Raw genomic sequence first — 57,140 nt, forward strand, 5'->3', positions numbered from 1 at the left:
CGCGCGGATCGCGTGGTAACCGCTCATCCGCCAGGAGAAGTTCCGCCAGAGCCCGTGCCAGAGGACGATGGGCAGCATGAACAGCGCCTGGAAGACGAACCGCGCCGCGGTAATCATCGTCGGAGACGTGCTGTCGGTCGCAAGCTTCGAGAAGATATCGATCAGCGGTGCCGCCAGCATGGCCAGCAGCATCAGCAGGAGGCCGTTCACGACCGCCGTCGTGGGTGCGAATGGCGTGGCGGGGCCACCGGTCGGTGAGGTCATGCTTTCCACTCTTGCGACATGCGGCAGGCCCGACGTCGCTGCCGCGAACAAGCTATAGCCAAGGGCAGGGCGGAAGGCACTTGATGAAATGTCATCACTTCATTCCGTTTGCGGGGCGATCGCGGCGCGCGCCCACCGTGCGAAGTCCTCCATCGCCTGCTTCCCCGCCCTTTCCTTCAGGGTTTCGTGCCGGGTGCCGGGCCATATGCGGGTGGTGACATTCCGGAAGCCCTTGCGCGCCATCAGGTCGGAAAGCCATAGGACCTCGCGCCCGCCGTTCGTGGCGGGATCGTCCGCGCCGCCGGCAAGGTTGACGGGGATCGTCCGCGGCAGCCGGTCCAGCATGACCGGTCCGCTGAAGGCGAGGCTGACGACGTCGTTCCAGAGCGAGATGCTCGCATCGTAGCCGCAGAGCGGATCTGCAAGATAGGCATCGACTTCGGCCGGATCGCTGTTCAGCCAGTCGAATTCGCTGCGCCAGCCGGGGATCGACCGGCCCCAGCTGCGGAAGGTCGCTCTCGGCAGGATGGCGCTCGGCACATCGGCGCCCATCAACGCCTTTTCGGCACGCAGGACCAGCTGCGCGAAACGGCCCGAGGCCCCGAGATGGAAATTGGAGTTCCAGAGTGCGAGCCCCCGGAAGCCTTCGGGGTGCCGGCAGGCGGCGTTGAGGGCGATGAGGCCTCCCATGGAATGGCCGAAGAGGATGACCGACAGGCCCGGATGTGCGTCGGCCGCGAGGTTCCGCATCGCCCGGACGTCGTCCACGACCCTGGCGACGCCGTCGCGCACCGCAAACCTTCCCCGCACGGCATCGGGCGCCGTCGTCTCGCCGTGGCCGCGGTGGTCGTGGGCATAGACGTGGAAACCGTTGGCGCTCATCAGCCGGGCAAAGTCGCCGTATCGCCCGGAATGCTCGACCATGCCGTGGCAGATCAGCAGCACGCCGCAGGGGGACGCGACGGCCTCCTCGTGATGATAGGCGAGACTTGCCCCGGTCGGGCTTTCCAGCCGCCTGGTTTCCTCGAACATTGTCCTGCCCCTCCGCTCGCGCATTGCTCCCGGCGCCCGTTTCGCCTAGATAGCGTCCAAACCCCCAGACGCCGGAGCATCATTTCTAATGGCACGCCAGTTCATCTATCACATGGCCGGACTGAACAAGTCCTACGGCAGCAAGAAGATCCTCGAAAACATCCACCTGTCCTTCTATCCCGACGCGAAGATCGGCATTCTCGGCCCGAACGGCGCCGGCAAGTCGACGGTCCTGAAGATCATGGCGGGGCTGGACAAGGAGTTCACGGGCGAGGCCTGGCTCGCCGAAGGCGCGACCCTCGGCTACCTGCCGCAGGAGCCGCAGCTCGACGAGAGCCTCAACGTCTTCGGCAACGTCATGGAAGGCGTGGCCGACAAGAAGGCGATCCTCGATCGCTACAACGAACTGATGATGAACTATTCCGACGAGACCGCGGAAGAGGGCGCCAAGCTCCAGGACATCATCGACAGCCAGAACCTCTGGGACCTGGAAAGCCAGGTCGAGATGGCCATGGAGGCCCTGCGCTGCCCGCCCGGCGATGCGACGATCGACAACCTCTCCGGCGGTGAGAAGCGTCGCGTGGCGCTCTGCCAGCTTCTGCTTCGCCAGCCCGACCTGCTGCTCCTCGACGAGCCCACCAACCACCTCGACGCCGAGACGATCGCCTGGCTCGAAAAGCACCTGCGCGAATATCCGGGCGCCATCCTGATGGTCACCCACGACCGCTACTTCCTCGACAATGTCACCGGCTGGATTCTCGAGCTCGACCGCGGCCGCGGCATCCCCTACGAGGGCAACTACTCTGCCTACCTGACCGCCAAGACCAAGCGCATGGCGCAGGAGGAGCGCGAGGAGGGCAGCAGGCAGAAGGCACTGTCACGTGAACAGGAGTGGATCGCGTCGAGCCCGAAAGCGCGTCAGGCAAAGTCGAAGGCTCGTATCCGCGCCTATGACGAGCTGGTTGCTGCAGCGGAAAATCGGCGTCCCGGCGAGGCTCAGATCATCATTCCGGTCGGCGAGCGCCTCGGCAATGTCGTCATCGAAGCGGAGAACATCTCCAAGACCTATGGCGATCGCGTGCTGTTCGAGAACCTGAGCTTCAAGCTCCCGCCCGGCGGAATCGTCGGCGTCATCGGTCCGAACGGCGCCGGCAAGACGACGCTCTTCCGGATGATCACCGGTCAGGAGAAGCCGGATACGGGCTCGATCAATATCGGCGAGACCGTCCACCTGGGCTATGTCGACCAGAGTCGCGACTCTCTCGATGGTTCGAAGAATGTCTGGGAAGAGATCTCGGGGGGCAACGACATCATCAAGCTCGGCAAGCACGAGATGAACAGCCGCGCCTATTGCGGCGCCTTCAACTTCAAGGGCGGCGACCAGCAGCAGAAGGTCGGCAACCTGTCCGGCGGCCAGCGCAACCGCGTGCACCTCGCCAAGATGCTGAAGTCGGGCGGCAACGTCATCCTGCTCGACGAACCGACGAACGATCTCGACACGGAGACGCTGTCGGCGCTGGAAGACGCGCTCGAAAACTTCGCCGGCTGCGCGGTCATCATCAGCCACGACCGCATGTTCCTCGACCGCCTCGCGACGCATATCCTCGCCTTCGAGGGCGACAGCCATGTGGAATGGTTCGAGGGCAACTTCGAGGACTACGAGCAGGACAAGATCCGTCGCCTCGGCCCCGATTCCGTCAATCCGAAGCGCGTCACCTACAAGCGCCTGACGCGCTGACCGGTTCCGCCCTTATAGTCACAGAAACGGGCCGCCTCAGGGTGGCCCGTTTTCGTCTGCGGGATTCTGTCGAGACCAAAGTTGCATAAAGATTTGTTAGTAAGCCTTGGCTAGCAAGGAGCATGCAGTGGATGAGGAGCTGCAGCATGCCGTCATGAGGACGACCCAGAGGAAGTTTTCATGTCATTCATACAACGCCTTTCCGTTCGCCAATCCCTTGCAATCCTGACGGTCGTGCCGCTCGCCGCCGCGATCACGTTCGGGGGCTGGCTGACCTACGAAGCCTACGAGGAGCGGGCGGCTGCCCAGAACGCGGTTCTGCTGGAGCGCGTCGCGAGAGCCGGTGGCAAGCTCGCTGTCCTCATTCCTGCCGAAAGCGGGGCTGCCCCGGACCAGCGCGCGGCGGCGCGCAAGGCAACCGACGAGACCCGGGATGCCCTTCTCAAGGCGTATGGTGACGTGGTTACGGCGGGTTTCAACGATCCGGCGCTTGCCGCCTTCGTCGAGAACTTCAAGACCCGTTTCGCCAAGATCCCGGGCTACCGCCAGGAAGTCGATGCGGGAACCGCAAGCTCGATCAGTGCCCTTCAGGTCCTGCAGCCGGCTGTCGCCGCCGGTGCGGAGATCACCCGTCGTGCCGGCGCGATGTCCCAGGACAGCGACTTCGCTCGCGCCGCTGCCGGTTACTACGCCATGATGCAGGTCGGCGACGGCTACCAGATGCTGAACCGGCTGGCCGGTGAATATGCCAAGGGGCCGCTCGGCATGGACGCCACCAGGATGTTCATGCGCAGCGCAGGTCTGCTCGGTGCCTATACCGCGCCGTTTCGGGAATCGGTCCCGGCCGACATTCTTGCCGAATACGACGGCTTCTTCGCCGGCTCTTCCGGCCAGGCGGTGGAACGCGTTCGTGGGCTGATGGCCGCAAACGAAGCCTATACGCCGGCACCGGGCGAAGCTGAACTCTGGGAGAAGGCGAACCTCGAGCGGCGCGCATTCATTTCCGCGCTGATCGATCGGGCCGGCGACCGTATGACCCACATGGTGCAGGAAAAGCTCGCTTCGGCGACGACCTATCTCACCGTACTTGCGGGATCGATGTTCTTCATCGTCGCCTGCGTGGTTGCTCTCAGCTTGGCGGTGACGCGCAACTTCTCGCGGACCCTCACGGGCATCGGCGACCGCATGAAGACGCTTGCCGAGGGCGATACCGCCCGTGCTATCCCCTTCGTGGGACGCAGGGACGAAATCGGCGGCATGGCGCGTTCCGTCGAGGTCTTCCGGGAGGCGGCCATCCGCAACGCCGAACTCGAGGCCGAACGGGAAAACAGCCGCGAACAGGCGGAGCGCGATCGCGTCGAGATGCAGCGTCGAGCCGAAGATGAGGCCGAGCAGCGTCTCAACCAGGCGACCGGCGCGCTGGCCGCAGGGCTGCGGCGCCTGGCCGGCGGAGACATGTTGTGCGAGATCGAGCAGCCTTTCGCCACCCAGTTCGAGCCGCTGCGCCACGACTTCAATACGTCTGTCTCGCAGTTGCGCGAGGCTCTCGCCAGCGTCGGCAAATCCGTCTCGACGGTGACCGGCGGCTCCAGGGAGATTTCCGAGGCGTCGGACAATCTTTCGCGCCGGACCGAGCAGCAGGCCGCCTCGCTCGAGGAGACTGCCGCCGCGCTCGAGGAAATCACCTCGAACGTCAACGCGACATCCCGCCGTACCGAGGAGGCCCGCGAGGTCGTCAGGGATGCCCGGGCGCGCGCGGACCAGTCCGGCAAGGTCGTCCGCAATGCCGTTGCCGCCATGGAGCGCATCGAGCATTCGTCCCGCCAGATCGGCCAGATCATCTCGGTGATCGACGAGATCGCCTTCCAGACCAATCTCCTGGCGCTCAATGCCGGCGTCGAGGCGGCGCGTGCGGGCGAGGCGGGCAAGGGCTTTGCGGTCGTTGCCCAGGAAGTTCGCGAACTGGCGCAGCGATCCGCCAACGCGGCGAAGGAAATCCAGAGCCTGATCGGCAATTCCGCGCTCGCCGTCGGCGAGGGCGTTCGTCTCGTGAACGACACGGGCGAGGGGCTCGGGATGATCGAGAACCTCGTGCAGGCGATCAACACGCACATGGATGCCATTGCGACGGCGGCGCAGGAACAGGCGGCCGGGCTTACCGAGGTCAACACCGCCGTGAACCATATGGACCACGCGACGCAGCAGAATGCGGCGATGGTAGAGGAGATGAACGCGGCGGGTGCCAGCCTCGCCCAGGAGAGCGCTGCTCTCAGCGCGCTTCTCTCGCAGTTCAAGGTCGGGGACGCCGTCCAGGACCTGCGGGGTGCCGCAGGCCAGATGCGTGCTCCGGCACTCGCCGCCCCGCGCGCGAGGCCGGCGACCCCCGCGAGGGCGCGTCCCGCGTCCCGTTCCGCCGGCAACGCTGCCTTGGCGCAGGCGCCTGCGGACGACTGGCAGGAATTCTGATCGCCCTCATGGACGCGTGGAGGGGCGGCCGGCGTGCCGCCCTTTCGCTTTCCTGCATCATGCGGGATTAAGGGTTGCCACGCTCTTCGATTAGATATAAACATATCTTTATATCTTGATCGCAAGGATAGGTTTGATGGGACATTCCCTGGATACCCTCGTGGATGTACTGAAGACCGCAGGCGAGCCGACGAGGTTTCGCCTCCTGGCGCTGGTTGCCGCCGGCGACCTTACGGTCACCGACCTTACCGAAATCCTCGGCCAGTCGCAGCCGCGCATTTCCCGCCACCTGAAGCTTCTCGCCGAGGAAGACCTGATCGAGCGCTACCAGGAAGGGGCCTGGGCCTATTTCCGGCTCAAGCGGGACGGTACGGCGGCGGCGCTGGTCCGCACGCTCCTGACGGCGGTTTCGCTGGACGACCCCATCCTTGCCCGCGACCGGGAGCGCCTGGCGACGGTCAAGCAGGCGAGGGCGGAGCGGGCGCAGCACTATTTCAGCCGCAATGCCACCGAGTGGGACGAACTGCGACGCCTGCAGGTGAGCGACGCGGCGGTCGAGAAGGCGATGCTGAAGCTCGTGGGACGCAATCCCGTCGATTCGCTCCTCGACCTCGGAACCGGCACCGGATGGATCCTCCAGCTGCTCTCCAACGTCTATCGCCGCGCCGTCGGGATCGACGCCAGCCGCGACATGCTCTCCGTAGCGCGCGCAAACCTGGACAAGGCTGGGATCGTCAAGGCCTCGGTGCGCCAGGGCGATATTCTCAACCTGCCGCTGGACGGACAGGATTTCGACCTCGTCACGATCCATCAGGTCCTCCACTTTCTCGACCAGCCCGAACGGGCGATTGCCGAGGCGGCGCGCGTGCTGCGGCCCGGCGGGCGCCTGCTCATCGTCGATCTCGCGCCTCACAACCTCGAATACCTGCGGGATGAGCATGCTCACGTCCGTCTCGGCTTTTCCCACCAGACGATGGCGGACTGGCTCGAGAAGGTCGGCCTCGACGTGCAGGAGGTCGTCGATCTCGCTGCGGACAAGCAGGGCGGCCCGTCGCTGACGGCCACCGTATGGCTTGCCCGGGACCGTCGACTGCTGATCGCCGACGATGTCGCATCCCAAGAAATGACTCCGGCCTGAAAGGACCTTCTCCATGACACCGACGCCCTCGCTGCGGAGATCCTTCGGGATTTCGTTCGAGTTCTTTCCGCCGCGCTCCCCGGAGATGGAAGGCCAGCTGTGGGACGCCGTCCTCGATCTCGGCGCCTGGAATCCCGACTTCGTCTCGGTGACCTATGGAGCCGGCGGCTCCACAAAGGCGCCGACGCTTGCGGTCGTCAGACGTCTCATCCGCGAGACCGATCTTCCCACCGCCGCGCACCTGACCTGCGTCGATGCCTCGCGTGAGGAGACGCGCAGCGTCGTGGAGGAATTCCGTGCCGCCGGCGTCAGCCGGATCGTGGCGCTGCGCGGTGATCCGGCAAGCGGCATCGGGACCGAATACCGGCCGCACAGCGAGGGTTATGCCAACGCGGCCGAACTGGTGAGCGGGCTGCGCGGGCTCGGCAGTTTCGACATTTCGGTTTCCGCCTACCCGGAAAAGCATCCTGAAAGCGCGGATCTCGACGCCGATATCGACATGCTGAAACGCAAGGCGGATGCCGGCGCCACTCGCGCCCTGACGCAGTTCTTCTTCGATAACGACCTCTACGAGCGTTACCTGGAGAAGGTGCGGGCGGCGGGCATCACCATGCCGATCGTGCCGGGTATCATGCCGATCCAGAACCTGACGCAGCTGAAGCGGTTTGCCGGCCGCTGCGGCTCTTCCGTCCCGTCGTTCCTCGACAAGCGTTTCGAGGGATACGAGGACAGGCCTGAGGAGCGCGCCAGGGTGGCCGCCGACGTCGCCGCCGAACAGATCGACGATCTTATCGGCCGAGGCGTGACGGACTTCCACATATACACGATGAACCGGTCCAGCCTCGTCAACCAGGTGCTGGAGCTGCTGGGGCGCGCCCGACGCGCGGAGGCAGGCGCCGCAGCATGAGAAAACGCAGCTCGCGGGAGCTGCGTTTCCAGTCTGTCAAACTTTTATCCTAGTGTCACGGATGCCAGATATGTCCAGGTGCGGAGAGATTGTGGGCGCTCAGATAAAGAGCATGGAAGCCACGAACACAAACGCTGCACCGACTACGAGGACATTAAGAGAGTATACACGTCCCATGTCTGCCTCCTTGCGTTGACTGGAGGAGTTTATGTCGAAATTTCGGCCGTTGGAAAGCGATTTCTGTGTTGCGGCGCAGCAGCGGGCGGCCGGAATTCTTATGTCGTTTCAGCGTAAGGCGCTGAAATCATATATAAAACGTGGCGTTAATATTGCTTTATAATTCATTAAGAACGGGTCGCCGCTTGTTACCAAGCGATACAGATTGTGAGGAGGCGAGGCGGTTTTAGCCGATCCGCCCCGGTCTTTCCTGGCCCCGGAGACGCTCCAGAATCCGCCCGTCGAGCACCAGCAGCCCGAGCGCGATGAGCGCCAGTCCGGCGATGTCGGTCGGCATCAGCCGCTCGCCCAGGAAGATCGCGCCCAGGAGGATCGCGCTCGGAGGAACGAGGAGCGTGACGAGCGACGCATTGGTGGCCCCGGCGAGCGTCAGGAGGCGAAAGAAGAGGAGGTAGGCGAAGGCGGTGGACACCAGCGCCAGGCCGAGGATTGCAAGGATCGCCGCCGTTCCGGGCATCGGCAGCGACCATGGCTGATCCGCGAGAAGGGCGACGGGCAGCATCATGAGGGAAGAGGCGGTCAATTGGCCGGTGGCGGTCACCGGCGCCGGTACGTCGCGGAAGCGCTTGCCGAAGATGCCTGCGATCCCGTAGCAGACCGCGGCCAGGATCGGGAGCGTGAGGGCCCAAAACGGCGCATGCGCGGCCGAGGTCACGGCAGGCCCCAGAAGGACAACCGTTCCCGCAAGCCCGGTCAGGCAGCCGGCGATCTTCCCGGCGGTGAGCTTTTCATCGGTCGTCCAGCGGTTGGCGATGAGCACGGTCCAGATCGGCGTCGTCGCGTTGAGGATGGAGGCAAGGCCGGCCCCGATCTCCGTCTGGCCAAAGAAGATCAGCGTGTGCGGCAGTGCGTTGTTGATGAAGCCCAGGATGACGAAATCCCGCCATCGGCTGCGGATCGTCGCGTAGAGACCGAACCGCCCGTGCAGATAGACGTGCAGGGCGATCGCCGCCAGCGAGAGCCGCAGGAAGACGAGCGTGAAGGGCGGCACTTCAAGGACCGCGATCCGCCCGAAGAAGAAGGAGCCGCCCCAGATCAGTCCGAGGAGCAGCAACAGGGCCCATGACGTGAGCGTCAGGCGCGGGCTGGAGGCTGTCGACATCCGTTACTCCCTTCCTCGCCGGCAGTGTGGCCGCGCCCGTTGACCCGCCCGATCAGAGCGCCTGCAGAAGTTCCTGCGTCGGCCAGCCGTCGGCAGGGATGCCGAGCCGGGCCTGTTCCTTCTGTACCGCCCGGCGGGTGCCGGAACCGAGGATCCCGTCCACCTTGCCGACATCGTGCCCAAGGGACTGCAGCTTGGTCTGCAGCGACCTCATGGAGGCGTCGTCCAGACCGGTCGCCGGGTTGCCCTTCTGGTAGGCCGGAGCCCCCATCAGCCGGGTCGCGAAATAGGCGGCCGAGGTCGTGTAGATGAAGGACTGGTTCCATTCCAGGTAGATGTTGAAGTTGGGATAGGTCAGGAAGGCCGGGCCATTGCGGCCCTGCGGCAGCACCACGGCAGCGGGGAGGGACCCGAACCCGGTATTGCCGTCGCGCGGCTCGACGCCCATCGCAAACCATTCGGACGCCGGTACCTCGTTGCCGAGGCCGGTCTTCTCCCAGGGGAGATCGGCCGGCAGGGTGACTTCCTGTATCCAGGGCTCGCCGCGGCGGAAGCCGAGGCTCTGGATGAACTTCGCCGCCGTCAGGATCGCGTCGGGCGCGCTGTCCTTGACGTTGACATGCCCGTCGCCGTCGCCGTCGATGCCATAGGCGATGATGTCCTCGGGCAGCATCTGCACTTGTCCGATCTCGCCGGCCCAGGCCCCGGTATTGGTCTCCGGCTCAAGATCGCCGTGCTGCACCATCTCGACCAGCGCCAGCAATTGCGGCCGGAAAAGCTCCGGCCGGCGACAGTCGTGGGCAAGGGTCACGAGCGCGTTGCGGGTGTTGAAGTCGCCCTGGACGACGCCGAAGTCCGTCTCCATCGCCCAGAAGGCGGCGATGACGCCGGCGGGAACGCCGAACTCCTGCTCGGCCCGCTGGAAGACATCCGCATACTGCCGGATCTTCTGGCTGCCGATGTCGAGGCGCGCCTTGCTGACCGTCCGCTGCGAGAATTCCAGGAAGGTCTGCTTGAAGACGCCCTGGGCCCGGTCGCGGGAGAGGACCTTCTCGTCGATCCTTGCACCGGAAAGGGCCCGGTCCGCGACCTCGGCGGGAATGCCCTTCGCCACCGCTTCGGCCCTGACGCCCGCGAGGAAGGCGCCGAGGTCTCCGCCGCAGCTCTGCGCGGCGGCGGGAAGGGCGATGCATGTCGACAGGAGGGCGGACAGGGCGAGGCTACGGACAGGCGACATTCGGGTTCTCCATGCGATGAGCGTCCTCATCGTCTCGGCAAACATTGTGACGGAAGCGCGGCAGCAGCCGGGCAGGCAGAGGGGTGGGCGCACAAGGCGGGCGGCACCCTCGTCTCAGTCGGAGACGGTGGCCACCCAGGCCTGCCAGCTCTTCTGCGTTCCGGCAAAGACGTTGATGTCGGTATCGCCGTTGACGCCGGGCACGACGCCGGTCGCCGTATATTGCCAGAAAGCCCAGGTTCGCGACGCGTAGATATCCTCCGGATGGGCGGCGGTGGAGCGGACCCAGAAGTGGTAGTCGTCGAAATGGCCGACGAGGTTGTCGCGGTGGAAATCGACCGTGGTGTAGATGATCGGCCGCTTGCCGTAATGGGCCTCGATCCGGTCCATGAACCGCTGCAGCGACGCTCTGACGGTGGCCGGCGGCGGCTGCAGCTTGCAGGTAGGCGATGCGTGGTTCCACTCCGCGTCGAGGACCGGCGGAAGCCGGACGGCGGCCTTGGGCACGTTGCGGATGAACCAGTCCGCCTGTTCGTCGGCGGTCGAGCAGAAATAATAGAAGTGGTAGGGCGCGTGCGGGAGGCCTGCGGCGGCGGCGCCACGCCAGTTGCGCTCGAAGGCCGAATCGATCCGGTCCTTGCCCTCGGTCGCCTTGACGAAGGCGAAGGCGACGCCCGACTTGCGGGCTGCCGGCCAGTCGATCTCGCCGTTCCACTTGGACACGTCGATGCCGTGGACGTCATGGAGCTGCGGATGGCGCTGTCCGAAATTGACCGGATCATTGTCCCCGAAGCGCGGCTTGGCGATCGATTCCGTGCTGAGCGCGTCATAGGCCGCGACCGTGCAGCCGCTGAGCAGAAGCGATGCCGCAAGGAGCGCGAGGGAAAGCCGGTACATGCAAATTCCGTCTGCTGGGTCAGGCGGCGCCGGAGCGTTCCCTGAGTTGCACTCTCGTGCCACATAACGCCGCAAAAGCCGGGCGCTGGCAAGGGGGGCTACAAGCCGGGCTACAAGGGGGGCTACAAGGGGGGCTACAAAGGGGGGCAGCAAGGGAGCCGGAGAGGGAAACGCGTCAGCCGCGCCTTCGCACGATTGCATGCCAGGCATAGCCGCCGAGGATTTCCTCGAAGATCATGTCGGCGTCGGCCCGCTCAAGCCTTGCTTCGAGCGCCGCTAGGAGGCCGGCGCGGGGCGTCACGTCGAAGCGTTTCAGCCAGCCGACGAGAAGAGACCTGAACCAGCGCGGGAGGCGTTCCTGCTGGCCGAAATCGACGATGTGCAGGGAGCCGCCGGGGGCAAGCGCGTCAAGCGCGGCATCGATTGCGCCCTCCCAGTCGGGGATCATCGACAGGGCATAGGAGATCAGCACCCGGTCGAAGCCGTCGGTCGCGAAGCCGGTCGCCCTGAACCCGGCCGCGTCGGCGCGCAGCAGGACCGGCTTTGCGGCCCGCCGGGCGAAGTGCCGGCGGGCGCTCGCCAGCATCTCGGCGGATATGTCGAGCCCGTACAGCCGGGCGGCGGGGTAGAGGCGGTGGGCAGCGATCAGGTTCCGGCCCGTTCCGCATCCCACTTCCAGCAGTCGTCCGCCCTCGGGGACCTGCAGGCCGGCGATCGCCCGGTCGCGGCCGAGCAGATAGTATTTTCTCGTCAGGTCGTAGACGTGCCGCTGGTAGCGGTACATCCGGTCCATGCGCGAGGCATGGCCGACATCGTCCGGCGTGGCCTGTCGCGCGCCGGTCATCCGCGCCGCTCGTAGACGTGGAGGCCGCCATAGATCGCCGAGCGGTCCTGAAGCGTCAGTTCCTGCGACCGCTCCCTCAGGTAGGTCCAGCGCCCGAGGATGGCGCCGTGGACGCGGCCTTCGAGGATGCTCGCCTCGCCGGCCGTCCGGAAGATCACCCTGGCGCCCGGCGCGGCCGTCCTGCCGATTTCCCGCCAGAGGTCGTTCAACTGCTCGTCGGTCATCCAGTCCTGGGCGTCGAGAAGGACGTAGCGATCGACGGAAGCGACCGGCTTTTGAGCGAGAAGTTCGGTGAAGCTCGCATGGTGGACCGCGACGCGATCGACATTGTCGCGGATGGCGAGATAATTTTCCGGAAGAAGGTAGGTCGGCAGGCAGCCCTCGTCCTTGTCCGGATAGCGGCGGACGAAGGCCTGCCAGGCGAAATAGTTGTCGCGCAGCGGGAAATGGCAGGCGAGTTTTTCGAGCCGCTGGCGAAGGACCGGCGCCATGGTGCGGTCCGCGCTCGTGCGCACGAGTTCGTCATACTGCTGGGGCGGGATGCCGAGGCCGAAGAGCGAGCTCTTGCGGCTGGTCAGCCAGCGGATGAGGGGCCTGTCGAAGAGCGGCGCGACCCGCGTGTCGAAGAAGATCCGCTGTTCGCGCAGCGATCGGACCCGGGCGAACTCCGTCAGGTCGACGCCGTGCAGGCGGGCGATGAGGTGGCCGGTGGCGATGAAGCGACCGAGAAGACCGCTGCGATAGATGTTGCGGTCGAAGGCCTCGACGCGGCGACGTCCGTTCCAACGCCGCCGCTGCCAGTAGGCGCGCGTGCCGGCATCGAGGTTCGGCGCCAGGAAGAGGTCGAAAGAAGCGCTGTTGCTCGGCACATTCGCCATTGCCAGCATGCGCACGACGTCGGCGCGCGAGGGCAGGTGGCGGAAGGCCGCGAGCTTCAGGCGGTTCAGCGCAATGTGGTGGAGGTTGAGATCGACGACATCGATCCGGCCCGGCGAACGGCTGAGATAGGCAAGCACGTTGCAGCCGCCGGAGCCGATCGTGACGAGGCGATGACCGGGCTTCAGGTCCATGGCGGCCATGTCCACGTCCGGGTCTTCCCAGATCTGCGGATAGACCAGCCCCGAGAAGAGCAGTCCGAAAATCCGTTCGGAAAAGCCCTTCCGGCTGAGCGGGCCGTGCTGCAGGAGCGCGTCCCGGAGCCTCTTGTTGCGGCCGTAGCCGGCTGCGTGAGTTACATGCGCCATCACCAACCTCACCCGTCGCGATGCCGTCCTCTAGTCCGATCATGCTACAGGGTGATGACGGGGCCTGTGGCTAACGCCCGATACCCCTTTCGCCGGGACGCGTTTGCTGGTTGCATGTCGCCGTCGGACATGGAGACGGTGCATGAGGCGTTTACGGCAGGCGGGGATGGTCATCGGCGCCCTGGTGATCCTAACGGTCGCGGGAGCGGCGATCTGGCTCCATTTCGCACCTCCGGCGCTGCTGCGCGTCGGCGCCGGCTATGCGGCAAAGATCGTCTGCTCCAATGTCTTCATCGCCGGAAGAGATCCCGCAGAAATACTCGCCGTCGACGTTCAGGCGCCAGGGCACCCGCTGCTGCGGCTGATGGAGGTGGAGCAGGAGGAGCGCCGGGTGCGGGCGTCTCTCCTCGGGATTTTTGCCTCCAACGAGGCGGTCTATCGCGACGGTCTCGGCTGTGCCGTGGCGCCGGAAGGCACGGTTGCCGATCTCGACGCGCCGGTCTCCTCGCCACCAAGGGAGGCGGCTTCCGCATGGCCGAATGGAGAACAAACAGAGTCACAACCGGCGTTTACAAGAATTCTCTCAGATAAAACCTTAACCGGTCCCGGCATGCGTGCGGTGGTGGTCGTGAAGGATGGACGGATCGTCGCGGAAGCCTATGGCGACGGGTTCTCTTCCGAGACGCCGCTTCTCGGATGGTCGATGGCGAAGACGGTCAATGCCGTCCTCGCCGGCACTCTGGTCGCGAAGGGGCGCCTGTCGCTTTCCGACCGGGGGCTCCTGCCGCAATGGAAGGGTGACGAGCGCAGCGAGATCACGCTCGCGCAACTGCTGGCCATGGAGGACGGGCTGGCGTCGAACGAGAGTTACGGCACCGTCACCGACGTAACGGAAATGCTCTACCTTGCTCCGGACATGGCGGCCTTTGCCGCCGATGCCCCGCTGGAGGCTTCCCCGGGCACGCGCTTCAACTATTCGTCGGGAAGCGCCGTGCTGATCTCGCGCATCTGGATGGACCATGCCGGGACGTCTTCCCAGGCGCTGGCCTATCCGCGGGAGGCGCTCTTTAATCCGCTGGGGATGGAAAGCGCCGTGATGGAAGCGGATGCATCCGGCACCTTCGTCGGGAGTTCCTACATGTATGCCACGGCGAGGGACTGGGCGCGCCTGGCGCTCTTCCTTCTTCAGGACGGCGTCTGGGGCGGCGAGCGGCTGCTTCCCGAAGGCTTCGTCGGGGCCATGTCGCAGCCGAACGCGACCTCGGGCGGTCGCTATTCGCGGATGCAGACGTGGCTGACGGGACGGGAGGAGGCCGGGCTGCCCGGCGATACCTTCTTCCTGCAGGGACATGACGGCCAGACGATCGCGGTCATTCCCTCCCGCAAGATAGCGGTCATCCGGCTGGGGCTCACGCCGAGGGCTGACGGTTACGAGGTAACCCGCCTCGTGCGCGAGATCGCGAGGGCCGCCGAATAGCTAGTGCTGCAGGACGTGCAGCATGCCCTTGCGCTTGGCGTCGTAGTAATAGCCGCGGGCATAGAGGCGGATGGCGTTATCGTTGCTGTTGTCGGCGACGAGCCAGGCGCCGCGCAGGTATTTCGCCGCGTACTTGATGTTCGTCTCGGCGTCGAGCAGGCCGTCCGGCGGGCCGGAATAGCCCATGGACTTGGCCGTCGAATACTTGATCTGCATGAGGCCCCAGTAGCCCTCCTTGTGGTAGGCCTTGGGGTTGTAGCGGCTCTCCCGGTGCACGACGCGATGGATGAGCGATTCCGGCACGCCGTAGATGCCGGCGTAGCGCTTGATGAGCGCGCTGATCTCCGGCGTGCTCGCGGATGCCGTTTCGGGCAAGGGGTCGCCGGGCGCCGGGGGGAATAGGGAACGGGTATCCACGCCCTGCAAGGTCGCAAGGGAAGCCGGCTGGGAAGGCTTTGCCGCGTAGGCGGTCGGATTAAGGTCCGGGCGCGGGATCGGGATCGCCGCCTGGAGGGCCCGCATGTCGGGTGTCAGTTCATCCTCGTCGTCGGCAAGCGCGCTTGCACGAAGTGCGGCGACCGGTGCGTCGAGCGGCTCGGCCGAGGCAGCCGGCGCGAGGAGGTTTGCGGTTCTTGCGCCGACGGCGTGTCCGGCGGGAAGCGCGACCGTCTGCAGGGCAGCGGCGGCGGTCGTCGCAGATACCGGATCGATGGCGGCATAGGCGACCTGCGGAGCCATTTCCGGCGAGGCCATCGCGGCGGACTGCACCGTTGCGACCGACGGGCTGTCGGGAACGGCGATACGGATTCGTCCGGTCTTGGACAGGGGAGCGTCCTGAGAGGCTGTCTCGCCGACGGCTGCGACCTCGGTGGTCGCCTCGGTGGTCGCCTGCGGGGCGTCGGCCGTCTGCGGGTTCTTACCGCCATGGGGGGCGGGCGTGGTCAGCCGGACCGTCTTGCCGGGAGCAGTTTCAACGCTGGAACAGCCTGCAAGCGCCGTGGTCACGACAAGAGTTGCCCCTGCCGTACGGCTCAGGAATCGGTTGATCGCCATTGGGTCGCTTCCATTATTTTTCGTTGTCCCCGCCGCCCCGACGTCGCCGAACTGACAGATTCATTTATCTGATTGCCCCGCAACCGGCAAGCTATCAGGCGGCAATGCGCCTGTAGCCCGCGGTCACGGCGCGCCGCGCGATGAATCGCGTGTGCATCTTGTGCGAAGCTGGTCCGGGCAGGGCAGGGCGTCCGCGCCGCGCCAGCGCCCAGTCCGGATAGACCACGTGGACCAGGCATCCGGCCGCGATCGCAAGGAGAAACACGGCCTGCATCTCCATCAGCACGGCGATATCGCCGGCCGCGGCGCCGGCAAACTGGACGCCAAAGGCGGCGAGAGCCGCAACATAGCGTCCCTTCCGGAGCGGAATCGCGAGCAGATGGACGAAGATCCCGAGCCGCCGCTGTTCCGGGAGATTGTCGTTGGCCGAACGCGGCCCGCGGGCCGAAGGCTCCTGGAAGGACCAGACGGCGTAGAGCATGAGATAGACCAAGCCGAGCCAGGCGAGAGGTCCTGTGGCGCCGGGCAGGATCGTCGCCAGGGCCGCGACCGGAAGCATCGCCACCGCGAAGGCTGCGGCCAATCCTAGGGAGACCGCCGGAACGGTCACAAGGGCCGTTAGGCGACCCCTGTGCAGCGCGTAGCGCGCAACAAGACTGGCGAGCGGTCCCGGCAGGAGGATGAATGCCAGGCTGGCAGCGCAGAAGGCCATCCATGTCTCGATCGTCATCTTGTCCTCCCGGGGCTTCGACGGAGGCGAAGGGGTTCAGGCGGGCCGGAAGGGCTGGCCGATGAAATCCATCACCTCGCCGAACCATTTTGCCGACAGATCGAAGTGTTTTCCACCTTTAATTCTGGGAAATTCGATTGTCCTCAGGCGGCCGTCGTGTTCCTCGTCGTGGCCGGTCACTCCGGAAACCTTGTTCAGCGCACTGTCCACCGCCAGATCGACCATGCTCTGGATCAGCCGCAGGTCGCCGGGATTGGCGGGCGCGGAACGTGCGAAGTAGCCGGATTTCTGGACCATCGAGCGCTCGGCGTTGAGGAGAGAGGCGAAATGCTTCTGGAACCAGTGGCCGACATTGATCGTGTCGATCTTCACGTGGCCGAAGGCATCGCGCTTGACCTCCTCGCCGGATGCCTCGCGCTCGGCGACGATGGCGTCGAGGCAGGCGCCCTCGGAGACGAAAAGCGTCACATAACCACGGTCGTCCATGATGCGGCGCAACCGCTCCGCCTCGGCTTCGAGGTCGAAGGCCATTTCCGGCAGGTAGAGACCGTCGATGTTCTTCATCGCCGTGTTCATCATCAGCTGCTCGACATATTCGTTGTTTTCGGTGCGCTGGATGTACTTGCGTGCCGTCGCGGCGGTCAGCCAGCCGCAGTGGCGGCCCATGACCTCGTGGATGACAAGGGTGCGGGGTGCCGCGCTCTGCTCGTTGCTCACATGGTCGAAGAAATGGGCGCCCACCTCGGCGGCCGTCCAGGCGCCGAGCGACTGGCGGATCGGCACGATGTCGTTGTCGACCGTCTTGGGGAGCCCGACCACGGTCAGGTTGTAGCCGTTGCCGGCAAGGTATGCGGCAAGATCCGCCGCCGTCGTGTTCGTGTCGTCGCCGCCAACGGTGTGAAGGATGGTGATGCCGTCTTCCGCGAGGCGGTCGGCTGCCACCTGCAGCGGGTTGTCGCCTTCCTTGACGAGGCCGCGCTTCACGCAATCCGCCGCATTGGTGAGCTTCACCCGGCTGTTGCCGATCGGCGAGCCGCCATAGCGATGAAGGAGGTGGGCGCGCTCGCGGATTTCCGGGGTGATCTCGATCCGGTCGCCCTTGAGGAGGCCCTGATAGCCGGATCGGTAGGCGATCAGTTCGACCTCCGGGGCCAGATCGGTATAGCGCTCGATCAATCCACCAACGGCCGAGGACAGGCAGGGAGCCAGTCCGCCGGCCGTCAGCATCGCCACTTTCTGTTTCGCCATCATGTTCTCCTTCGCACACTCGCCTTCGACCGCAGGTGGGCAATGGATGGAACAGAGCGCCGGGGCTGTAAAGGGATTTTCTCAAGAAAAACCGATATTTCCGGTCTTCGTCAGGGGATTGCGGGCAACAGTTCCGATCTAATCGATACAACCGTCGACTTGCGGGGCAGGCATGTGGACAACCGTCACGGACCATCGTCGGTGCTTGCGCCAGCCGGCAGGGCAGCTCGGCCGGAAAGGAGGTAAGTGCCGCCTACTGTTCGGGAAACGTGAACAGAGTTTAATCGTTTGTGCACGCCCTGCCGGGTTGCGCCTTCGCGCGTAATCTGGTCAGTTGCACGCATGCTCTTTGATTTTTCCTCCCTGCAGGTTTCCTCCCTTTGGGATCGGCTTCTCGGTGCGATCGGCGATTCCGCCGGCAGCGCGCTCGGGCGCGTGGTGGACGCTATCCGGACATTGTTCGAGGGCGACCCCGAGACAAGGCGCAAGGTTTCCTTCTCGGTCGCCATTATCGCCCTCTCCGCCAAGATGGCGAAGGCGGACGGCGTGGTGACGGAAAAAGAAGTTGATGCCTTCCGGCAGATCTTCGATTTTCCCGAGGAAGAGGCCCGCAACGTGGCGCGGCTCTACAATCTCGCGCGCCAGGACATCGCCGGCTTCGAAGCCTATGCGTCCAAGCTCGCCAACCTCTGCGGCAGCGGCAACGCCAACTGCCCGATGCTTGAGAACGTCATCGACGGGCTGTTCCACATCGCCAAGGCCGACGGCCTGATGCATGAAGGGGAGCTTGCCTTCCTCGCCCGCATTGCGGAGATCTTCCGCATCGACGAGGAACACTTCCGGCGGATCATGGCTCGCCACGTGCACCTGGAGGGGCGCGATCCCTATCTCGTGCTCGGCGTTTCGCCGACGGACGAACTTTCTGAAATCCGCCGCATCTACCGTCGCCTGGCATCCGAACATCATCCGGACCGGCTGATCGCGCGCGGCGTGCCGGCGGCATTGCATGGCGCTGCAAATGAACGTATGGCAGCACTCAACGCGGCCTTCGCCGCGATCGAGAAAGAGCGCCGCGCTGCATGAACCAATTCGCTGCCGATCACCTCGGCGCAACGGTTATTCCCTCTCCGAACTTCGGGCCCCGTGCCGGTGGGCGCGCGCCCGACATGATCCTCCTTCACTATACCGGGATGCCTGATCACGACCAGGCGCTGTCGTGGCTCTGCAATGCCGACAGCCAGGTCTCCAGCCACTACTTCATTCACGAGGACGGGCGGATCATCCAGCTGGTTCCGGAGACGGAACGCGCCTGGCATGCGGGCAAGAGCTGCTGGGGCGGCGAGGGGGACGTCAACTCGGCCTCGATCGGCATCGAGATCGCCAATGCCGGACATCCGGGCGGGCTGCCCGAATTCCCCGAAGAGCAGATAAAATCCCTCGTCGAATTGTGTCGAGATTGTGGCGAACGGTGGAAAATCGCTCCGGAACGGGTGCTTGGGCACTCCGATGTCGCGCCGATCCGCAAGGTCGATCCGGGGGAGAATTTTCCCTGGGGGACCCTCCATTCCGAGGGTATCGGACACTGGGTGCAACCGGCACCCGTAGGGGGCGGGCGGTTTTTCCAGCTGGGAGAGGTCGGGCAGCCCATCGAAGCCCTGCAGTCAATGCTCTCCCTCTACGGTTATGATGTTGAGATCAGTGGAAGATTCTGCGATCGGACGAGGGGCGTGGTCGAGGCGTTCCAGCGTCATTTCCGCCCCGAACGGGTGGACGGAATCGCCGATAGCTCGACCATAGATACGTTGCACAGGTTGCTGACGGCGCTGCCGAAATACAACCGGGCGTAACGCAGGAAGCGATTTATCGTTCCGACGCGAAAACAAAAAAATATTCCCCTGCCACATCATTTCCCAAATGGGCCGTTTTAAACGGGGCCATCAACGTGGTTACCGCCATTGGACGGGGGGATCACAGAACATCAACGAAATGGGATGCATTCCCGCTGTCGTAGCGTCTGAAGGACGCCGCGCGCAGGAGGCCAGCTTTTGCCGGACGCATCCCTGATCCGGAGAATTCTTCCAGACATGAAAAGATCGATTGTTGCTGCCGCGACCTGCTTCGCCATGCTTGTTGCTCACCCCATCGCAGCCCTCGCAGAGGAAAAGAGCAAGTCGAAGACCGTCGCGTTGGAAACGAAGGTCAGCAAGCCGGGATACGCGTCGTCCAGGAACGCCGTTTCCGAAGCCGCGCATGCCAGCAAGCCTTATTCGAAGATCATCACCAAGTATGCCAAGGCCTATGGTGTACCTGTCGACCTCGCCCATGCGGTGGTACAGGTTGAGAGCAACTTCAATCCGAAGGCCCGTGGCGCCGCCGGCGAAGTGGGGCTGATGCAGATCAAGCCCGCCACAGCGCGCATGATGGGCTACAAGGGCAGCGTCAAGAGCCTCTACGATCCGGAAACCAACATCAAGTTCGGAATGAAGTATCTCGCCGAGGCGCACGAACTCGGTGGCGGACAGACCTGCGGAACGATCCTCAAGTACAATGCCGGCCACGGCGCCAAGCGCATGAACCCGGTTTCGAAGCGGTACTGCGGCAAGGTTCAGGCGTTGCTCTCCTGACGCGCCTGCGGTTTGCGCTGGCAAAATGATTCCGGAAGCGGCTAGAACCTCGGATAACCACGACGTTTTCCGGATTCGAAGCAGACGGTATGCCAGCGCATTTCAACTACATCATCATCGGTGGCGGCATGATGGGTGCCGCCGCCGCCCGCCATCTCTCCCGGCATGTCGAGGGGGTGGCGCTGATATGCCCGGGAGAGCCCCGGGACTACGCATCCCACCAGGGGGTGTTCGCCAGTCACTATGACGAGGCGCGGATAACCCGCCGCTTCGACGCCGATCCGCTCTGGGCGACGTTCGCGCAGAGGGCGATCGACCGCTACCGGGAGATCGAGGATGCAAGCGGCATCCGCTTCTTCTCCGAGGCCGGTTGCCTTTTCGCGGGGCCCGAGCCGAAATCCGACGCCGACTATCTCCATCGTGCCGCCGAGGTCGCGCGGTCCAGCGGGCTGAAGGTCGAGCGGCTGACGGCCGCGCAGATGCAGGCGCGTTTCGCGCAGTTCGATTTCCCCTCCCACATTGTCGGCTATCACGAAGGGTCGCAGGCCGGTCACATCAATCCGCGGGCGCTGGTCCGTGCCCAGATTGCGCTTGCGAAGCGCGGCGGGGTGACGGTCATCGATGCCGTAGCGACCTCGGTCCGCGAGGAAGGCGGCCTCGTGGAGGTCACCGCGGGTGGCGAGACCTACCGGGCCGAGCGGGTGCTGGTCGCGGCCGGCGCCTTCAGCAATCTGAACGCCGTCCTGCCCCGGCCGCTCCAGATGCGGGCAGCACCGCGAACGGTGGTCTTCTTCGAGATCGATGAACAGGCTATGTCCGTCTTCGGCACCATGCCGTCTACCATCGTCTTCACCGAGCGCGAGGAGGATCATGTCTACATCCTACCGCCGGTCCGCTATCCGGACGGGAAGACCTACCTCAAGCTCGGCGGCGATATCGAGACCGGCGACCTGACGCGACCGGAAGAGTTCCGCGCCTGGTTCGGCTCGGACGGCAATCCCGACGAACGCCGGCGGCTGATCGCGGAGGCGCTGCAACTGATGCCGGCGCTTGCCGGGCGCCCCACGTCCTCCGCGGCCTGCGTCGCGAGCTTCACGCCGACCGGGCGCCCCTACGCGGGCTTCATCGGTTCCTCGCGGGTCGCCGTGCTCACGGGCGGGAATTTCGTCGCGGCGAAATCCTCCGACGAACTCGGACGGCTCGGCTCCGCCCTCCTGCTCGAAGGCGGGCTCGGCGAGGACGACTACGGTTCCCTGATGACGCCACTCTTCCGCTAGGAGCGCACATGCAAGGCCTCAAGTACATTATCGTGGGCGCCGGCATGATGGGGGCTGCCGCCGCACGCCATCTGTCGCAGTGGACGGACGGCGTCGCCCTGATCGGCCCGGAGGAACCGCTCGACCATTCCTCCCACCGGGGCGTCTTCGCCAGCCACTACGACGAGGCCCGCATCACCCGCACGATCGATTCCGATCCGGTCTGGGCGCGCCTCGCCAATCGCTCGATTGCCCGCTACCGGCAGATCGAGGAGGACGCGGGAATAGACTTCTACGCCGAGGACGGCTGCCTCATCGTCGGGCCGAAAAGGGGCGAGGGACCGACCTATGTCGGCGACGTGCTTGCCGCGTCGCAGAGGCTGGGGGTCGAGACGGCGCACCTGGACGATGAAGGCCTCGGCAGCAAGTTCCCGCTCTTTGCGTTTCCGAAGGACAGCGAGGGTGTCTGGGAGGCGCGAAATGCCGGTCATATCAACCCGCGCAGGCTGGTGCGGGCGCAGACGCTGCTGGCCGAGCGCCAGGGCTGCGCGCTGATCCGCGAGACCGTCGCCGGCGTCCGCGAGGAGAACGGACGCGTCGCCGTCACCACGGCCGAAGGAAAGCAGTATGTCGCGGACAAGGTCCTCGTCGCGGCGGGCGGCTTTTCCATCAACGAGGCGCTCCTGCCGCGCCGGCTCGACCTCAGGGTCTACGCCCGCACCATCGCCTTCTATCAGGTGGACGAGGACGCGGTGGAGAAGTGGGGCAAGCTCCCTTCGCTGATCTGGCGGTGGAGCGACGCGGAGGAGGGCATCTATCTCCTGCCGCCGGTGCGCTATCCCGACGGCAAGTTCTATCTGAAGATCGGCGGCGATCCGGACGACCTGCTGCTTGAGCGCGAGGGCGACATCCGTGCATGGTTCCGCGCGGGCGGCCGTGAGAGCACCCATCGTTACCTGACGGGCGTCATGGAACGGCTGATGCCGAGCCTCGATCTTTCGCGGACCTCGATGGCCGCCTGCGTGACCTCGTTCACGCCGACCGGCTACCCCGCCATCTCCATGTCCGATTCGGACCGGGTCGGCGTCCTTGCGGGCGGTTGCGGCGCGGCCGCCAAGAGTTCCGACGAGATCGGACGGATCGGGGCCGAACTCCTCTTCAACGGAGCGATCGCGGACGAGGTCTACGGGGTGGACTTCGGGGCGAGTTTCCTAAGATGAACGGCGGCCGCCGTTTCTTCTGGCGTTGCGGGAACAACTCCATTATCTGGGGGCGGCCAGTTGGCCGGGCAGCCGCGCTTCACCAATGCCGAAAGGCGGTGAGGTGAGGAAAGTCCGGGCTCCACGGAAACACGGTGCCGGATAACGTCCGGCGGGGGCGACCCCAGGGAAAGTGCCACAGAAAGGATACCGCCCCGCCTGCTGTACCGCTTCACCGAGCGGCAGAGCTGGCGGGGTAAGGGTGAAAGGGTGGGGTAAGAGCCCACCGCGTCGCTGGCAACAGGGACGGCATGGTAAACCCCACCGGGAGCAAGACCGAATAGGGATGATGCGGGGCGCGCAAGCGCCTACAGCCGGTTTCCAGGCCAGTCATCCGGGTGGGTTGCGCGAGGCGATGTGCGAGCATCGCCCCAGATGAATGGCTGCCACGTTCCGGTTTGCGCCGGAGCCATACAGAACCCGGCTTACAGGCCAACTGGCACCTCTCTTTTCCTGGCCGACATGTCGCGGCTCCGCGGGCCGGCCGATGCCTGCGCAGGTTCCGGAAAGACGTTTGAAAACAAGAGTTTCGTCCCGAGATCGGACAGCGCGAGGCTCTTCCGCGAGCCTGTTTCTCCGCAGTTCGAAATAACTCTTTGTTAAACTTAACAGCTCATAAATAAATGATGTTGCGGCCCTGCTGCGGGGCCTCCTCCCATTGACGCCCATACGGTCCCATGATATCCCATATTCGTACTGTTCAAGGGCGAATGACGGCCCGCCAATCACAGAGTTCAGGGCGTTCCATCGAGCGGGTGTCTGTCCGCATCGTGGGCAAAACCGTGTCTGGTGCAGTCGAATGCGGGGGGCGGATCGTGGCCCGCGGGAGTAACGGAGCGGATGTCTGGCGTAATGAGCCGCTTCCTGTCGAATGCCACGAACCGGGTCGATGCCAAGGGGCGGGTTTCCGTTCCGGCAAGTTTCCGGACCGTGCTGGCAGAGAGGGGAGTCCAGGAGCTTTACTGTCTCCAGGACATCGTCTTTCCGGCGATCAGCGTGGGTGGGCCGGATCTGCTCGATCGCTACGAGAGGCAGATCGCTTCGGCCGATCCGTTTTCGCCGGAAGCGAACAGGATGTCGCTGCTGGTTCATGGTGGCGGCGTTTTCATGAGGCTCGATGCGGAGGGCCGGTTGATGGTCACGGATTTCATCCGCGACTTCACGGGGATCGGCACAGAAGTCACCTTCGTCGGGCGCTCGGATCATTTTCAGTTGTGGCAACCGCAGGCGTTTCACGAGGCGCAGGCGGCGGCAAGAGCAGGGCGCTTGCCGCGTCCTGCCTAGGACGGGGGACCGGAATGGCGGCGAATCTTGGTGGAGGCGAGTCCGAAGCCGAAGGCGGACCGGTTCGCCACATTCCTGTTCTTCTTTCCGAAGTGCTGGCGGCGCTCGATCTGGCCCCGGGCCAGGTCGCGCTGGATGGCACGTTCGGGGCGGGCGGCTATACGTCGGCCATGCTCGATACCGGCGCCCGCGTCATCGCGCTCGACCGGGATCCCGCCGCGATTGCCCGCGGGCAGAAGCTGGTCGAGGCAAGCGACGGCAGGCTGACCCTCATTCATTCGCGGTTTTCCCACCTGGCCGAGCATGCGCCCGCCGACGGCCTGGATGCCGTCGTGCTCGACATCGGCGTTTCCTCCATGCAGATCGACGAGGCCGAGCGTGGCTTCTCCTTCCAGAGGAACGGGCCGCTCGACATGCGCATGTCGGGCGAGGGCGTCTCCGCCGCCGATGTCGTCAACCGGGCGAAGGTCGGGGATCTCATCCGGATTTTCGGCTTCCTCGGCGAGGAGAAGCATGCGGGGCGGATCGCCCGGGCGATCGAGAAGCGCCGTTCCACCGAGCCCTTCAGCACGACGCGCGATCTCGCCAACCTCATCGAGAGCGTCAATCCCCGCAAGGCGAAGGACAAGATCCATCCCGCGACGCGCGTCTTCCAGGCGCTGCGCATCTTCGTCAACGACGAACTGGGTGAACTGGCTCAGGCCCTGTTTGCGGCCGAGCGCGCGCTGAAGCCCGGCGGGCGGTTGGTGGTGGTGACGTTCCACTCGCTCGAGGACCGCATCGTCAAGAAATTCTTCTCCGACCGTTCCGGCAAGGCGGCCGGCTCCCGCCACATGCCGATGGTGGTCGAGAAGCCTGCGATCTTCGAGCCGATCGGCAAGGGTGTGGTCAGTGCGACGGAAGAGGAGGCGGAAGCCAATCCCCGCGCACGTTCCGCCAAGTTGCGGGCCGGGCGGCGCACGGAAGCCCTAGCGCGGGCAGCGGATCCGTCGATCTTCGATCTTCCCGATCTCGCCAGCCTCGCCAGGATGGGAGCCGCCTGATGCTGAGAAGTTTCGACCTCGTCCTGATTGGCGTCATGACCGCCGCGGCCGTCGTGACCTATACCATCAAGCACCAAGCCGACGACAAGCTGAAGGAAGTGCGGCGCCTGGAACGGGAGATCGTCCTTGAAAAGGATACGATCGACCTGCTGAGGGCCGACTGGGCCCTGCTGACGCAACCGAACCGGCTGGAGCGGCTGATCGCGGCCTATCAATCCGAACTGCAGCTGGTGCCGACCCGTCCGACGCAGCTTGCCATGCCGGTCGAACTGCCGATGCCGCGCTCGCAGCTGCCAATGCCCGAGACGACGATCGAGGAACTCATCGCCGGTGCCGGAGGCGAGGTCGCCGCCGCCATCAAGGGGGTCGATGCCGCGAGGAATGCCGCGCCGGCGAACGGAATTCCTGTGCCGATCCCGCGCGGAGGTGTGCGCCTGGACGCAATGGCAACCGGATCGGTGGGGCAGCGCTGATGTCTTTCCTGTCGAGAATCATGGTTCTGAAGAGCCGAGCCCACCTATCGACCGGAAGCCGCCGCAGCGCGGCCGGATCCGGAGACGCCACGTTCGAGGGCGTCGGCAAGCGCAAGGCGGCGCAGGCCCGCAATCGCGTCGGCCTCATCATCGTCGGCTTCGTCGCCGTCTACGGCGTCATCGGCGGCCGGCTCGTCCAGTACGGCATGGCAAAGCCGGAGATCACCTCAAGCATCATGCCGGCAGACCGGCTGATGGCGTCGCGCCCCGACCTCCTGGATCGCAACGGCGAGGTGCTGGCGACCGACATCCGCACGGTCTCCCTCTATGCCGAGCCCCACAAGATCGTCGACGCGGACGAGGTCATCGAGAAGCTCGCGACCGTCCTGCCCGACCTCGACGCCAAGTCGATCTACGGCAAGCTGTCCTCCAAGTCGCATTTCCAGTGGCTGCGGCGCCAGCTCACTCCGAAGCAGCAGAGCCAGATCCTGGCGCTGGGCATCCCCGGCATCGGCTTCCGGCCGGAAAAGCGACGCTTCTATCCCGGCGGGGCGACGGCCGCCCACGTCGTCGGCCATGTCAACATTGACAACCGCGGCGTAGCAGGCATGGAACGCTACGTGGACAGCCAGGGGCTCGCCGATCTCGCAGCCGTCGGCATGACCTCCGATCAGCCGCTCGAGCCGGTCCGGCTGGCGATCGACCTCAGGGTGCAGTCCATCGTCCGCGAGGTCATCTATTCCTCGATCGACAAGTACCAGGCGATCGGCGCCGGTGCCGTCGTGCTCGACGCGCAGACAGGTGAAGTCATCGCCATGGCTTCCGCGCCGGACTATGACCCCAACAACCCGGCCGCCGGTGCCGAGGAGGGCTGGCTCAACCGCATGTCGAACGGCACGTTCGAGATGGGCTCGACCTTCAAGGCCTTCACCACGGCCATGGCGCTCGATTCGGGCAAGGTGAAGCTCACCGACAGTTTCGACGCCCGCTTTCCGATCCGGATCGGCGGCTTCACGATCAAGGACTTCCACGGCAAGGGCCGCATGCTGACGGTGCCGGAAGTCTTCCAGTACTCCTCCAACATCGGTACGGCTAAGATGGCCGACGTGGTGGGGATCGAGGGGCACAAGGAGTTCCTGACGCGGCTCGGGCTTCTCACCCGCATGCAGACCGAGCTTCCGGAAGTCGCGCAGCCCAGCCAGCCGCGCGAATGGAAGAAGATCCATTCGGTCACCATTTCCTTCGGCCACGGGGTCTCGACCACGCCGCTTCAGACGGCGGTCGCGGTCGCGGCGCTGGTGAACGGCGGCAAGCTCATCCCCCCGACCTTCCTGCCGCGCACCCGCGAAGAGGCCGACGCGCTCGCGCAGCCCGTGCTGAAGCCGTCGACCAGCGATGCGATGCGGTACCTGTTCGACTTCAACGGCACCAACGGTTCGGGAAAACGCGCCCGCGTCGAGGGCTTCGACGTCGGCGGCAAGACCGGGACGGCCGAGAAGGTCGTGAACGGCCGCTATTCGAACGACAAGAACTTCAACGTCTTCATCTCGGCATTCCCGATCAACGATCCGCGATACGTGGTGCTGACCTTCATCGACGAACCGAAGACGGGAGAAGGCGGCGGACGCACGGCCGGCCTCAATGCTGCCCCGATGGTACAGGAGATCATCAGCCGGTCGGGCGCGATTCTCGGTGTAAAACCCCGTTTTGGCGAGGATGGCTCGGCCCTTTTGGTATCCTATTAGGCAATAATAATTCACAGGCGATTCGCGAGCGTCGCCTGATCTGGAAGAGAGTACCGCTGATGAAGTTGCGCGACCTGGCCGGCCAAGAATTCCCGGAGATCGGCGATGTGCTGGCCGGCGCGGCGGGCGATATCGAGGTCAGCGGCATTTCGGCCGACAGCCGCAAGGTGGAGGCCGGCACGCTTTTCGCGGCACTGCCGGGAACCAAGGCGGACGGTTCCCGCTTCATCGCCGATGCCGCAGGGCGCGGCGCGGTCGCGGCCGTCGCAGGCCAGCCGGCCGACGCGTCCATTCCCGTCCTGACGGTCTCCAGCCCGCGGCGTTTCCTGGCGCTCGCGGCCGCCCGCCTGTACGGCGCCCAGCCTGAAACCATGGTTGCGGTCACCGGAACTGCCGGCAAGACGTCAGTCGCCTCCTTCATCCGCCAGATCTGGGCGCATGCCGGCTATGCGGCGGCGCAGATCGGTACGACGGGCGTGGTTTCGCCGAGCCGCAACGAATACGGTTCGCTGACGACGCCGGACCCGGTGGCGCTCCATGCGCTCCTGGCGGAACTTGCGGCCGAGGGCGTGACCCACGCGGCCATGGAGGCCTCCAGCCACGGGCTCGACCAGTGCCGCCTCGACGGCGTTCGGCTGGCCGCGGCCGGCTTCACCAATCTTGGCCGCGATCACATGGACTATCATCCGACGGTCGAAAGCTACATGGCCGCCAAGATGCGGCTCTTCGATACGTTGCTTCCCAAGGGGGCGCCGGCCGTCATCTTCGCGGACGACGAATGGTCGGCGGAGGCGATCCGCGTGGCCAGGGAATCGGGTCTCAAGGTGCTGACGGTCGGCCGCAAGGGCGACTATCTCGCCCTCAAGCGGGTCGAGCACTTCCGCCACAAGCAGACCGCCGAAATCCACGCCGAGGGCGAGATATTCGAGGTCGACATTCCGCTCGCCGGCGATTTCCAGGTGGCCAATGCGCTGGTCGCCGCCGGTCTCGCCATGGCGACGGGAACGCCGGCTACCGTCGCGATGGCGGCGCTGGAGAAGCTGCAGGGCGCCTCCGGGCGGCTCGAGCTCGTCGGGCATACGCGGCAGGGCGCGCTCGCCTACGTGGACTATGCGCACAAGCCGGATGCCCTGGAGAACGTCCTTTCCTCGGTTCGGCCTTTTACGACCGGCCGGGTAATCGTCGTCTTCGGATGCGGCGGCGACCGCGACAAGGGCAAGCGCCCGATCATGGGCGAGATCGCCACGCGGCTTGCCGACGTGGTCGTGGTCACCGACGACAATCCGCGCTCCGAGGTTCCGGAGGTGATCCGGGCTGAAATCATGGCGGCCGCACCGGGAGCGACCGAGATCGGCGATCGCGCCGCGGCGATCCGTTACGCGGTCTCGCTGCTGGAGGCGGGCGACACTCTCATCGTCGCGGGCAAGGGGCACGAGGAGGGCCAGACGATCGGCGACCGCGTCCTGCCGTTCTCCGACCACCTGGAACTGCGCAAGGCACTTGAGGAGAGGGCATCTTGAGCTGGCTCTGGACCTGCGATGCAATGGTAGGCGCAATGGGAGGGCGGCCCGTTGGGACGCTCCCCGAAGGCATTACCGGCATCTCGATCGACAGCCGCTCGATAGCGCCGGGGGAAGCATTCTTCGCCATCAAGGGCGACCGCGTCGACGGCCATGACTTTGCCGGCATCGCTGTGGCGAACGGCGCGGCGCTGATCGTCGTCAGCGAGGCGAAGCTGCCGGCGATGGGACGGCTGACGATCCCGATGATCGTCGTGGACGACGTCCTGGCGGCACTCGGCAAGCTCGCGGTCGCCTCGCGCGAACGGAGCAAGGCCCAGATCGTTGCCGTCACCGGCTCGGTCGGCAAGACGACCACGAAGGAAATGCTGCGCCACGTCCTTGCCCCTTCGGGGAAGGTCCACGCGGCCGTCGCCTCGTTCAACAACCACTGGGGCGTTCCGCTGACGCTCGCCCGCATGTCGGAAGACACCGAGTTCGGCGTCTTCGAGATCGGCATGAACCATGCCGACGAAATCCGCCCGCTCGTGAAGATGGTGCGTCCCCACGTGGCGATCATCACCACGATCGCGGCGGCCCACCTCGGCCACTTCAGGAATCTGGAGGAAATCGCCGCCGCCAAGGCGGAGATCTTCGAGGGACTGGAGCCGGGCGGTGCGGCGATCCTCAACCGCGACAACAAGCAGTTCGCGTTCCTGGAGCAGCGTGGCCAGGAGCTCGGCGTCAGCCGCATCTACACGTTCGGCCAGCATCCCAAGGCGGATTTCCGGTTGGCCGACTTCGAGGGCAATGCGCGAGGCTCGACGGTATGGGCGACGCTCAGGGGCGAGACGGTGGAGGTGCAGATCGGCACCCCCGGCCGGCACACCGCCGAAAACGCCATGGCCGCGCTCGGGGCCTGCACGCTCGTCGGCGCCGATATCGCCAAGGCGGTTGAGGCGCTCGCCGAACTGCGGCCGGTCAAGGGCCGCGGCGAGCAGCACCGGCTCGGCATCGGCGAAGGCACGCTGACACTGATCGACGAAAGCTACAATGCCAATCCGGCATCCATGCGCGCCGCCATCGCGCTCCTTGCCGCCTCGGAACCGACAGCCTCCGGCCGGCGGATCGCCATTCTCGGCGACATGCTCGAAATGGGCGAGTTTTCCGCGAAGGTCCACGAGGAGCTCGCCGGCCCGATCCTCGCCGCCGGCATCGAGCATGTCTGGCTCGCGGGCCCGGAGATCGTAGCCTTGCGGGACGCGCTGCCGGACAGCGTGCACTGCGAATACCGGCCGACGACGGACGAGCTTCGCGAGTTTGCAATCGGCGCGGTAAAGCCCGGCGACGTGGTCATGGTGAAGTCTTCCCTCGGCATCGGTTTCGGCAAGATCGTCGCCGCGCTTATTGACAATTTTCCGGCAGTCTCCGAGACGGAGCGCCAACCTTAATTCGGCTTCTAGAAAGGGCCATGGATGCTCATCTGGCTTGTGGAACTGGCGGATACGTTTCAAATCTTCAACCTGTTCCGATACATTACGTTTCGCACCGGTGCCGCGCTCTTCACCTCTGCATTGATCGTCTTCCTGTTCGGACCCACGATGATCGCCTCGTTGCGGGTGCGCCAGGGCAAGGGTCAGCCGATCCGCGCCGACGGTCCGCAGACGCATTTCAAGAAGGCCGGCACGCCGACCATGGGCGGGCTGATGATCCTCGCGGGCATCATCGGCGGGTCGCTGCTCTGGGCGGACCTTTCAAACGCCTACGTGGTCGCGACGCTGCTCGTCACGCTCGGCTTCGGGGCGATCGGGTTCTATGACGACTACCTGAAGGTCACCAAGCAGACGGACAAGGGCTTTTCCGGAAAGGCGCGGCTCGGGATCGAGTTCGTCATCGCGGCGATCGCCGTCTACTTCATGATGCGCGTCGCATCGGCGACCGGCCAGTCGACCAATCCCGACCTCGGAACGTCGATCGCGTTTCCCTTCGTCAAGGATTTCCTCGTCGATCTCGGCATCTTCTTCGTGCTGTTCGGCGCCTTCGTCATCGTCGGAGCCGGAAACGCGGTCAACCTCACCGACGGGCTGGATGGCCTGGCGATCGTCCCGGTGATGATCGCGGCCGCATCCTTCGGGGTGATCGCCTACCTCGCCGGAAACGGCGTCTTCGCCAACTACCTGCAGATCAATTTCGTGCCAGGTACGGGGGAACTCGTCGTCATCCTCGGCGCGGTGATCGGCGCCGGTCTCGGCTTTCTCTGGTTCAACGCGCCGCCGGCGGCGATCTTCATGGGCGATACGGGCTCGCTCGCGCTCGGCGGCCTGATCGGTTCCGTCGCGGTGGCCACGAAGCACGAGATCGTCATGATCATCATCGGCGGCCTGTTCGTGATGGAGACGCTGTCGGTCATCATCCAGGTCGGCTTCTTCAAGCTGACCGGCCGGCGCGTGTTCCTGATGGCGCCGATCCACCATCATTTCGAAAAACTCGGCTGGACGGAAAGCCAGGTCGTCGTCCGCTTCTGGATCATCGCCGTCGGGCTCGCTCTGCTCGGCCTCTCCACGCTCAAGTTGCGGTGAGGGCGCGATGATCCCGGTCACCACCTTCGCCGGCAGGAAGGTCGCCCTCTTCGGCCTCGGCGGATCGGGGCTTGCGACCGCGCATGCGCTGAAGGCCGGCGGCGCCGAGGTGACGGCCTGGGACGACAATCCGGACAGCGTCTCCAGGGCAGCCTCCGAGGGCATGCATACGGCGGACCTGCGATCGATCGACTGGTCGCAGATGGCGGCTTTCGTGCTGGCGCCGGGCGTGCCTTTGACGCATCCGAAGCCGCACTGGAGCGTCGATCTCGCCCGTGGGGCCGGCGTCGAGATCATCGGCGACATCGAACTTTTCGTCCGGGAGCGACGGGCGCATTCGCCCGATTGCCCGTTCATCGCCATTACCGGGACCAACGGCAAGTCGACGACGACGGCGCTCATCGCCCATATCCTGAAGAGCAGCGGCCGCGACACGCAGCTGGGCGGAAACATAGGCACGGCCGTCCTGACCCTCGATCCGCCGGCGGCGGAACGCTATTACGTGGTCGAATGCTCCTCCTACCAGATCGATCTGGCGCCGACGCTCGATCCGACCGCGGGGATACTCCTGAACCTCACGCCCGACCATCTCGACCGCCACGGCACGATGCAGCACTACGCCGATGTCAAGGAGCGGCTGGTCGCCGGCAGCGACATCGCGGTCATCGGCGTCGACGACAGCTTCTCGGCGCTGATCGCCGACCGGGTCGAGCGGGCAGGGGTAAAGGTGCGCCGGATTTCCCGGCGCAATGTCCTTGCCGATGGGCTCTATGCCGAGGGAAGCGTGATCTTCCGGGCCGAGGGCGGCACGGCCTCGCCGTTCGTCGACCTTGCGGGGATCGCTACCCTCAGAGGCGGGCACAACGCCCAGAATGCGGCCGCCGCGATCGCGGCCTGCCTTGCGGTCGGTGTCGATGCCGACGCGATCCGGGAGGGACTGAGGTCGTTCCCGGGGCTGAAGCACCGCATGCAGCCGGTCGGACGCCGGGGGCAGGTGGTGTTCGTCAATGATTCCAAGGCGACCAATGCGGAAGCCGCGGCACCCGCGCTCTCGAGCTATGACCGGATCTACTGGATCGCCGGCGGCCTTCCCAAGGAAGGCGGGATCGCAAGCCTCGCGCCACTCTTCCCGCGTATCGTCAAGGCATTCCTGATCGGAGAGGCGGCGCCCGCCTTTGCCGCGACACTCGGCGAGGCGGTGCCCTACGAGATTTCCGGTACGCTGGAGCGCGCGGTCGCGCATGCGGCTGCGGAAGCCGAGGCCGATGGGAGCGCTGCCGCCGTAATGCTTTCGCCTGCCTGTGCCAGTTTCGACCAGTACAGGAACTTCGAGGTCCGCGGAGACGCGTTCGTGAACCATGTTGCCGGGCTCGACGGCGTGACCATGCTGGTCGACACGAAGAAGGGGATATGACCATGGTAAGCCGCGCCGACCGGGGTCCACTGGCGGATTGGTTCTGGACGATCGACCGCTTTTTCCTGGCGGCCTTCATCCTCCTGATGGGGATCGGCTTCATGCTGTCCTTCGCCGCATCGCCGCCGGTCGCCGAGCGGCTCGGCCTGGACAGCTTCCATTTCGTCGAGCGGCACGCGATCTTCATCGTGCCGTCGCTGATGGTGATGATCGGCCTGTCCTTCATGACCCCGCGGCAGGTGCGGCGGGCGGCCATCATCCTGCTCGCCATCTCGCTGATGATGATGGTGATGGCGCTCTTCTTCGGCGTCGAGGTAAAGGGCTCCCGGCGCTGGGTCTCGATCGGCAGCTTCTCGATCCAGCCGTCCGAATTCATGAAGCCGGCCTTCGTCGTCGTCTGCGCCTGGCTGTTCGCCGAGCATGCGCGCCAGCCGGAAATCCCCGGAAACCTGTTTGCGATCATCCTCTTCGGCATCGTCGGCGCGCTGCTGGTCGCCCAGCCCGACCTCGGGCAGACGATCCTCACCGCCGTCGTCTGGGGCGGCATGTTCTTCATGGCCGGCATGCCCTGGCTCTGGATCATGGTGCTCGGGGCTCTCGGCGTCGTCGGCTTCGCCTCCGCCTATTACATGCTGCCGCACGTGACCGGGCGTATCGACCGCTTCCTGACGGGCGAGGGCGACACGTTCCAGGTGGATACGGCCCGCGACGCGATCGTCCGGGGCGACTGGTTCGGGCAGGGGCCGGGGGAAGGCATCGTCAAGCGGATCATTCCCGACAGCCATACGGACTTCATCTTCTCCGTCGCGGCGGAGGAGTTCGGCATCCTTTTCTGCATGCTGCTGGTGATGATCTTCGCCTTTATCGTCCTGCGCGGCCTCAGCCACTCGTTCAAGGAGCGCAACGACTTCACGCGCTTTGCCGTCGCCGGCCTCGTGCTGCAGATCGGCATCCAGTCGATGATCAACATCGGCGTCAACCTGGAACTCATGCCGGCCAAGGGCATGACCCTGCCGCTGATCTCCTACGGCGGATCGTCGATGATCGCGGTCAGCGTGACGGCGGGCTTCATCCTCGCGCTGACGCGGCGCCGACCGGAGAAGAGGGCGCAGGAACGCAGCCTCTTCCGCATTGCCGGAGTACCGGCGGAGTAGAGCATGACCAAGGGCATCATCCTTCTTGCCGCCGGCGGGACCGGCGGACACCTGTTTCCCGCCGAGGCGCTGGCGCATGAGCTGAAAGCGCGCGGCTACTCCGTCCATCTCGTCACCGATCGGCGTGCCCAGCGCTTCGCCGGGACTTTCCCCGCAGACGAGATCCACGTCGTCCCCTCGGCGACCTTCGGGTCGAAGAACCCGCTCGCCATGCTGCGCACCGGATGGACCCTTTGGAGGGGGTTGCGAGCCGCGCGCAGGCTGGTCGCCCGGCTGAAGCCGGCGGCCGTCATCGGCTTCGGCGGCTATCCGACCGTGCCGCCGCTGCTGGCCGCGACCTCGATGGGCGTCCCCTCGCTGATCCACGAGCAGAACGCCGTGATGGGCCGTGCCAACAAGGCGCTCGCATCGCGCGTGCAGGCAATTGCCGGCGGCTTCCTTCCCGACGACCGCGGCGCCCATTCCGCAAAGACGGTGACGACCGGCAATCCGGTACGTCCCGCGGTGCTCGAGGCTGCCGGATCGCCATATGTCGCATCCCGGGGGTCCGACGAATTCCGCCTCCTCGTCTTCGGCGGCAGCCAGGGCGCGCAGTTCTTCTCCTCCGCCGTGCCCGCGGCGATCGCGCTGCTCGACGGTGCTGACCGATCCAGGCTTCGGGTCACGCAGCAGGCGCGCGCGGAGGATCAGAAGGCCGTCGTGGAGAAGTATCGTTCGCTCGAGGTTCCGGCCGAGGTATCGCCTTTCTTCGGCGACATGGCCGAACGCATGCAGTCGGCGCATCTCGTCATAAGCCGGTCCGGCGCCTCCACCGTTTCGGAAGTCGCCGTGATCGGCCGGCCGGCGATATTCGTTCCCTATCCGCATGCGCTCGACCACGACCAGGCGGCCAATGCCGCGGCGCTCGTCGCCAAGGGCGGGGCGGAGGTTGTCGCGCAGGCGGACCTGTCGCCCGAACGGCTGGCCGGGATGATCTCGTCGGCGATGAAGGAACCGGAGCGCCTCGAACGGATGGCGGCTTCGGCCTGCCAGGCGGGACATCCGGATGCGTCGGCCTTGCTCGCCGACCTGGTTGTAGCTATTTCCGGCCGTCAACCGATCGAGACGTTCAAAGGAGCACATTCATGAAGATGCCGAAGGCCATCGGGCTCGTTCATTTCATCGGCATCGGCGGCATCGGAATGAGCGGTATCGCCGAGGTACTCCATAACCTCGGGCATCGGGTCCAGGGTTCCGACCATTCGGACAATGCCAATGTCCAGCGGCTGCGCGAGAAGGGTATTCCGGTCAGCGTCGGCCATCAGGCCGAAAACCTCGGCGACGCCGAGGTCGTCGTCGTGTCGACCGCGATCAGGAAGGACAACCCGGAACTCGTCGTCGCGCGCGAACGCTTCCTGCCCATCGTCCGGCGCGCGGAAATGCTCGCCGAGCTGATGCGCTTCCGCAATGCGATCGCCATCGGCGGCACGCACGGCAAGACGACGACGACCTCGATGGTCGCGACGCTGCTCGACGCCGGCAACCTCGACCCCACCGTCATCAACGGCGGCATCATCAACGCCTACGGGACCAATGCCCGAATGGGCGAGGGCGAGTGGATGGTGGTCGAGGCCGACGAGTCGGACGGGACCTTCCTGAAACTGCCGGCGGATGTCGCGGTGGTCACCAATATCGATCCCGAGCATCTCGACCATTACGGCAGCTTCGATGCCGTCCGCGAGGCTTTCAGGCAGTTCGTCGAGAACGTGCCGTTCTACGGGTTCGGGGTGCTATGCATCGATCATCCGGAAGTCCAGGCGCTCGCGGCGCGGATCGAGGATCGCAAGATCATCACCTACGGCGAGAACCCGCAGGCCGACGTGCGTTTCTCCAACATCCGCATGGAAGGCACGAAGGCGATCTTCGACGTGGAGATCCGCCGCCGCCGCACGGGCCGGGTCTTCAGCTTCAAGGACCTCGCCCTGCCGATGCCCGGCCGTCACAACATTTCCAATGCGACCGCGGCCATCGCCGTCGCCAACCGGCTCGGCGTTTCCGAGGAGGACATCCGCAAGGGGCTCGCGGCCTTCGGCGGCGTCAAGCGTCGCTTCACGCTGACCGGGACCTGGAACGGGGTTTCCGTCTTCGACGACTACGGCCACCATCCGGTCGAGATCCGGGCGGTGCTGCGGGCGGCGCGGGAATCGTGCTCGGGGCGGATCATCGCCGTGCACCAGCCGCATCGCTACAGCCGCCTCAACAGCCTCTTCGAGGAGTTCGCGACCTGTTTCAACGACGCCGACAGCGTGATCCTGGCGCCGGTCTATGCGGCCGGGGAAGATCCGATCGACGGCGTCGGCGCCGAGCCGCTGGTCGGCAAGATCCGCGCTGCGGGCCACCGCGACGCGCGCTATATTTCGGGTCCCGGCGAGCTTGCCCCGATCATCGCAGGCATTGCGAACCCGGGTGATTTCGTGGTTCTTTTGGGAGCCGGCAACATCACGCAATGGGCAGCGGCACTGCCCAGGGAATTGGAAAGCATATCGGGACAGTCGTAATGAAGCAGGTGCATGGTGAAAAACTGCTGGCCTCGCTCGGTGAAGGCGTCAAGGATCTTCGCGGACGGCTGACGCCGGACGCGCCGATGGACCGCGTCACCTGGTTCCAGGCCGGCGGACTGGCTGAACTGATGTTCCAGCCGCACGACGTCGACGATCTCGTCGCGTTCCTGAAGATCCTTCCGGCGGAGGTCCCGCTGACGGTCGTGGGGGTAGGCTCGAACCTGCTCGTTCGCGACGGAGGCATTCCGGGTGTCGTGCTGCGCCTCTCGGCGAAGGGGTTCGGCCAGGTCGATCTCGCCGGGGAAAACCGCATCCGCGCCGGCACCATCTGCCCCGACAAGCATGTCGCGGCCATGGCGATGGACCACGACGTCGGCGGGTTCGCGTTCTACTACGGCATTCCCGGCTCGATCGGCGGCGCGCTTCGGATGAATGCCGGGGCGAACGGCACCGAAACGGCGGATCGCCTCGTGGAGGTCCACGCCGTCGACCGGCAGGGTAATATCCATGTCCTCGACAAGGCGCAGATGGACTACGGCTACCGCAAGTCGGGCGCACCGGCCGACCTGATCTTCACCCACGCGATCTTCGAAGGCTATCCGGACGAGCGCGCCAACATCCGTCAGGAGATGGATGCGGTGCGCCAGCACCGGGAGACCGTCCAGCCGGTCAAGGAAAAGACCGGCGGTTCGACTTTCAAGAACCCGGACGGCCATTCCGCCTGGAAGCTGATCGACGAAGCCGGTTGCCGTGGGCTCGTCTGCGGGGGCGCGCAGATGTCGTCGCTCCACTGCAATTTCATGATCAACACCGGCAATGCGAGCGGCTACGACCTGGAATATCTCGGCGAGACCGTTCGCCAGCGAGTCTTCGATCACTCCGGAATCAAGCTCGAATGGGAGATCAAGCGGCTCGGCATCTTCATGCCCGGCCGCGAGGTGAAGCCTTTCCAGGGCGCTGCCAGCTGACAGTGCTGAATTAGGCTTTTCTGACAAAAGGCTGCCGGACCATAGGGTTGGCAGCCTTTTTTCATGTCTGGAATCAGATTCATACTGCCGGCGGGAACGATTGAAATTCCACGCCTTTTCGCTGCCGGTTAACGAAAGTAAACGGTTTGTTAACCATATGCCGGCAGTATGGAACCTGCGCGACGGGGTCCGGAATCGCCACGGGAACAGGTCCGCGCAAGCAAGGCTGTGCAAGGTGCGTGGTTTTCCGGAGGTCGTTCGATGAGTGGCAAGCATGTGGCTGTTCTGATGGGAGGGTTTTCCTCCGAGCGGCCCGTGAGCCTGTCTTCGGGCGCCGCCTGCGCTGAGGCCCTCGAGGGCGAGGGCTATCGGGTGACGCGCGTCGATGTCGATCGCAACGTGTCCGCCGTGCTCTCCGAGCTTCGCCCGGACGTCGCATTCAACGCCCTCCATGGCCCTTTCGGTGAGGACGGCACGATCCAGGGCGTCCTGGAATATCTTCAGATCCCCTATACGCATTCGGGCGTCCTTGCTTCGGCGCTCGCCATGGACAAGGGGCAGGCCAAGCATGTCGCCAAGGCCGCAGGGCTGCCGGTCGCCGAGGCGCGGGTGATGATCCGCTTCGATATCGGCAGCCGTCATCCGATCGAGCCGCCTTACGTCGTCAAACCCGTTCGCGAGGGTTCGTCCTTCGGCGTCGTCATCGTCAAGGCCGACCAGTCGCACCCGCCGCAGATCCTCGGGTCGGACGAGTGGCGCTACGGTGACGCGGTGATGGTCGAGCGTTACGTCCATGGTCGCGAGCTGACCTGCGGCGTCATGGGCGACAAGGTGCTCGGTGTCACCGAAGTGGTTCCGACCGGCAATGCCTTCTACGACTACGACGCGAAGTATGCGGATGGCGGGTCGACCCATATTCTGCCTGCGCGGATTTCATCGAATGTTTACCAAAAGATTCAATCCTTGGCCCTGAAGGCGCATCAGGCATTGGGGTGCCGTGGCGTGAGTCGTTCGGACTTTCGCTACGACGACCGCTTTTCCGAGGATGGCGAAGTGATCTGGCTGGAGGTCAATACCCAGCCCGGCATGACGCCCACCTCGCTGGTGCCCGAAATGGCCGCGGATGCCGGCCTGTCGTTCGGTGATCTCGTGCGTTGGATGGTGGAGGACGCGTCGTGTCTGCGTTGAGCCGCAAAAGTTCTGTCGGTTTCAGGGGTGCTGTTCCCCTGGCTTTCCCCGCGGGTGAGGATCGTCGCGTTCTGCCGCGTCCGCTCCGTCGCGTGGTCCGTTTTGCCGTCAGTCTGGCCACGGGACGCGTTCACATTCCGCGTCATATCGGGACGGCCTCCACCTTCGCATTCATGGGCATGGTCGGTCTCTACGGCATGTCCGTCGGTGGTCACACGGAAGTCGTCTCGCAGGCGGTGACCGCCTCGGCTGGTTTCGCGATCGAGGATGTCCGGGTTTCGGGCAACGAGCAGACGTCGGAAATCGACATCCTGCAGCTCCTCGGCCTGGACGGCACGACCTCGCTCGTCGCCCTCGACATCGAGGCCGCCCGCAAGAAGCTCTCCGAACTTCCCTGGGTCGAGTATGCGGAAGTTCGCAAGGTCTATCCCAAGACGATCGAAGTCACGCTCAAGGAGCGCAAGGCTTTCGGGATCTGGCAGCACGGCAACGAGCTGTCGCTGATCGAGCGCAACGGCGCCATCATCGGCCCGCTGCGCGACGGCAAGTTCGCCTCGCTGCCGCTCTTCGTCGGTCGCGACGCCGAGACGAGGGCTGCCGCCTTCGTGGAGGAACTGTCGGGATGGCCCGAGCTTGGCAGCCGCGTTCGCGCCTATGTCCGCGTCGCCGGCCGCCGTTGGGACCTCCATCTCGACAACGGTATCGTCCTCCGGCTGCCGGAGCAGGGCGTTCACAAGGCGCTCGCGGTCCTGTCCCGCCTCGAGGCGGAGCAGGGCGTGCTGGAGCGCGACATCGCCGCCGTCGACCTGCGGCTCGACGATCGCACCACCATCCAGCTGTCGCAGGGCGCGCTGGAACGTCGCAACGCGGCGCTGGAACTGCGGGCCAAGGAACTCAAGAAAGCAGGGGTGCGCTCATGAGCCTCTTCGGTTCGGGTCATTTCCTGCCGCGCCTCAAGCCGCTTTCCTCCAAGCGCAGCCACGTGGTCACCGTGCTCGACATCGGTTCGACCAAGGTCGTCTGCATGATCGGCCGGCTGACGCCCCGCCAGGAAAGCCTCGTGCTGCCGGGACGGACCCACAATGTCGAGATCATCGGCATCGGCCACCAGCGTTCGCGTGGCGTCAAGTCCGGCGTGATCGCAGACCTCGATGCGGCCGAGAGCGTCGTCCGGCTTGCCGTCGATGCCGCCGAGCGCATGGCCGGACTGACTGTCGACAGCCTGATCATCAACGTTTCCGCCGGCCGTCTCGCCAGCGACGTCTACACCGCGACGATCGATCTCGGCGGCCAGGAGGTCGAGGGTGCGGACCTGCGCCGTGTCCTCGTATCGGCAAGCCAGCAGTCGCAGCGCCAGGACCGTGCCATCCTGCACTCTTTGGCGACCGGCTATTCCCTCGACGGCGAACGCGGCATCCGCGACCCGCTCGGCATGTTCGGCGATCTCCTCGGCGTCGACATGCATGTCGTTTCGGCCGAGCGCGCGACGCTGAAGAACCTCGAACTGTGCGTCAACCGCGCCCATCTCTCCGTCGAGGGCATGGTTGCGACGCCCTATGCCAGCGGCCTTGCGGCGCTCGTCGACGACGAGGTCGAACTCGGCTGCGCCGCGATCGACATGGGTGGCGGAACGACGACGATCTCCGTTTTCGCGGAAGGCAAGCTCGTCCATACCGACGCCATCAGCCTCGGCGGCCACCACGTCACCACCGATCTTGCCCGCGGGCTCTCGACCCGGATCGAGGATGCGGAACGCCTTAAGGTCGTGCATGGCTCGGCTCTCGCGAACGGTGCGGACGAGCGCGACATGGTTGCCATCCCGCCGATCGGCGAAGACGACCGCGACCTGCCTACGCAGGTTCCGCGCTCGCTGGTCACCCGGATCGTTCGCGCCCGCATCGAGGAAACGCTGGAACTGATCCGCGACCGGATCGAGAAGTCCGGCTTCAGCCCGATCGTCGGCAAGCGCGTCGTCCTGACCGGCGGCGCCAGCCAGTTGACCGGCCTGTCGGAAACGGCCCGCCGGATCCTTGCCCGCAATGTCCGTATCGGTCGTCCGATGGGGATTTCCGGTCTGCCGGTGGCAGCCAAGGGACCCGCATTCTCCACAGCTGTCGGGCTGATGATCTATCCGCAGGTCGCGGAGATGGAGACGCATGCTTCGCAGGGGGGGCTGATAACCTCGCTCGGCAATGGAAACGGTCGGCTGGCCCGCATGGGCCAGTGGCTCAAGGAGAGTTTCTGACGCCTGTCCCGAGAGGGGGGCGGCACGAAGAACAGCAATGAACCGGCCGGCGGCGATGCGGCCAGAGTTAGAAGGAACGGTACCCATGACAATCAAGCTGCAGAAGCCGGATATCACTGAACTGAAGCCCCGCATCACCGTCTTCGGCGTCGGTGGCGGCGGCGGCAATGCCGTCAACAACATGATCACGGCCGGCCTCGAGGGCGTCGACTTCGTCGTCGCCAACACCGATGCGCAGGCGCTGACGATGACCAAGGCAGACCGGATCATCCAGATGGGTGCCCAGGTCACCGAGGGTCTGGGAGCTGGTTCCCAGCCGGAAGTTGGTCGCGCCGCCGCCGAAGAATGCCTTGACGAGATCGTCGACCACCTGAACGGCACGCACATGTGCTTCGTCACGGCCGGAATGGGCGGCGGTACGGGCACGGGTGCGGCTCCGGTCGTCGCGCAGGCCGCGCGCAACAAGGGGATCCTGACCGTCGGCGTCGTCACCAAGCCGTTCCACTTCGAGGGCCAGCGCCGCATGCGGCTTGCCGAGTCCGGCATCCAGGAACTGCAGAAGTCGGTCGACACGCTGATCGTCATCCCCAACCAGAACCTCTTCCGCATCGCCAACGACAAGACCACCTTCGCCGACGCCTTCGCGATGGCCGACCAGGTGCTCTACTCGGGCGTCGCCTGCATCACCGACCTGATGGTCAAGGAAGGCCTGATCAACCTCGACTTCGCCGACGTCCGCTCGGTGATGCGCGAGATGGGCCGCGCGATGATGGGCACCGGCGAGGCATCCGGCCCGGGCCGCGCCATGCAGGCCGCGGAAGCCGCGATCGCAAACCCGCTGCTCGACGAAACTTCGATGAAGGGTGCGCAGGGCCTCCTGATCTCGATCACCGGTGGTCGCGACCTGACCCTCTTCGAAGTCGACGAAGCCGCAACCCGTATCCGCGAGGAAGTCGATCCGGACGCCAACATCATCCTCGGCGCCACCTTCGACGAGGCGCTGGAAGGTCTCATCCGCGTATCGGTCGTTGCCACCGGCATCGATCGCAGTGCCGCGCAGATGGACGGCCGCTTCACCGATACCCGCCCGGCCGTCGCGGCTGCGCGTCCGGTGATCCGTCCGTCGGCGGCCATTGCACCGGCTGCTCCGGTCGCGTCCGCACCGCAGCCGGCTCCGGTCGCCCAGGCGCCGCGCGCAGTCGACCCGATCGCCGAGACCATCCGCCAGGCGGAAGCCGAAATGGAACGTGAACTCGCAATCGCCGAAATGCCGCGCCAGCCTGCTCCGCAGCCCGTCGCAGCCCCGGCCGAGCCCGAGTTCCGCCCACAGAGCCGGATCTTCGCTGCCGCGCCTGCTGAAGCCCCCGTCCTTCGCGCTCCGGCGGCCCCGCTCATGCAGGCGCAGGCCGCACCGGTCGCCAACCATCCGGCACCGCGCATGGCACCCCAGCCCTTCCACGAGTCGGTTGCCCCGTCGATGACGGTAGAGCCGGTCCGCATGCCGAAGGTCGAGGACTTCCCGCCGGTGGTGAAGGCAGAGATGGACCACCGCGCTCATCCCGCGCAGCACGTGCAGGAAGAGCGCGGCCCGATGGGCCTCCTGAAGCGGATCACCAATTCGCTCGGCCGCCGCGAAGAGGACGACCAGATGGCCGCGGACATGACCGCATCGGCGCCGAGCGCGGCGTCGCAGCAGCGCCGTCCGCTGTCGGCCGAGGCCAACCTCTACGCCCCGCGCCGTGGACAGCTGGACGACCATGGCCGCGCCGTTCCGCAGGCCGGCCTGCACCACGAGGAAGACCAGCTGGAAATCCCGGCCTTCCTGCGCCGCCAGCACATCTGAGGCTTCCCGGCACCCCGTTCACGAAAGGCCCGAAACTCGCGTTTCGGGCCTTTCGGCTTTGTTCTGCAACGACCGCCAAAAGGTCCATCATTTCCGAGACTTGCACACGTAACAATCCGAAATGAACAGTGATTTGGAATGTTCCAGCACAGTGCGTAGAACGTAGCCAACAGAGGCAGGTGAATCGTCAGATGGTTCCCCCTGCCGTCGGCGTCCGGATCCCGGACCCGGACCAATACGTAAGAGAGCAAGAAGAATGACAGTCGGACTCCTCGGTTTCCAGGCGACCATTGCAGCCCCCGTCACGATGACGGGCATCGGCGTGCATTCGGGCGCCCCGGTCACCATCACCTTCCAGCCTGCGGAGGCCGGCACCGGCATCGTGTTCAGCCGCAGCCTCCGTGACGGAAGTTCGGTCGAATACCGCGCGGTGTCCTCGCACGTCGGTCCCACCGATCTCTGCACGGTCCTGGGCGGCTCGCCCGCCAAGTGGGTCGCGACCATCGAACACGTGATGGCGGCGCTTTACGCGCTTGCGATCGACAATGTCGTGGTCGAGGTGGATGCCGGCGAGATGCCGATCATGGACGGGAGTTCCTTCCCCTTCATCGAGGCGCTCGAACAGGCCGGCATCGTCAATCTCGGCGCCAAGCGCCGCTATATCAGGGTCGTGAAGCCGGTGCGGATCGATTCGGGCGCCTCCTGGTCGGAGTTCCGTCCCTATGAGGGCACGCGGTTCGAGGTCGAGATCGACTTCCCGACGCCGCTGATCGGACGGCAGAGCTGGAAGGGCGACCTGACCGCCACCTCCTTCAAGGAAGAGCTTTCCCGCGCCCGGACCTTCGGCTTCATGCGCGACGTCGAGCGGCTGTGGGCCGCAGGCTATGCGCTGGGCTCCTCGCTGGAGAATTCGGTGGTGATCTCCGACGACGACACGATCGTCAATGTCGAGGGGCTTCGCTACGAGGGCGACGAGTTCGTGCGCCACAAGACGCTCGATGCGGTCGGCGACCTGGCGCTTGCGGGCGCGCAGTTCATCGGCTGCTACCGTTCCTATCGCGGCGGCCACAAGATGAACGCCAATGCGCTCAAGGCGCTGCTCAGCGATCCCACGGCCTACGAGATCGTCGAGGCGCCCGTACGCAGCACCCGTGTACGCGCCGGCGAGTTCGTTCCCGTGAACGAGCCCGAAGTCGCGGCCTGGCTGGCCTGACCTCACCTATCCAGTCCAACTGGCCGCTCCCTCGGGGGCGGCCTTTCTTTTTGATCCGATACGTAGTTTCAATCCGCCCGGACCGTCCTCGCGAGCAGGGAATACTGCCACAAAATTGCGTTAATGCCCCCGCATTGCGTTGCTCCGCGCCTGCTTGTAAGGCTAGAAGGCCTGCTTGTGCATGGGCACTGTTGCGCGGGACGATCGGGAACTGTCGAATGACTTATGCGAGGTCTGTTGGAATGAAGAGAACGGCGAGGGTAGCCTTCGTGTCCATGGCTCTGGTCTGCGCCGGCGTCGCAGTATCCGCCTGCCAGTCCGACAAGGACATAGACATCACAAAGCTCGGATTCGAGACCGATCCTCCGGAAACGCTCTACAATCAGGGCCTGGCCAACATGAAGGCCGGCAATATCGCGGAAGCCAGCCGGAAGTTCGATTCCATCGATCGCCAGCACCCGTTCACCGACTGGGGCCGCAAGGCGCTGGTGATGAGCACCTTCGCCAAGTATCGGCTCGGTCGCAATGAAGAGGCCGTCGCCACCGGCAACCGCTACCTGAAGCAGTATCCGAATTCGGAAGATTCCGCCTATGTGCAGTATCTGGTCGGCCTGTCGCATTCCAAGCAGATCGCCGACGTGACGCAGGACCAGCGGGCGGCCGGGCAGACCATCGATGCCATGTCGAAGGTCATCAACGACTATCCGGATTCGGAATATGTCGAGGACGCGCAGGCCAAGATCCGTTTCGCGCGCGACCAGCTCGCCGGCAAGGAGATGCAGGTCGGCCGCTATTACCTCGAGCGCAAGGAATATCTCGCGGCGATCCAGCGTTTCCGCACCGTGGTCGAACGCTATCCCACGACCAACCAGATCGAGGAAGCGCTCGCGCGCCTCGTCGAGGCCTATTACGCGATGGGGATCGCCGAAGAAGCCCAGACGGCTGCCGCCGTGCTCGGCCGGAACTACCCCGACAGCCAGTGGTATGCCGATTCCTACAAGCTGCTGCAGACGGGCGGCCTCGAGCCTCGTGAAAACCGCGGTTCCTGGATTTCTCGCGCCGGGGCAAAGCTCATCGGAGCCTGATCGTGCTCGTCCAGCTTTCGATCCGCGATATCGTCCTGATCGAGCGGCTGGATCTCGATTTCGAATCCGGCCTCTCGGTGCTGACCGGCGAGACCGGTGCCGGCAAGTCGATCCTTCTCGACAGCCTTTCGCTGGCGCTCGGCGGGCGCGGCGACGGCGGCCTTGTCCGCCACGGGGAAGAGAAGGGGCAGGTCACGGCCGTCTTCGACGTCGAAGGCCGGCACGCGGCCCGGCAGCTCCTTCGCGAGAACGGCATCGATGACGACGGCGACCTGATCTTCCGCCGCATCCAGAATGCCGACGGACGCACCCGCGCCTCGATCAACGACCAGCCCGTCAGCGTCCAACTGATGCGGCAGATCGGCCAGCTGCTGGTGGAAATCCACGGCCAGCACGACGACCGGGCACTCACCGATACGAATACCCACCGCAACCTGCTCGATGCATTCGCCGGGCTTGCGGGCGAGGCACAGCAGGTCGGTGACCTCTACCGCAGCTGGAAGGATGCCGAACGGGCGTTCAAGACGCATCGCGCCAGGGTCGAGGCGGCAGCGCGCGAAGCCGACTACATCCGCGCCTCCGTGGAGGAACTCGAAGCCCTGAGCCCCCGCGACGGCGAGGAAGACGAGCTCGCCGAGCGGCGCTCGCAGATGCAGAAGGCGGAGCGCATCGCCGGCGACATTTCCGAGGCCTCGGACTTCCTCAACGGCAATGCCTCGCCGGTGCCGCTCATCGCTTCCATGGTGCGACGGATGGAGCGCAAGAGCCACGAGGCGCCGGGCCTCCTGGAGGAGACCGTGGAACTGCTCGATGCGGCGCTGAACAACCTCTCGAACGCGCAGATGGAAGTCGAGGCGGCGCTCCGGAAGACGGAGTTCGATCCGCGCGAACTGGAGCGCGTCGAGGAGCGGCTGTTCGCCCTTCGCGCCGCCGGGCGGAAATATTCGGTGGCTGTGGCCCACCTTCCGGCGCTCGCGGAGAAGATGGTCGCCGATCTCGCCGATCTCGATGCCGGCGAGGAGAAGCTCGCGCAGCTGGAAAAGGAAACCGTCGCTGCAAGAGCAGCGTTCGACACGGCGGCGCTGTCGCTGTCGGAAAAGCGCCGCCATGGCGCGGAAGCGCTTGCGAAGGCGGTGATGGACGAGCTTCCGGCCCTCAAGCTGGAGCGGGCGAGGTTCATGGTGGAGGTGGCCAGCGATCCGCAGGCGGCGATGGCCGAGGGTATCGACACCGTCGAATTCCATGTCCAGACGAACCCGGGGACACGTCCCGGTCCGATCATGAAGGTGGCGTCGGGCGGCGAACTCTCGCGCTTCCTGCTGGCACTCAAGGTCGCGCTGGCGGATCGCGGCTCGGCCCCGACGCTCGTCTTCGACGAGATCGACACCGGCGTCGGCGGTGCCGTGGCGGATGCGATCGGCCAGCGGCTGAAGCGGCTGTCGGAGACGGTCCAAGTCCTTTCGGTGACCCATGCGCCGCAGGTCGCGGCACGCGCGGCAACCCACTTGCTCATTTCCAAGGGGCCTGCGGGCGAGGGCTCGGAGAAGATCGCGACCCGCGTCGCGACGATGGAGCCGGAACACCGGGCGGAAGAGATCGCCCGCATGCTCGCCGGCGCATCGGTGACCGACGAGGCGCGCGCGGCGGCGAAGAAGCTAATCGCCGGGGCTGACTGAACGCGTCTTCCCATCCGGCCGATTTGCACTAAAAAAGCGACTCCATATCCGGAGTGAACTTTCATGGACGACGCGCGCCCAGCAGTGGAAACCCTGACCGAAGAGCAGGCGGCGGCGGAGCTCGCCTTCCTCGCATCGGAGATCGCGCGTCACGACGAGCTTTACCACGGCCATGACACGCCGGAGATTTCTGACGCCGAATACGATGCGCTGAAGCGGCGCAACGATGCGATCGAGAAGCGTTTCCCAGAACTTCGACGGGCCGACAGTCCGTCGCTTCGGGTGGGGGCGGCGCCGCTGCCGACCTTCGCGCCGATCACCCATTCCCGCCCGATGCTGTCTCTCGACAACACGTTTTCCGATGATGACGTGCGCGACTTCGTCAACTCCGTCTACCGGTTCCTCGGCAAGCTTCCGGACGGTTCGATCGCCTTTACCGCCGAACCGAAGATCGACGGGCTTTCCATGTCGATCCGCTACGAGAACGGCAGGCTCGCCAATGCCGCCACCCGGGGCGACGGCACGACCGGCGAAAACGTCACCGCCAACATCCTTACGATCAAGGAAATCCCGAACCGGCTGCCGGAGGGCGTTCCGTCGGTCGTCGAGGTGCGCGGCGAGGTCTACATGACGAAGAGCGACTTCCTGGCGCTCAACGAGAAGATGGCGGCGGAAGGCAGGCAGACCTATGTCAACCCGCGCAACACGGCGGCCGGGTCGCTTCGCCAGTTGGACGCGCGGGTGACCGCCAGCCGCAACCTTCGCTTCTTCGCCTATGCCTGGGGCGAGATGTCGGAAATGCCGGCCGATACCCAGATGGGCATGGTGGAGAAGTTCCGGGAGTGGGGCTTCCCCGTCAACCCGCTGATGAAGCGGCTGACCTCGGTCGAGGAGATCATCGCCCACTATACGGAGATCGGCCTGAAGCGCCCCGATCTCGACTACGAGATCGACGGCGTCGTCTACAAGGTGGACCGGCTGGACCTGCAGCAGCGGCTCGGCTTCCGTTCGCGCTCGCCGCGCTGGGCGACCGCCCATAAATTCCCGGCCGAGCAGGCCTTCACGCGCGTCGAGCGGATCGACATCCAGGTGGGGCGCACCGGTGCGCTGACGCCGGTCGCGCGCCTGACCCCCGTCACGGTCGGCGGCGTCGTCGTCACGAACGCGACGCTGCACAACGAGGACTACATCAAGGGCATCGGTAATTCGGGCGAACGCATCCGCGAGGACGAGCACGACATCCGCATCGGCGACACCGTGATAGTCCAGCGGGCAGGGGACGTCATTCCGCAGGTGCTGGACGTGGTGATGGAGAAGCGGCCGGCCGACGCGGTCCCTTACGAGTTCCCGAAGAAGTGCCCGGTCTGCGGCAGCCATGCGGTGCGCGAGCGCAACGAGAAGACCGGGAAGCTCGATTCGGTGACGCGCTGCACGGGCGGCTTCGTCTGCCGCGCGCAGGCGACCGAGCACCTGAAGCACTTCGTCTCGCGCAACGCCTTCGACATCGAGGGACTGGGCGCCAGGCAGATCGACTTCTTCTTCGAAGCGGAGGACCCGGCGCTCTCGATCAGGACGGCGCCGGACATATTCACGCTGAAGAGGCGACAGGAGGCCTCGCCGCTGACCAAGCTCGAAAACATCGAGGGGTTCGGGCGCGTCAGCGTGCGGAAGCTGTTCGATGCGATCGACGAGCGGCGCTCCATCGCGCTCCACCGGTTCATCTATGCGCTCGGCATCCGCCATGTGGGCGAGACGACCGCCAAGCTGCTGGCGCGCTCCTACGGAACCTACGAGGATTTTTCCGAGGCGATGCAGCAGGCGGCGGACCTGTCGGGCGAGGCGTGGGAAGGCCTCAACAGCATCGAGGGCATCGGCGAGGTGATGGCCCGGGCGATCGTCGAGTTCTTCAAGGAGCCGCGCAACCGTGACGTGATCGAGCGGCTGCTGCAGGAGGTGACGCCCCAGGCCGCCGAACAGATATCGGCCGCCGGCAGCCCGGTCGCCGGCAAGACGGTCGTCTTCACCGGCAGCCTCGAGAAATTCACCCGCGAAGAGGCCAAGGCGCGGGCCGAAAGCCTCGGCGCGAAGGTGGCCGGTTCGGTCTCGAAGAAGACCGACTACGTGGTGGCGGGTCCGGGCGCCGGTTCCAAGCTCGACAAGGCCCGCGAACTCGGCGTGGAGGTGATGGACGAGGACGAATGGCTGGCCCTGATCGGGGGGTGATCCCGGTTTTGCCGAATCAGGACCGGTTGGGCTAAAGCTGCGGCAGCAGAGTTAGGTCCCGCCTTGAAAACCATCGCTATCGACTTCGAAACCGCCAACGAAACCCGCGGCAGCGCGTGCTCGGTCGGGCTTGCCTGGATCGAGGGCGGCGAGGTGGTGCGGGTCGAGGAGCGGCTGATCCGTCCCCATGACATGCGCTTTTCCTCCTTCAACATCGCCATCCACGGAATTCGCCCGGAGCATGTCGAGGACGCGCCCGAGTTTCCGGAGGTGATGGAGGAGTTCGCCGAGGATTTCCGCGACGCGGTGATGATCGCCCACAATGCGGCCTTCGACTTCAGCGTCTGGCGCGCCTGCCTCGATCTCTACCGCCGGGGCTATCCCGAACTTTCCTATCTGTGCAGCGTGAAGATGTCGCAGAAGGTCTGGCCGCATCTCGGTTCGCACAAGCTGAACGCGCTCGCCGCCCATCTCGGGCTGAAATTCGCCCACCACAATGCCGCGGAAGATGCCGACGTCTGTGCGCGGGCGGCGATCGCGATCGCCCATTCGCTTGGCGTGGCGCATGTCCGCGACATCCCGGCGATGATCGGCATGAAGGTCGGGCGGCTGTTCGACGGCGGTTACCATCCCTGCACCTGCCGCCTGAAATAGGCCGGGCGCTTGCATCCCATCGCGGCGCACTTATCTGTGATCACGGATGGTTTACCGGAGCGCCCGATGATGAAACGACTAGCCTTTCTCGCCTCTGCCGCAGCACTTGCCGCCGGACTGTTCGCGGCCGCCGCCTCCGCCGAAGTCGTCGGCAAGGTCGGCGTCGACTGGATCGGCAACGACATCATCGTCGAGGCGGTGGCGGATCCCGAAGTGAAGGGCGTCACCTGCCATGTCACCTATTTCGACCGGTCGATCATCGACCGGCTGAAGCAGGGCAACTGGTTCGAGGACCCGTCCAACAGCTCGATCGCCTGCCGCCAGACCGGTCCGATCGAAATCGGCGACATCGACCTGTCGAAGGGCGGCGAGGAGGTGTTCCGCCAGGGCCGCTCGCTGATCTGGAAGGACCTGCTCGTCAAGCGCATCTACGACAAGGAAAACGACACGCTCGTCTACCTCGCCCACTCGCGCCAGATCGTCGAGGGGTCCGCGAAGATGGCGATCTCGACGGTTCCGCTCTACGGCGAAGAGGTGACCTGGACGAAGGGCAAGCCCTGACCGTTCAGGTAATAGCGGCTGCCGCCGCGCGTCCGGCGACCCGGCCGGAAAACAGGCAGCCGCCGAGGAAGGTGCCTTCCAGCGCCCGGTAGCCGTGCATGCCGCCGCCGCCGAAGCCTGCCGCTTCTCCCACCGCATAGAGGCCGGGCACCGGCTGCCCGCCATTGTCGAGGACGCGGGCCGAGAGGTCCGTCTCAAGCCCGCCGAGCGTCTTTCGCGTCAGGATGTTGAGCTTCACGGCGATCAGCGGCCCGTGGGCCGGGTCGAGGATGCGGTGCGGCCTTGCGGTCCGCACCAGCTTGTCGCCGAGCGAGCGGCGCGCATTGTGGATGCCCATCACCTGCAGGTCCTTGCCGAAGGGATTTCCCATCTGCAGGTCGCGCGCAACGATCTGCCGCTCGATCGCCTCGCGGTCCAGGAGATCGTTGCCGGCAATCCGGTTCATGCCGCGAACGAGGTCGTCGAGGTTCTGCGCGACGACGAAGTCCGCTCCGTTCTCCTTGAAGGCCTCAACCGGTCCCGTGGCGCGACGGCCGAGGGCCCGTCTCGCGGTCAGCCGCCAGTCCCGCCCGGTCAGGTCCGGGTTCTGTTCGGAACCGGAAAGCGCAAATTCCTTGCGGATGATCGACTGGTTAAGGACGAACCAGGAATAGTCGTGGCCTGTGGAGAGGATATGCTCCAGCGTCCCGAGCGTATCGTTGCCGGGGAAGAAGGGGGCGGGCAGGCGCCTGCCCGTCGCATCGAACCAGAGGGAGGAGGGGCCGGGCAGGATGCGGATGCCGTGGTTTTCCCAGACCGGGTTCCAGTTTTGCAGCCCCTCGGTGTAGTGCCACATGCGGTCGCGGTTGATCAGCCGCCCGCCGGCCGCTTCGGTGATCGCCAGCATGCGCCCGTCGACATGTTTCGGGACGCCCGAGACCATGCTCTTCGGTGCCGGGCCGAGCCGCGCGGGCCAGTTTTTCCGCACGAGTTCATGATCGCCACCGATCCCGCCCGACGCGACGATCACCGCAGCGGCGGAGAGTTCGAAATCGCCGACGGCGACCCGGGAGGTTTCCGTCCCGCGTGGCGCGGTGCTCGGCTCCAGGACCTGTCCGGCCACTCCGGTCGCCGCGCCATTGGCAAGGACCAGCCGGTCGACCCGATGGCGCCAGAGAAAACGGATACGTCCTGCGCCGACTGCCTCGCGGACGCGGCGTTCGAAGGGTTCGACGACGCCGGGGCCGGTTCCCCAGGTGATGTGGAAGCGGGGGACGGAATTGCCGTGCGACATGGCGGACCAGCCGCCGCGCTCCGCCCAGCCGACGACCGGGAAGATGCGGTGGCCCATGGCGCGCAACCAGTCCCGCTTCTCCGAGGCGGCGAAGGCAAGATAGGCCTCGGCCCAGGCGCGCGGCCAGTAGTCCTCCGGACGGTCGAAGGCCGCCGAACCGAACCAGTCCTCGCGGGCAAGCTCGAAACTGTCGCGGATGCCCATGCGGCGCTGTTCGGGCGAATCGACGAGGAAGAGGCCGCCGAGCGACCAGAACGCCTGGGCGCCGAGGTTCTGCTCCGGCTCCTGGTCGACAACCGCGACGCGCTTGCCGGCGTCCGCCAACTCCGACGCCGCCACGAGGCCGGAAAGTCCCGCTCCCACGACGATCGCATCATATGCGTCGCTCATTCTTCCTCCCTCCGTGTTTCTTTTTGCAGCGCGTCTTGCGGCACCGTCTTCCGGCAAAGAGAAACGGCCGGGCGGCGGAAGTCAACACGGGCGGGGAGGCGCCCGAAACGGAAAGAGCCCGCAGCGCGGGCTCCTTCGAACGGTGTTTCCGGCAATGGCCGGATCAGGCGGCTTCGCGCGTCAGTTCGTCGGCGATGACCGTGTCGAGGTTGAGGAAGCAGACCATGGTCTTCTCCAGCGCGACGATGCCGCGGCAGAAGGCGCGCTGGGCTTCCGGGATGATTTCCGGCGCCGGCTGCAGGTCTTCCGAGCGGATCGTCATCATGTCGGACACCTGCTCGACCAGGAGGCCGACCAGCTTGCCGGCGATGTCCGTGACGATGATGGCGGAGCGCTCGGACGGCTCGGTCATCTTCATGCCGAGACGGCAGGCCATGTCGATGACGGGGATGACGGCGCCGCGCAGGTTGATGAGGCCCAGAACATAGGGCGGCGTGTGCGGCATCGGCGTCACCGGCGCCCAGCCGCGGATTTCGCGGATCGCCATGATGTCGATGCAGAATTCCTGGTCTCCCAGATGGAAGGAGACGATTTCGAGATAGGCTCCCGATTGCTTGATGGCGTTGCTCATTCTTTTCTCCCACCTGCCAATGGGCTCGCGACGCGGGCGCGGGCGCTGCCATTCAGGCTGCCATGGATTGTCTGGATATCGATGCGGAAGCGCGAGAACATCTCGATGACATCATGTCGGCGTGGCTCGTCCGCGTTCCGGGCCGGGAGGCCGCGGTTGCGCTTCGCGAATCCACCTTCGCACCGGAAGCATGCCCGCCAGACGTTAAGCTTCCGCTAATGCCGGCGGAGTTGGAGCCATGGTGCCCGAGGGGCTCTTCCAGCGCGGTCCGATAGCGAGTAAGGTGACGGCCATGGACATGACGGCAACCGCATCGCATCGCCTGCCTCTCGTCGCGCTTGCCGTACTGGCCGGCGCGGGGCTCAGCGCCGCGGCCTTCTACGGCTGGATGCGCTATGGCTCGGACATGCTGGTCACACTTGCCGAGACCGGCCTTTCGGGCTGCCTTTGAACCTCACCGGGCTTTGAGACAAATCAGCGCGCACGCGAGCGCGAGGCGCTATTGAATTGCGGCTGGGCTGCCTTTCGCCTATGGACGAAGGCCTGCTGCAGGGCATGAAGAGAGAAAGACATGAAAACGCTGCGCATCGTTCTCTGGGCTGCCGTGGTCGTGCTGGGCGGGGTCCTCGCATGGCTGACGCTCGAGGTGACCCGGAGCAAGGAGCAGATCGCCGAAGCGCCCTTCGGCGTGCCGTTCCAGCTCGTGGCGCAGGACGGCCAGCCGATCACCGAACAGGCGTTCCGCCAGAAGCCGACCGCCTTGTTCTTCGGCTTCACCCATTGCCCGGAAGTATGCCCCACCACGCTCTATGAGCTGAACGGCTGGATGCATCAGGTCGATCCGGACGGTACCCGGCTTGCCGGCTATTTCGTCACCGTCGATCCCGAGCGCGACCCGCCGGAGATGCTCGGCCAGTACATTTCCAACGTGACCGATCGCGTCATCGGGATTTCCGGAGCGCCGGAAAAGGTCGCCGAGATGGCCAAGGGCTTCAAGGTCTACTTCAAGAAGGTGCCGCTCGACGAGAAGAACCCCGACGGCGACTACACGATGGACCATACCGCCTCCGTCTTCCTCCTCGACAAGGACGGCCGCTTCGTCGGCACCATCTCCTACGGCGAAAATCCCGATGTCGCCGTCAAGAAGCTCGAAAACCTCATCAACGGCTGATCGGTACCGATCTGGGCTTGCCGGTTGAAGGGGCAGGGCCTTTGTGGCATCGGTCCCTCTAACTGCAACCGTCCGAAAGAGCCGCCCCCTTGAGCGAGATCCGCCTCTACGTCACCACGAACGAGAAGGATGCACCGCGCGTCCTCGATATCCTGTCCGAGGTCTTCGGCGAGGAAGACTACGCCATCGCGACCACGGAAGTGGACGAGAAGCGGGACCTCTGGGAGGCGTCGGTCTACATGATGGCCGACGAGGAGGAGGTGGTCCGGCAGCGCATGTCGGACGGACTGGCGCATGCCTTTCCCGGCTCGCCGATCCTGATGGAGGTCATTCCCGACGTGGACTGGATCGCGAGGTCCCTCGAGGGGCTGAAGCCGGTCCGGGCGGGGCGATTCCTCGTTCACGGATCGCATGATCGCGGCAAGGTGCGCTCCAACGACGTCTCGATCGAGATCGATGCCGGCCAGGCCTTCGGGACCGGGCACCACGGAACCACCGCCGGTTGCCTGGAAATGATCGATGCCGTCGCCCGGGCACGGCCGATCCGCAACGCACTCGATCTCGGCACCGGCAGCGGCGTGCTGGCAATCGGGCTGAGGAAGATCCGCAACATTCCGATCCTCGCGACCGACATCGATCCGGTCGCCGTACGCGTCGCGCGGGAAAACGTCCGGCGCAACGGCATCGCCTCCGGCCTGCGGCTGGTCACGGCGCCGGGCTTCCATTCGCCCGCCTTCGGGCAGGAAGGCCCCTTCGACCTGATCATCGCCAATATCCTCGCCCGGCCGCTGATGCGGATGGCTCCGCAACTTGCGGCTAACCTTGCGCCCGGCGGCTCGGTGATCCTGTCGGGCATCCTTGCCGAGCAGCGGTGGAAGGTCCTGGCCGCCTATAACGGGGTTCACCTGCGGCATGTCCGCACGCTGTGGCGTAACGGCTGGGTGACGATCCACCTGAAGCACGGGCAATAGTATTTTTGCGATGCAGCATTGCGTATGCCGCAGGGCTGACCTCTTCGAAGTACCGGGACAAGAAAAAAGGCGGCGCCTGAGGGCACCGCCTTCTAGACCAGGTTTTCGCTGATCTTGCCCGCGAGCCGGGGAGGAACGGCTCAAGCGGGCTGGTTCGCATTCTGAAACCCGGGACGGGGGGAGGGAGGAGGAAAGCCCGTCCGGGCCGTGATCAGAATACGAAGCCGGTCGCGCCCTTGCGGCGCAGTTCTTCGCGGCTGGTGCCCATGCTTTTCAGCGTCTGGTCGTCCAGGTTGAGGAGAACGTTGTTGACGTAGCGGCTGGCCTGACGCTCGCGCGCTGCGACCACGCGTTCGAAGGCAGTGCGGAAGATTGAGTTGGCCATTTTCGAAATCCTTTCATCGCGGGCGTTGTTCGTTGCCCCTTCGATGATTGATATATAGTCGCTATTGTGCGGTGCAGTGATAGGGTTCCGGTCATCGGTGTTATGCGCCCAGCGCATGGGCTGACCGGTTGGTAATCGCCAGCCTTCGGCAGATGCACAATTGATGGGCGCTTCCTTGCCTGCACTGGCGGGAGAGGCCCCGGGCCGCTAGTATCGCGCCAATTTCAATCAATCATCCTTCCGGAAAGACATCATGTTCCAGTCGTTCGACACCAAGTCCGCCCCCCAGTTCGGCCGCCAGCGGGTGACCGAGTTGCGCGGCCGATTCGCGGAGCTTGACATTGACGGTTTCCTCGTCCCCCGTGCGGACGATTACCAGGGAGAATATGTGCCGGAATCGGCCGAACGGCTTTCCTGGCTTACCGGCTTTACCGGTTCGGCCGGGGTCGCGCTCGTCACCCGGTCGCAGGCGGTCGTTTTCGTCGACGGCCGCTATACGACGCAGTTCAGGGAACAGGTGGACGGCAGCGTCTTCACCGGGGGCGACCTCGTCAACGAGCCCCCGCACCTCTGGCTGGCGCGCAACGGATCGCGGGGCTTCAGGCTCGGCATCGATCCGTGGCTGCACACGGCGGCGGAAGTGCGCAGGTTGAGGAAGTCCCTGGAGGAGATCGGCGGAACGCTGGTCTTCGTCGGCGCCAACCCCGTCGACGCGATCTGGTCGGACAGGCCGGCCGAGCCCGTGGAGGCCGTTTCCATCCAGAAGGTGGAGCATGCCGGCCGGCTCCCGGGCGACAAGATCGCCACGATCGTCGAGCAGGTGAAGGCAAAGGGCGCGGCGGCGGTTTTGATCACCGATCCCTCCTCGGTCGCGTGGCTCTTCAACATCCGCGGCAACGACGTGCCGCATACGCCCCATCCGCTGGGACGCGCGATCGTTCCGGCCGAGGGAAGGCCGCAGCTCTTCCTCGACGCGCGCAAGACCGACCGGGAAGTGCGCGCCTATCTCGCCCAATTCGCCGAGCAACTGCCTCCGGGAGAGTTTCCGGCGCGCCTTGAGGACTGGGCGCGGCGTGGCCCGATCATGCTTGATCCCGATCTTGCGCCGTTCGCGCTCAGCATGGCGATCGAACAGGCGGGCGGGCAGGTGATCGAGGCCGGCGATCCCGCAAAACTGCCGCGCGCCTGCAAGAACGCCGCCGAACTCGAGGGCTCGGCGAGGGCGCATCTGCAGGACGGTGCCGCGATGGTCGAATTTCTGGCCTGGCTGGACGAACAGCCGGCCGGCAGCATCGGTGAGATCGATACGGTCAAGGCGCTCGAAGCGGCACGCGCGCGGGTCGGCGAGAGGTTGCAGAACCCGTTCCACGACGTCTCCTTCGAGACGATCTCCGGCGCCGGAGAGCATGCCGCCATCATCCATTACCGCGTGACGACGCAGACGGACCGGCGCCTCAACGAGGGCGAGCTCTTCCTGATCGATTCGGGTGCCCAGTACATCAACGGCACAACGGACATTACCCGGACCGTCGCGATCGGCGAGGTTCCGCAGGACCGCAAGCGGTTCTTCACGCTCGTCCTCAAGGGCATGATCGCGATCAGCACGGCCCGCTTCCCGAAGGGGACGCGCGGTTGCGATCTCGACCCCTTGGCGCGCATTGCCTTGTGGAAGGCCGGCGGCGACTACGCCCACGGGACGGGCCACGGCGTCGGCTCCTATCTATCGGTGCACGAGGGCCCGCAGCGCATCGCCCGGCTGGCGACGCAGGAACTGCTGCCCGGAATGATCCTCTCCAACGAGCCGGGCTATTACCGTCCCGGCGATTTCGGCATCCGCATCGAGAACCTGATCCATGTTCGGGAAGCGGAAGAGATCGAAGGCGGCGACACGCCGATGCAATCCTTCGCGACGCTCACATGGTGCCCGATCGACCGGCGGCTCGTCGTCGCCGAACTGCTGACGGACGAGGAGCGGGACTGGCTCAACGGATATCACGCCGCGACGCGCGAAAAGCTCATGCCGCTGATCGAGGACGAAAAGGTCCGGCAGTGGCTCGTGCAGGCGACGGAGCCGGTGTGACTGCCGGCTTCTAGAGGCCGAGGAACTGGCGGCAGACCATGACCGCAACCCATCCGGCGCCGAGCATCAGCAGGCCCGGACGGTAAAGGGCGACGAGGA

General features: G+C 65.4%; 50 protein-coding genes and 1 other RNA gene (2 of these 51 cut by a window edge). 37 read left to right on the forward strand and 14 right to left on the reverse strand.

Going from position 1 to position 57,140, the window contains the following annotated elements:
- A protein-coding gene (locus ACWGPT_RS18005; protein ID WP_452607010.1) for a DMT family transporter crosses the window boundary here: on the reverse strand, positions 1–264 show its start. 714 nt of this gene lie to the left of the window's left edge; 264 of the gene's 978 nt are visible here — the first part of the coding sequence; the start codon lies at positions 262–264; the stop codon falls past the left edge of the window.
- A 99-nt stretch (positions 265–363) separates the two neighbouring features.
- The gene (locus tag ACWGPT_RS18010) at positions 364–1,296 is read right to left on the reverse strand and encodes an alpha/beta fold hydrolase (protein WP_452607011.1); all 933 of its coding nucleotides are present in this window, start codon (positions 1,294–1,296) and stop codon (positions 364–366) included.
- A gap of 88 nt (positions 1,297–1,384) precedes the next feature.
- On the opposite strand from ACWGPT_RS18010, the gene ettA reads away from it, so the two are divergent.
- From ettA to metF, 4 genes are all read left to right on the forward strand, one after another.
- Positions 1,385–3,034, forward strand: coding sequence for an energy-dependent translational throttle protein EttA (gene ettA / locus ACWGPT_RS18015; protein WP_452607012.1), 1,650 nt, complete (start codon positions 1,385–1,387; stop codon positions 3,032–3,034).
- A 180-nt stretch (positions 3,035–3,214) separates the two neighbouring features.
- The gene (locus ACWGPT_RS18020; RefSeq protein WP_452607013.1) at positions 3,215–5,500 is read left to right on the forward strand and encodes a methyl-accepting chemotaxis protein; all 2,286 of its coding nucleotides are present in this window, start codon (positions 3,215–3,217) and stop codon (positions 5,498–5,500) included.
- Between the two features lie 136 nt (positions 5,501–5,636).
- Complete coding sequence (locus tag ACWGPT_RS18025) at positions 5,637–6,638, forward strand: ArsR/SmtB family transcription factor (RefSeq protein ID WP_452607014.1); 1,002 nt, start codon at positions 5,637–5,639, stop codon at positions 6,636–6,638.
- 13 nt (positions 6,639–6,651) lie between these two features.
- Entirely contained in the window at positions 6,652–7,545 is an 894-nt protein-coding gene (gene metF, locus ACWGPT_RS18030; RefSeq protein WP_452607015.1) for a methylenetetrahydrofolate reductase [NAD(P)H], read from the forward strand.
- A 403-nt stretch (positions 7,546–7,948) separates the two neighbouring features.
- Here metF and ACWGPT_RS18035 read toward each other — a convergent pair whose 3' ends face one another.
- From ACWGPT_RS18035 to ACWGPT_RS18055, 5 genes are all read right to left on the reverse strand, one after another.
- On the reverse strand, positions 7,949–8,884 hold the full coding sequence (locus ACWGPT_RS18035) for a DMT family transporter (RefSeq protein WP_452607016.1): 936 nt from the start codon (positions 8,882–8,884) through the stop codon (positions 7,949–7,951).
- Positions 8,885–8,936: 52 nt separating this feature from the next.
- On the reverse strand, positions 8,937–10,121 hold the full coding sequence (locus tag ACWGPT_RS18040; RefSeq protein WP_452607017.1) for a lytic murein transglycosylase: 1,185 nt from the start codon (positions 10,119–10,121) through the stop codon (positions 8,937–8,939).
- 114 nt (positions 10,122–10,235) lie between these two features.
- Positions 10,236–11,018, reverse strand: coding sequence for a glycoside hydrolase family 25 protein (locus ACWGPT_RS18045; protein WP_452607018.1), 783 nt, complete (start codon positions 11,016–11,018; stop codon positions 10,236–10,238).
- A 175-nt stretch (positions 11,019–11,193) separates the two neighbouring features.
- The gene (locus tag ACWGPT_RS18050) at positions 11,194–11,862 is read right to left on the reverse strand and encodes a class I SAM-dependent methyltransferase (protein WP_452607019.1); all 669 of its coding nucleotides are present in this window, start codon (positions 11,860–11,862) and stop codon (positions 11,194–11,196) included.
- Positions 11,859–13,106 carry a DUF3419 family protein gene (locus ACWGPT_RS18055; protein ID WP_452607020.1) on the reverse strand — a complete coding sequence of 416 codons (1,248 nt, stop codon included), beginning with the start codon at positions 13,104–13,106 and terminating at the stop codon, positions 11,859–11,861. Before ACWGPT_RS18055 ends, ACWGPT_RS18050 begins: the two co-directional genes overlap by 4 nt.
- Positions 13,107–13,248: 142 nt before the next feature.
- On the opposite strand from ACWGPT_RS18055, the gene ACWGPT_RS18060 reads away from it, so the two are divergent.
- Positions 13,249–14,583, forward strand: coding sequence for a serine hydrolase domain-containing protein (locus ACWGPT_RS18060; protein WP_452607021.1), 1,335 nt, complete (start codon positions 13,249–13,251; stop codon positions 14,581–14,583).
- On the opposite strand, the gene ACWGPT_RS18065 is transcribed toward ACWGPT_RS18060, so the two are convergent.
- From ACWGPT_RS18065 to ACWGPT_RS18075, 3 genes are all read right to left on the reverse strand, one after another.
- Positions 14,584–15,636: a transglycosylase SLT domain-containing protein gene (locus ACWGPT_RS18065; protein WP_452607022.1), complete on the reverse strand. Its 1,053-nt coding sequence runs from the start codon at positions 15,634–15,636 to the stop codon at positions 14,584–14,586.
- 94 nt (positions 15,637–15,730) lie between these two features.
- Positions 15,731–16,366 (reverse strand): LysE family translocator, encoded by a 636-nt coding sequence (locus tag ACWGPT_RS18070; RefSeq protein WP_452607023.1) that lies wholly within the window; start codon positions 16,364–16,366, stop codon positions 15,731–15,733.
- Between the two features lie 36 nt (positions 16,367–16,402).
- Complete coding sequence (locus ACWGPT_RS18075; RefSeq protein WP_452607024.1) at positions 16,403–17,614, reverse strand: pyrophosphate--fructose-6-phosphate 1-phosphotransferase; 1,212 nt, start codon at positions 17,612–17,614, stop codon at positions 16,403–16,405.
- Positions 17,615–17,956: 342 nt separating this feature from the next.
- On the opposite strand from ACWGPT_RS18075, the gene ACWGPT_RS18080 reads away from it, so the two are divergent.
- The 28 genes from ACWGPT_RS18080 to ACWGPT_RS18215 all read left to right on the forward strand — a co-directional run bounded on the left by ACWGPT_RS18080 (position 17,957) and on the right by ACWGPT_RS18215 (position 50,140).
- On the forward strand, positions 17,957–18,697 hold the full coding sequence (locus ACWGPT_RS18080) for a TerB family tellurite resistance protein (RefSeq protein WP_452607025.1): 741 nt from the start codon (positions 17,957–17,959) through the stop codon (positions 18,695–18,697).
- On the forward strand, positions 18,694–19,461 hold the full coding sequence (locus ACWGPT_RS18085) for an N-acetylmuramoyl-L-alanine amidase (protein ID WP_452607026.1): 768 nt from the start codon (positions 18,694–18,696) through the stop codon (positions 19,459–19,461). Before ACWGPT_RS18080 ends, ACWGPT_RS18085 begins: the two co-directional genes overlap by 4 nt.
- 237 nt (positions 19,462–19,698) lie before the next feature.
- Positions 19,699–20,238, forward strand: a complete 540-nt coding sequence (locus ACWGPT_RS18090; protein WP_452607027.1) for a lytic transglycosylase domain-containing protein — start codon at positions 19,699–19,701, stop codon at positions 20,236–20,238.
- 89 nt (positions 20,239–20,327) lie between these two features.
- A complete protein-coding gene (locus tag ACWGPT_RS18095; RefSeq protein ID WP_452607028.1) occupies positions 20,328–21,515 on the forward strand; it encodes an NAD(P)/FAD-dependent oxidoreductase in 1,188 nt (395 codons plus the stop codon).
- Positions 21,516–21,523: 8 nt separating this feature from the next.
- Positions 21,524–22,714, forward strand: coding sequence for an FAD-dependent oxidoreductase (locus tag ACWGPT_RS18100; RefSeq protein ID WP_452607029.1), 1,191 nt, complete (start codon positions 21,524–21,526; stop codon positions 22,712–22,714).
- Positions 22,715–22,770: 56 nt separating this feature from the next.
- An RNA gene (rnpB, locus tag ACWGPT_RS18105) (RNase P RNA component class A) lies at positions 22,771–23,197 on the forward strand.
- A 408-nt stretch (positions 23,198–23,605) separates the two neighbouring features.
- Positions 23,606–24,037, forward strand: a complete 432-nt coding sequence (gene mraZ, locus ACWGPT_RS18110) for a division/cell wall cluster transcriptional repressor MraZ (RefSeq protein ID WP_452607077.1) — start codon at positions 23,606–23,608, stop codon at positions 24,035–24,037.
- A 14-nt stretch (positions 24,038–24,051) separates the two neighbouring features.
- Positions 24,052–25,080 carry a 16S rRNA (cytosine(1402)-N(4))-methyltransferase RsmH gene (rsmH, locus tag ACWGPT_RS18115; protein WP_452607030.1) on the forward strand — a complete coding sequence of 343 codons (1,029 nt, stop codon included), beginning with the start codon at positions 24,052–24,054 and terminating at the stop codon, positions 25,078–25,080.
- Positions 25,080–25,553: a cell division protein FtsL gene (gene ftsL, locus ACWGPT_RS18120; RefSeq protein ID WP_452607031.1), complete on the forward strand. Its 474-nt coding sequence runs from the start codon at positions 25,080–25,082 to the stop codon at positions 25,551–25,553. Before rsmH ends, ftsL begins: the two co-directional genes overlap by 1 nt.
- Positions 25,553–27,298 carry a peptidoglycan D,D-transpeptidase FtsI family protein gene (locus ACWGPT_RS18125; RefSeq protein ID WP_452607032.1) on the forward strand — a complete coding sequence of 582 codons (1,746 nt, stop codon included), beginning with the start codon at positions 25,553–25,555 and terminating at the stop codon, positions 27,296–27,298. The genes ftsL and ACWGPT_RS18125 overlap by 1 nt, the downstream gene beginning before the upstream one ends.
- A gap of 59 nt (positions 27,299–27,357) precedes the next feature.
- The gene (locus ACWGPT_RS18130; RefSeq protein WP_452607033.1) at positions 27,358–28,818 is read left to right on the forward strand and encodes a UDP-N-acetylmuramoyl-L-alanyl-D-glutamate--2,6-diaminopimelate ligase; all 1,461 of its coding nucleotides are present in this window, start codon (positions 27,358–27,360) and stop codon (positions 28,816–28,818) included.
- Positions 28,815–30,248, forward strand: a complete 1,434-nt coding sequence (locus tag ACWGPT_RS18135; protein WP_452607034.1) for a UDP-N-acetylmuramoylalanyl-D-glutamyl-2,6-diaminopimelate--D-alanyl-D-alanine ligase — start codon at positions 28,815–28,817, stop codon at positions 30,246–30,248. Before ACWGPT_RS18130 ends, ACWGPT_RS18135 begins: the two co-directional genes overlap by 4 nt.
- A gap of 24 nt (positions 30,249–30,272) precedes the next feature.
- Positions 30,273–31,376: a phospho-N-acetylmuramoyl-pentapeptide-transferase gene (gene mraY / locus ACWGPT_RS18140; protein ID WP_452607035.1), complete on the forward strand. Its 1,104-nt coding sequence runs from the start codon at positions 30,273–30,275 to the stop codon at positions 31,374–31,376.
- A 7-nt stretch (positions 31,377–31,383) separates the two neighbouring features.
- Entirely contained in the window at positions 31,384–32,790 is a 1,407-nt protein-coding gene (gene murD / locus ACWGPT_RS18145; RefSeq protein WP_452607036.1) for a UDP-N-acetylmuramoyl-L-alanine--D-glutamate ligase, read from the forward strand.
- A 2-nt stretch (positions 32,791–32,792) separates the two neighbouring features.
- Entirely contained in the window at positions 32,793–33,944 is a 1,152-nt protein-coding gene (ftsW, locus tag ACWGPT_RS18150; RefSeq protein ID WP_452607078.1) for a putative lipid II flippase FtsW, read from the forward strand.
- Positions 33,945–33,947: 3 nt separating this feature from the next.
- Positions 33,948–35,072 carry an undecaprenyldiphospho-muramoylpentapeptide beta-N-acetylglucosaminyltransferase gene (gene murG, locus ACWGPT_RS18155; protein WP_452607037.1) on the forward strand — a complete coding sequence of 375 codons (1,125 nt, stop codon included), beginning with the start codon at positions 33,948–33,950 and terminating at the stop codon, positions 35,070–35,072.
- The gene (gene murC / locus ACWGPT_RS18160) at positions 35,069–36,481 is read left to right on the forward strand and encodes a UDP-N-acetylmuramate--L-alanine ligase (protein WP_452607038.1); all 1,413 of its coding nucleotides are present in this window, start codon (positions 35,069–35,071) and stop codon (positions 36,479–36,481) included. Before murG ends, murC begins: the two co-directional genes overlap by 4 nt.
- A complete protein-coding gene (gene murB, locus ACWGPT_RS18165; RefSeq protein WP_452607039.1) occupies positions 36,481–37,452 on the forward strand; it encodes a UDP-N-acetylmuramate dehydrogenase in 972 nt (323 codons plus the stop codon). The genes murC and murB overlap by 1 nt, the downstream gene beginning before the upstream one ends.
- Before the next feature lie 261 nt (positions 37,453–37,713).
- Complete coding sequence (locus ACWGPT_RS18170; RefSeq protein ID WP_452607040.1) at positions 37,714–38,640, forward strand: D-alanine--D-alanine ligase; 927 nt, start codon at positions 37,714–37,716, stop codon at positions 38,638–38,640.
- Positions 38,637–39,560, forward strand: a complete 924-nt coding sequence (locus tag ACWGPT_RS18175) for a cell division protein FtsQ/DivIB (RefSeq protein WP_452607079.1) — start codon at positions 38,637–38,639, stop codon at positions 39,558–39,560. Before ACWGPT_RS18170 ends, ACWGPT_RS18175 begins: the two co-directional genes overlap by 4 nt.
- Complete coding sequence (gene ftsA, locus ACWGPT_RS18180; RefSeq protein WP_452607041.1) at positions 39,557–40,885, forward strand: cell division protein FtsA; 1,329 nt, start codon at positions 39,557–39,559, stop codon at positions 40,883–40,885. Before ACWGPT_RS18175 ends, ftsA begins: the two co-directional genes overlap by 4 nt.
- Before the next feature lie 85 nt (positions 40,886–40,970).
- Positions 40,971–42,728 carry a cell division protein FtsZ gene (gene ftsZ, locus ACWGPT_RS18185; protein ID WP_452607042.1) on the forward strand — a complete coding sequence of 586 codons (1,758 nt, stop codon included), beginning with the start codon at positions 40,971–40,973 and terminating at the stop codon, positions 42,726–42,728.
- Between the two features lie 256 nt (positions 42,729–42,984).
- The gene (gene lpxC / locus ACWGPT_RS18190; RefSeq protein ID WP_452607043.1) at positions 42,985–43,941 is read left to right on the forward strand and encodes a UDP-3-O-acyl-N-acetylglucosamine deacetylase; all 957 of its coding nucleotides are present in this window, start codon (positions 42,985–42,987) and stop codon (positions 43,939–43,941) included.
- Between the two features lie 218 nt (positions 43,942–44,159).
- Positions 44,160–45,026 carry an outer membrane protein assembly factor BamD gene (locus ACWGPT_RS18195; RefSeq protein ID WP_452607044.1) on the forward strand — a complete coding sequence of 289 codons (867 nt, stop codon included), beginning with the start codon at positions 44,160–44,162 and terminating at the stop codon, positions 45,024–45,026.
- A gap of 2 nt (positions 45,027–45,028) precedes the next feature.
- A complete protein-coding gene (gene recN / locus ACWGPT_RS18200) occupies positions 45,029–46,702 on the forward strand; it encodes a DNA repair protein RecN (RefSeq protein ID WP_452607045.1) in 1,674 nt (557 codons plus the stop codon).
- Between the two features lie 63 nt (positions 46,703–46,765).
- Positions 46,766–48,925, forward strand: coding sequence for an NAD-dependent DNA ligase LigA (gene ligA, locus ACWGPT_RS18205; protein WP_452607046.1), 2,160 nt, complete (start codon positions 46,766–46,768; stop codon positions 48,923–48,925).
- A gap of 63 nt (positions 48,926–48,988) precedes the next feature.
- Complete coding sequence (locus tag ACWGPT_RS18210; RefSeq protein WP_452607047.1) at positions 48,989–49,579, forward strand: 3'-5' exonuclease; 591 nt, start codon at positions 48,989–48,991, stop codon at positions 49,577–49,579.
- Between the two features lie 69 nt (positions 49,580–49,648).
- On the forward strand, positions 49,649–50,140 hold the full coding sequence (locus ACWGPT_RS18215; RefSeq protein ID WP_452607080.1) for a CreA family protein: 492 nt from the start codon (positions 49,649–49,651) through the stop codon (positions 50,138–50,140).
- Positions 50,141–50,144: 4 nt separating this feature from the next.
- Here the strand turns inward: ACWGPT_RS18215 and ACWGPT_RS18220 are convergent, their stop codons facing one another.
- Entirely contained in the window at positions 50,145–51,803 is a 1,659-nt protein-coding gene (locus tag ACWGPT_RS18220) for an FAD-binding dehydrogenase (RefSeq protein WP_452607048.1), read from the reverse strand.
- Between the two features lie 163 nt (positions 51,804–51,966).
- A complete protein-coding gene (locus ACWGPT_RS18225; protein WP_052638696.1) occupies positions 51,967–52,434 on the reverse strand; it encodes a chemotaxis protein CheW in 468 nt (155 codons plus the stop codon).
- 292 nt (positions 52,435–52,726) lie between these two features.
- Between ACWGPT_RS18225 and ACWGPT_RS18230 the strand changes: the two genes are divergently transcribed.
- The 3 genes from ACWGPT_RS18230 (at position 52,727) to ACWGPT_RS18240 (ending at position 54,576) form a co-directional block, all read left to right on the forward strand.
- Positions 52,727–52,885, forward strand: a complete 159-nt coding sequence (locus ACWGPT_RS18230; protein ID WP_452607049.1) for a hypothetical protein — start codon at positions 52,727–52,729, stop codon at positions 52,883–52,885.
- A gap of 120 nt (positions 52,886–53,005) precedes the next feature.
- The gene (locus ACWGPT_RS18235; protein WP_452607050.1) at positions 53,006–53,605 is read left to right on the forward strand and encodes an SCO family protein; all 600 of its coding nucleotides are present in this window, start codon (positions 53,006–53,008) and stop codon (positions 53,603–53,605) included.
- Between the two features lie 89 nt (positions 53,606–53,694).
- The gene (locus tag ACWGPT_RS18240) at positions 53,695–54,576 is read left to right on the forward strand and encodes a 50S ribosomal protein L11 methyltransferase (protein ID WP_452607051.1); all 882 of its coding nucleotides are present in this window, start codon (positions 53,695–53,697) and stop codon (positions 54,574–54,576) included.
- 211 nt (positions 54,577–54,787) lie between these two features.
- Here ACWGPT_RS18240 and ACWGPT_RS18245 read toward each other — a convergent pair whose 3' ends face one another.
- Positions 54,788–54,961 carry a hypothetical protein gene (locus ACWGPT_RS18245; RefSeq protein ID WP_452607052.1) on the reverse strand — a complete coding sequence of 58 codons (174 nt, stop codon included), beginning with the start codon at positions 54,959–54,961 and terminating at the stop codon, positions 54,788–54,790.
- A gap of 253 nt (positions 54,962–55,214) precedes the next feature.
- Here ACWGPT_RS18245 and ACWGPT_RS18250 point away from each other — a divergent pair, with 253 nt between their 5' ends.
- Positions 55,215–57,041, forward strand: coding sequence for an aminopeptidase P family protein (locus ACWGPT_RS18250; RefSeq protein ID WP_452607053.1), 1,827 nt, complete (start codon positions 55,215–55,217; stop codon positions 57,039–57,041).
- A gap of 10 nt (positions 57,042–57,051) precedes the next feature.
- Here the strand turns inward: ACWGPT_RS18250 and ACWGPT_RS18255 are convergent, their stop codons facing one another.
- On the reverse strand, positions 57,052–57,140 hold the final stretch of the coding sequence (locus ACWGPT_RS18255) for an AzlD family protein (protein WP_452607054.1). Its footprint extends 226 nt past the window's final position; only the last 89 of its 315 coding nucleotides appear in the window; the start codon falls outside the window, past its right edge; the stop codon is at positions 57,052–57,054.

This window comes from Pseudorhizobium sp. NPDC055634 (assembly GCF_053618655.1).

Bases quoted from the DNA above. Each gene is read 5' to 3' on its own strand.
- ACWGPT_RS18010 (WP_452607011.1), bottom strand. From the start codon at position 1,296: ATGTTCGAGGAAACCAGGCGGCTGGAAAGCCCGACCGGGGCAAGTCTC.
- ettA (WP_452607012.1), top strand. From the start codon at position 1,385: ATGGCACGCCAGTTCATCTATCACATGGCCGGACTGAACAAGTCCTAC.
- ACWGPT_RS18020 (WP_452607013.1), top strand. From the start codon at position 3,215: ATGTCATTCATACAACGCCTTTCCGTTCGCCAATCCCTTGCAATCCTG.
- ACWGPT_RS18025 (WP_452607014.1), top strand. From the start codon at position 5,637: ATGGGACATTCCCTGGATACCCTCGTGGATGTACTGAAGACCGCAGGC.
- metF (WP_452607015.1), top strand. From the start codon at position 6,652: ATGACACCGACGCCCTCGCTGCGGAGATCCTTCGGGATTTCGTTCGAG.
- ACWGPT_RS18035 (WP_452607016.1), bottom strand. From the start codon at position 8,884: ATGTCGACAGCCTCCAGCCCGCGCCTGACGCTCACGTCATGGGCCCTG.
- ACWGPT_RS18040 (WP_452607017.1), bottom strand. From the start codon at position 10,121: ATGTCGCCTGTCCGTAGCCTCGCCCTGTCCGCCCTCCTGTCGACATGC.
- ACWGPT_RS18045 (WP_452607018.1), bottom strand. From the start codon at position 11,018: ATGTACCGGCTTTCCCTCGCGCTCCTTGCGGCATCGCTTCTGCTCAGC.
- ACWGPT_RS18050 (WP_452607019.1), bottom strand. From the start codon at position 11,862: ATGACCGGCGCGCGACAGGCCACGCCGGACGATGTCGGCCATGCCTCG.
- ACWGPT_RS18055 (WP_452607020.1), bottom strand. From the start codon at position 13,106: ATGGCGCATGTAACTCACGCAGCCGGCTACGGCCGCAACAAGAGGCTC.
- ACWGPT_RS18060 (WP_452607021.1), top strand. From the start codon at position 13,249: ATGAGGCGTTTACGGCAGGCGGGGATGGTCATCGGCGCCCTGGTGATC.
- ACWGPT_RS18065 (WP_452607022.1), bottom strand. From the start codon at position 15,636: ATGGCGATCAACCGATTCCTGAGCCGTACGGCAGGGGCAACTCTTGTC.
- ACWGPT_RS18070 (WP_452607023.1), bottom strand. From the start codon at position 16,366: ATGACGATCGAGACATGGATGGCCTTCTGCGCTGCCAGCCTGGCATTC.
- ACWGPT_RS18075 (WP_452607024.1), bottom strand. From the start codon at position 17,614: ATGGCGAAACAGAAAGTGGCGATGCTGACGGCCGGCGGACTGGCTCCC.
- ACWGPT_RS18080 (WP_452607025.1), top strand. From the start codon at position 17,957: ATGCTCTTTGATTTTTCCTCCCTGCAGGTTTCCTCCCTTTGGGATCGG.
- ACWGPT_RS18085 (WP_452607026.1), top strand. From the start codon at position 18,694: ATGAACCAATTCGCTGCCGATCACCTCGGCGCAACGGTTATTCCCTCT.
- ACWGPT_RS18090 (WP_452607027.1), top strand. From the start codon at position 19,699: ATGAAAAGATCGATTGTTGCTGCCGCGACCTGCTTCGCCATGCTTGTT.
- ACWGPT_RS18095 (WP_452607028.1), top strand. From the start codon at position 20,328: ATGCCAGCGCATTTCAACTACATCATCATCGGTGGCGGCATGATGGGT.
- ACWGPT_RS18100 (WP_452607029.1), top strand. From the start codon at position 21,524: ATGCAAGGCCTCAAGTACATTATCGTGGGCGCCGGCATGATGGGGGCT.
- mraZ (WP_452607077.1), top strand. From the start codon at position 23,606: ATGAGCCGCTTCCTGTCGAATGCCACGAACCGGGTCGATGCCAAGGGG.
- rsmH (WP_452607030.1), top strand. From the start codon at position 24,052: ATGGCGGCGAATCTTGGTGGAGGCGAGTCCGAAGCCGAAGGCGGACCG.
- ftsL (WP_452607031.1), top strand. From the start codon at position 25,080: ATGCTGAGAAGTTTCGACCTCGTCCTGATTGGCGTCATGACCGCCGCG.
- ACWGPT_RS18125 (WP_452607032.1), top strand. From the start codon at position 25,553: ATGTCTTTCCTGTCGAGAATCATGGTTCTGAAGAGCCGAGCCCACCTA.
- ACWGPT_RS18130 (WP_452607033.1), top strand. From the start codon at position 27,358: ATGAAGTTGCGCGACCTGGCCGGCCAAGAATTCCCGGAGATCGGCGAT.
- mraY (WP_452607035.1), top strand. From the start codon at position 30,273: ATGCTCATCTGGCTTGTGGAACTGGCGGATACGTTTCAAATCTTCAAC.
- murD (WP_452607036.1), top strand. From the start codon at position 31,384: ATGATCCCGGTCACCACCTTCGCCGGCAGGAAGGTCGCCCTCTTCGGC.
- ftsW (WP_452607078.1), top strand. From the start codon at position 32,793: ATGGTAAGCCGCGCCGACCGGGGTCCACTGGCGGATTGGTTCTGGACG.
- murG (WP_452607037.1), top strand. From the start codon at position 33,948: ATGACCAAGGGCATCATCCTTCTTGCCGCCGGCGGGACCGGCGGACAC.
- murC (WP_452607038.1), top strand. From the start codon at position 35,069: ATGAAGATGCCGAAGGCCATCGGGCTCGTTCATTTCATCGGCATCGGC.
- murB (WP_452607039.1), top strand. From the start codon at position 36,481: ATGAAGCAGGTGCATGGTGAAAAACTGCTGGCCTCGCTCGGTGAAGGC.
- ACWGPT_RS18170 (WP_452607040.1), top strand. From the start codon at position 37,714: ATGAGTGGCAAGCATGTGGCTGTTCTGATGGGAGGGTTTTCCTCCGAG.
- ftsA (WP_452607041.1), top strand. From the start codon at position 39,557: ATGAGCCTCTTCGGTTCGGGTCATTTCCTGCCGCGCCTCAAGCCGCTT.
- ftsZ (WP_452607042.1), top strand. From the start codon at position 40,971: ATGACAATCAAGCTGCAGAAGCCGGATATCACTGAACTGAAGCCCCGC.
- lpxC (WP_452607043.1), top strand. From the start codon at position 42,985: ATGACAGTCGGACTCCTCGGTTTCCAGGCGACCATTGCAGCCCCCGTC.
- ACWGPT_RS18195 (WP_452607044.1), top strand. From the start codon at position 44,160: ATGACTTATGCGAGGTCTGTTGGAATGAAGAGAACGGCGAGGGTAGCC.
- ligA (WP_452607046.1), top strand. From the start codon at position 46,766: ATGGACGACGCGCGCCCAGCAGTGGAAACCCTGACCGAAGAGCAGGCG.
- ACWGPT_RS18215 (WP_452607080.1), top strand. From the start codon at position 49,649: ATGAAACGACTAGCCTTTCTCGCCTCTGCCGCAGCACTTGCCGCCGGA.
- ACWGPT_RS18220 (WP_452607048.1), bottom strand. From the start codon at position 51,803: ATGAGCGACGCATATGATGCGATCGTCGTGGGAGCGGGACTTTCCGGC.
- ACWGPT_RS18225 (WP_052638696.1), bottom strand. From the start codon at position 52,434: ATGAGCAACGCCATCAAGCAATCGGGAGCCTATCTCGAAATCGTCTCC.
- ACWGPT_RS18230 (WP_452607049.1), top strand. From the start codon at position 52,727: ATGGACATGACGGCAACCGCATCGCATCGCCTGCCTCTCGTCGCGCTT.
- ACWGPT_RS18235 (WP_452607050.1), top strand. From the start codon at position 53,006: ATGAAAACGCTGCGCATCGTTCTCTGGGCTGCCGTGGTCGTGCTGGGC.
- ACWGPT_RS18245 (WP_452607052.1), bottom strand. From the start codon at position 54,961: ATGGCCAACTCAATCTTCCGCACTGCCTTCGAACGCGTGGTCGCAGCG.
- ACWGPT_RS18250 (WP_452607053.1), top strand. From the start codon at position 55,215: ATGTTCCAGTCGTTCGACACCAAGTCCGCCCCCCAGTTCGGCCGCCAG.